Annotated in this window: 64 protein-coding genes and 1 tRNA gene (1 of these 65 cut by a window edge); 51 read left to right on the forward strand and 14 right to left on the reverse strand. The window is 58.3% G+C overall.

The genetic code is table 11. The features are described 5' to 3' along the window. From GAO09_RS00190 to GAO09_RS00305, 24 genes are all read left to right on the forward strand, one after another. Positions 1-931 (forward strand): terminase gpA endonuclease subunit (locus GAO09_RS00190; RefSeq protein WP_209018554.1); only part of this gene is annotated, 931 nt, incomplete at its 5' end. A 9-nt stretch (positions 932-940) separates the two neighbouring features. Further along, entirely contained in the window at positions 941-1,132 is a 192-nt protein-coding gene (locus GAO09_RS00195; RefSeq protein ID WP_153352067.1) for a phage head-tail joining protein, read from the forward strand. 4 nt (positions 1,133-1,136) lie between these two features. Next, on the forward strand, positions 1,137-2,654 hold the full coding sequence (locus tag GAO09_RS00200) for a phage portal protein (protein WP_153352068.1): 1,518 nt from the start codon (positions 1,137-1,139) through the stop codon (positions 2,652-2,654). Then, the gene (locus GAO09_RS00205) at positions 2,651-3,283 is read left to right on the forward strand and encodes an HK97 family phage prohead protease (protein ID WP_153352069.1); all 633 of its coding nucleotides are present in this window, start codon (positions 2,651-2,653) and stop codon (positions 3,281-3,283) included. Before GAO09_RS00200 ends, GAO09_RS00205 begins: the two co-directional genes overlap by 4 nt. 29 nt (positions 3,284-3,312) lie before the next feature. Next, positions 3,313-4,815: a phage major capsid protein gene (locus GAO09_RS00210; protein ID WP_153352070.1), complete on the forward strand. Its 1,503-nt coding sequence runs from the start codon at positions 3,313-3,315 to the stop codon at positions 4,813-4,815. 48 nt (positions 4,816-4,863) lie between these two features. Continuing rightward, positions 4,864-5,190, forward strand: a complete 327-nt coding sequence (locus tag GAO09_RS00215) for a DUF2190 family protein (protein WP_153352071.1) — start codon at positions 4,864-4,866, stop codon at positions 5,188-5,190. A gap of 29 nt (positions 5,191-5,219) precedes the next feature. Further along, positions 5,220-5,552, forward strand: a complete 333-nt coding sequence (locus tag GAO09_RS00220; RefSeq protein WP_338015032.1) for a hypothetical protein — start codon at positions 5,220-5,222, stop codon at positions 5,550-5,552. A gap of 10 nt (positions 5,553-5,562) precedes the next feature. Beyond that, positions 5,563-6,357: a hypothetical protein gene (locus GAO09_RS00225; RefSeq protein ID WP_153352073.1), complete on the forward strand. Its 795-nt coding sequence runs from the start codon at positions 5,563-5,565 to the stop codon at positions 6,355-6,357. Continuing rightward, the gene (locus tag GAO09_RS00230; protein ID WP_153352074.1) at positions 6,354-6,782 is read left to right on the forward strand and encodes a phage baseplate assembly protein V; all 429 of its coding nucleotides are present in this window, start codon (positions 6,354-6,356) and stop codon (positions 6,780-6,782) included. The genes GAO09_RS00225 and GAO09_RS00230 overlap by 4 nt, the downstream gene beginning before the upstream one ends. Continuing rightward, positions 6,782-7,039 carry a PAAR domain-containing protein gene (locus tag GAO09_RS00235; RefSeq protein WP_153352075.1) on the forward strand — a complete coding sequence of 86 codons (258 nt, stop codon included), beginning with the start codon at positions 6,782-6,784 and terminating at the stop codon, positions 7,037-7,039. The genes GAO09_RS00230 and GAO09_RS00235 overlap by 1 nt, the downstream gene beginning before the upstream one ends. Next, the gene (locus GAO09_RS00240) at positions 7,039-7,413 is read left to right on the forward strand and encodes a GPW/gp25 family protein (protein ID WP_153352076.1); all 375 of its coding nucleotides are present in this window, start codon (positions 7,039-7,041) and stop codon (positions 7,411-7,413) included. The genes GAO09_RS00235 and GAO09_RS00240 overlap by 1 nt, the downstream gene beginning before the upstream one ends. Before the next feature lie 2 nt (positions 7,414-7,415). Further along, positions 7,416-8,360 carry a baseplate J/gp47 family protein gene (locus tag GAO09_RS00245; protein ID WP_153352077.1) on the forward strand — a complete coding sequence of 315 codons (945 nt, stop codon included), beginning with the start codon at positions 7,416-7,418 and terminating at the stop codon, positions 8,358-8,360. Next, positions 8,357-9,025: a phage tail protein I gene (locus GAO09_RS00250; protein WP_153352078.1), complete on the forward strand. Its 669-nt coding sequence runs from the start codon at positions 8,357-8,359 to the stop codon at positions 9,023-9,025. Before GAO09_RS00245 ends, GAO09_RS00250 begins: the two co-directional genes overlap by 4 nt. 9 nt (positions 9,026-9,034) lie before the next feature. Further along, positions 9,035-11,299, forward strand: a complete 2,265-nt coding sequence (locus GAO09_RS00255; RefSeq protein ID WP_153352079.1) for a hypothetical protein — start codon at positions 9,035-9,037, stop codon at positions 11,297-11,299. 8 nt (positions 11,300-11,307) lie between these two features. Next, on the forward strand, positions 11,308-11,508 hold the full coding sequence (locus tag GAO09_RS00260) for a hypothetical protein (RefSeq protein WP_153352080.1): 201 nt from the start codon (positions 11,308-11,310) through the stop codon (positions 11,506-11,508). Next, positions 11,486-12,748 (forward strand): hypothetical protein, encoded by a 1,263-nt coding sequence (locus tag GAO09_RS00265; RefSeq protein WP_153352081.1) that lies wholly within the window; start codon positions 11,486-11,488, stop codon positions 12,746-12,748. Before GAO09_RS00260 ends, GAO09_RS00265 begins: the two co-directional genes overlap by 23 nt. A gap of 1 nt (position 12,749) precedes the next feature. After that, positions 12,750-13,340, forward strand: coding sequence for a DUF4376 domain-containing protein (locus GAO09_RS00270; RefSeq protein WP_153352082.1), 591 nt, complete (start codon positions 12,750-12,752; stop codon positions 13,338-13,340). Positions 13,341-13,382: 42 nt separating this feature from the next. Beyond that, entirely contained in the window at positions 13,383-14,843 is a 1,461-nt protein-coding gene (locus GAO09_RS00275; protein ID WP_153352083.1) for a phage tail sheath C-terminal domain-containing protein, read from the forward strand. A gap of 13 nt (positions 14,844-14,856) precedes the next feature. Next, positions 14,857-15,366 (forward strand): phage major tail tube protein, encoded by a 510-nt coding sequence (locus GAO09_RS00280; RefSeq protein WP_153352084.1) that lies wholly within the window; start codon positions 14,857-14,859, stop codon positions 15,364-15,366. Positions 15,367-15,447: 81 nt separating this feature from the next. Continuing rightward, positions 15,448-15,705, forward strand: coding sequence for a phage tail assembly protein (locus tag GAO09_RS00285; protein ID WP_153352085.1), 258 nt, complete (start codon positions 15,448-15,450; stop codon positions 15,703-15,705). 124 nt (positions 15,706-15,829) lie between these two features. Then, positions 15,830-17,989, forward strand: a complete 2,160-nt coding sequence (locus GAO09_RS00290) for a phage tail tape measure protein (protein ID WP_153352086.1) — start codon at positions 15,830-15,832, stop codon at positions 17,987-17,989. 11 nt (positions 17,990-18,000) lie between these two features. Continuing rightward, complete coding sequence (locus tag GAO09_RS00295; protein ID WP_153352087.1) at positions 18,001-18,471, forward strand: phage tail protein; 471 nt, start codon at positions 18,001-18,003, stop codon at positions 18,469-18,471. Positions 18,472-18,474: 3 nt separating this feature from the next. Then, a complete protein-coding gene (locus GAO09_RS00300) occupies positions 18,475-18,687 on the forward strand; it encodes a tail protein X (RefSeq protein WP_153352088.1) in 213 nt (70 codons plus the stop codon). 3 nt (positions 18,688-18,690) lie between these two features. Beyond that, the gene (locus GAO09_RS00305) at positions 18,691-19,848 is read left to right on the forward strand and encodes a phage late control D family protein (RefSeq protein ID WP_153352089.1); all 1,158 of its coding nucleotides are present in this window, start codon (positions 18,691-18,693) and stop codon (positions 19,846-19,848) included. Here the strand turns inward: GAO09_RS00305 and GAO09_RS00310 are convergent. Next, a complete protein-coding gene (locus tag GAO09_RS00310; protein WP_153352090.1) occupies positions 19,845-19,991 on the reverse strand; it encodes a hypothetical protein in 147 nt (48 codons plus the stop codon). The genes GAO09_RS00305 and GAO09_RS00310 overlap by 4 nt on opposite strands. A gap of 87 nt (positions 19,992-20,078) precedes the next feature. Between GAO09_RS00310 and GAO09_RS00315 the strand changes: the two genes are divergently transcribed. The 5 genes from GAO09_RS00315 (at position 20,079) to GAO09_RS00335 (ending at position 22,614) form a co-directional block, all read left to right on the forward strand. Then, entirely contained in the window at positions 20,079-21,002 is a 924-nt protein-coding gene (locus GAO09_RS00315; RefSeq protein WP_153352091.1) for a glycoside hydrolase family protein, read from the forward strand. Between the two features lie 159 nt (positions 21,003-21,161). After that, positions 21,162-21,350: a hypothetical protein gene (locus GAO09_RS00320; RefSeq protein ID WP_153352092.1), complete on the forward strand. Its 189-nt coding sequence runs from the start codon at positions 21,162-21,164 to the stop codon at positions 21,348-21,350. Beyond that, a complete protein-coding gene (locus GAO09_RS00325; RefSeq protein WP_338015033.1) occupies positions 21,347-21,688 on the forward strand; it encodes a hypothetical protein in 342 nt (113 codons plus the stop codon). The genes GAO09_RS00320 and GAO09_RS00325 overlap by 4 nt, the downstream gene beginning before the upstream one ends. A 157-nt stretch (positions 21,689-21,845) precedes the next feature. After that, complete coding sequence (locus GAO09_RS00330) at positions 21,846-22,280, forward strand: Panacea domain-containing protein (protein ID WP_209018555.1); 435 nt, start codon at positions 21,846-21,848, stop codon at positions 22,278-22,280. After that, positions 22,252-22,614, forward strand: coding sequence for a hypothetical protein (locus GAO09_RS00335; RefSeq protein ID WP_153352094.1), 363 nt, complete (start codon positions 22,252-22,254; stop codon positions 22,612-22,614). Before GAO09_RS00330 ends, GAO09_RS00335 begins: the two co-directional genes overlap by 29 nt. A 49-nt stretch (positions 22,615-22,663) precedes the next feature. Here GAO09_RS00335 and GAO09_RS00340 read toward each other — a convergent pair whose 3' ends face one another. Next, positions 22,664-23,074 carry a thermonuclease family protein gene (locus GAO09_RS00340; protein WP_209018556.1) on the reverse strand — a complete coding sequence of 137 codons (411 nt, stop codon included), beginning with the start codon at positions 23,072-23,074 and terminating at the stop codon, positions 22,664-22,666. Between the two features lie 32 nt (positions 23,075-23,106). Beyond that, positions 23,107-23,451 (reverse strand): hypothetical protein, encoded by a 345-nt coding sequence (locus tag GAO09_RS00345; protein WP_153352096.1) that lies wholly within the window; start codon positions 23,449-23,451, stop codon positions 23,107-23,109. Positions 23,452-24,269: 818 nt separating this feature from the next. Between GAO09_RS00345 and GAO09_RS00350 the strand changes: the two genes are divergently transcribed. Then, complete coding sequence (locus GAO09_RS00350; RefSeq protein WP_153352097.1) at positions 24,270-24,590, forward strand: hypothetical protein; 321 nt, start codon at positions 24,270-24,272, stop codon at positions 24,588-24,590. A gap of 406 nt (positions 24,591-24,996) precedes the next feature. Here GAO09_RS00350 and GAO09_RS00355 read toward each other — a convergent pair whose 3' ends face one another. The 4 genes from GAO09_RS00355 to GAO09_RS00370 form a co-directional block, all read right to left on the reverse strand. Further along, positions 24,997-25,239: a hypothetical protein gene (locus tag GAO09_RS00355; RefSeq protein ID WP_153352098.1), complete on the reverse strand. Its 243-nt coding sequence runs from the start codon at positions 25,237-25,239 to the stop codon at positions 24,997-24,999. Positions 25,240-25,680: 441 nt separating this feature from the next. Beyond that, positions 25,681-26,031, reverse strand: a complete 351-nt coding sequence (locus GAO09_RS00360) for a dsRNA-binding motif domain-containing protein (protein WP_153352099.1) — start codon at positions 26,029-26,031, stop codon at positions 25,681-25,683. A gap of 607 nt (positions 26,032-26,638) precedes the next feature. Beyond that, positions 26,639-26,839 (reverse strand): hypothetical protein, encoded by a 201-nt coding sequence (locus tag GAO09_RS00365; protein WP_153352100.1) that lies wholly within the window; start codon positions 26,837-26,839, stop codon positions 26,639-26,641. Positions 26,840-26,960: 121 nt separating this feature from the next. Next, a complete protein-coding gene (locus GAO09_RS00370) occupies positions 26,961-27,212 on the reverse strand; it encodes a hypothetical protein (RefSeq protein WP_235937874.1) in 252 nt (83 codons plus the stop codon). A gap of 153 nt (positions 27,213-27,365) precedes the next feature. On the opposite strand from GAO09_RS00370, the gene GAO09_RS00375 reads away from it, so the two are divergent. Next, on the forward strand, positions 27,366-27,662 hold the full coding sequence (locus GAO09_RS00375; RefSeq protein WP_209018557.1) for a BON domain-containing protein: 297 nt from the start codon (positions 27,366-27,368) through the stop codon (positions 27,660-27,662). Between the two features lie 302 nt (positions 27,663-27,964). Here the strand turns inward: GAO09_RS00375 and GAO09_RS00380 are convergent, their stop codons facing one another. Then, positions 27,965-28,156: a hypothetical protein gene (locus GAO09_RS00380; protein ID WP_153352102.1), complete on the reverse strand. Its 192-nt coding sequence runs from the start codon at positions 28,154-28,156 to the stop codon at positions 27,965-27,967. 485 nt (positions 28,157-28,641) lie between these two features. On the opposite strand from GAO09_RS00380, the gene GAO09_RS00385 reads away from it, so the two are divergent. The 5 genes from GAO09_RS00385 to GAO09_RS00405 all read left to right on the forward strand — a co-directional run bounded on the left by GAO09_RS00385 (position 28,642) and on the right by GAO09_RS00405 (position 31,031). After that, a complete protein-coding gene (locus GAO09_RS00385; RefSeq protein WP_153352103.1) occupies positions 28,642-28,872 on the forward strand; it encodes a helix-turn-helix domain-containing protein in 231 nt (76 codons plus the stop codon). 337 nt (positions 28,873-29,209) lie between these two features. After that, on the forward strand, positions 29,210-29,338 hold the full coding sequence (locus tag GAO09_RS00390) for an entericidin domain-containing protein (RefSeq protein ID WP_235937895.1): 129 nt from the start codon (positions 29,210-29,212) through the stop codon (positions 29,336-29,338). Positions 29,339-29,864: 526 nt separating this feature from the next. After that, positions 29,865-30,068 carry a CsbD family protein gene (locus tag GAO09_RS00395; RefSeq protein ID WP_153352105.1) on the forward strand — a complete coding sequence of 68 codons (204 nt, stop codon included), beginning with the start codon at positions 29,865-29,867 and terminating at the stop codon, positions 30,066-30,068. A 120-nt stretch (positions 30,069-30,188) separates the two neighbouring features. Continuing rightward, positions 30,189-30,665 (forward strand): PRC-barrel domain-containing protein, encoded by a 477-nt coding sequence (locus tag GAO09_RS00400; RefSeq protein ID WP_153352106.1) that lies wholly within the window; start codon positions 30,189-30,191, stop codon positions 30,663-30,665. Positions 30,666-30,794: 129 nt separating this feature from the next. Beyond that, a complete protein-coding gene (locus tag GAO09_RS00405) occupies positions 30,795-31,031 on the forward strand; it encodes a DUF6894 family protein (protein ID WP_153352107.1) in 237 nt (78 codons plus the stop codon). On the opposite strand, the gene GAO09_RS00410 is transcribed toward GAO09_RS00405, so the two are convergent. Both GAO09_RS00410 and GAO09_RS00415 read right to left on the reverse strand, forming a co-directional pair. After that, entirely contained in the window at positions 31,007-31,390 is a 384-nt protein-coding gene (locus tag GAO09_RS00410; RefSeq protein WP_209018558.1) for a response regulator, read from the reverse strand. The genes GAO09_RS00405 and GAO09_RS00410 overlap by 25 nt on opposite strands. A gap of 666 nt (positions 31,391-32,056) precedes the next feature. Beyond that, the gene (locus GAO09_RS00415; protein WP_153352109.1) at positions 32,057-33,235 is read right to left on the reverse strand and encodes a hypothetical protein; all 1,179 of its coding nucleotides are present in this window, start codon (positions 33,233-33,235) and stop codon (positions 32,057-32,059) included. A 173-nt stretch (positions 33,236-33,408) separates the two neighbouring features. Here GAO09_RS00415 and GAO09_RS00420 point away from each other — a divergent pair, with 173 nt between their 5' ends. The 3 genes from GAO09_RS00420 to GAO09_RS00430 all read left to right on the forward strand — a co-directional run bounded on the left by GAO09_RS00420 (position 33,409) and on the right by GAO09_RS00430 (position 35,636). After that, positions 33,409-34,650 carry a tyrosine-type recombinase/integrase gene (locus tag GAO09_RS00420; protein ID WP_153352110.1) on the forward strand — a complete coding sequence of 414 codons (1,242 nt, stop codon included), beginning with the start codon at positions 33,409-33,411 and terminating at the stop codon, positions 34,648-34,650. A gap of 282 nt (positions 34,651-34,932) precedes the next feature. Continuing rightward, positions 34,933-35,400 (forward strand): DUF3597 domain-containing protein, encoded by a 468-nt coding sequence (locus GAO09_RS00425; protein WP_153352111.1) that lies wholly within the window; start codon positions 34,933-34,935, stop codon positions 35,398-35,400. A gap of 160 nt (positions 35,401-35,560) precedes the next feature. Then, positions 35,561-35,636: transfer RNA gene (locus GAO09_RS00430), tRNA-Ala, on the forward strand. Between the two features lie 33 nt (positions 35,637-35,669). Here GAO09_RS00430 and GAO09_RS00435 read toward each other — a convergent pair. Continuing rightward, complete coding sequence (locus tag GAO09_RS00435) at positions 35,670-36,020, reverse strand: hypothetical protein (RefSeq protein WP_153352112.1); 351 nt, start codon at positions 36,018-36,020, stop codon at positions 35,670-35,672. A gap of 177 nt (positions 36,021-36,197) precedes the next feature. Here GAO09_RS00435 and GAO09_RS00440 point away from each other — a divergent pair, with 177 nt between their 5' ends. Further along, the gene (locus GAO09_RS00440) at positions 36,198-36,956 is read left to right on the forward strand and encodes a cytochrome c biogenesis CcdA family protein (protein ID WP_324184716.1); all 759 of its coding nucleotides are present in this window, start codon (positions 36,198-36,200) and stop codon (positions 36,954-36,956) included. 12 nt (positions 36,957-36,968) lie between these two features. Here the strand turns inward: GAO09_RS00440 and GAO09_RS00445 are convergent, their stop codons facing one another. Beyond that, entirely contained in the window at positions 36,969-38,180 is a 1,212-nt protein-coding gene (locus GAO09_RS00445; protein ID WP_153352113.1) for a UbiH/UbiF family hydroxylase, read from the reverse strand. Positions 38,181-38,337: 157 nt separating this feature from the next. Between GAO09_RS00445 and pcsA the strand changes: the two genes are divergently transcribed. The 9 genes from pcsA to GAO09_RS00490 all read left to right on the forward strand — a co-directional run bounded on the left by pcsA (position 38,338) and on the right by GAO09_RS00490 (position 48,703). After that, positions 38,338-39,072 carry a phosphatidylcholine synthase gene (gene pcsA, locus GAO09_RS00450; RefSeq protein ID WP_153352114.1) on the forward strand — a complete coding sequence of 245 codons (735 nt, stop codon included), beginning with the start codon at positions 38,338-38,340 and terminating at the stop codon, positions 39,070-39,072. A 151-nt stretch (positions 39,073-39,223) separates the two neighbouring features. Next, complete coding sequence (locus tag GAO09_RS00455; protein ID WP_324184717.1) at positions 39,224-40,822, forward strand: ABC transporter ATP-binding protein; 1,599 nt, start codon at positions 39,224-39,226, stop codon at positions 40,820-40,822. Continuing rightward, positions 40,812-41,909, forward strand: coding sequence for an ABC transporter permease (locus tag GAO09_RS00460; protein WP_153352115.1), 1,098 nt, complete (start codon positions 40,812-40,814; stop codon positions 41,907-41,909). Before GAO09_RS00455 ends, GAO09_RS00460 begins: the two co-directional genes overlap by 11 nt. Then, positions 41,902-42,816, forward strand: coding sequence for an ABC transporter permease (locus GAO09_RS00465; RefSeq protein ID WP_153352116.1), 915 nt, complete (start codon positions 41,902-41,904; stop codon positions 42,814-42,816). Before GAO09_RS00460 ends, GAO09_RS00465 begins: the two co-directional genes overlap by 8 nt. Before the next feature lie 50 nt (positions 42,817-42,866). Then, the gene (locus GAO09_RS00470) at positions 42,867-43,940 is read left to right on the forward strand and encodes a BMP family ABC transporter substrate-binding protein (RefSeq protein WP_153352117.1); all 1,074 of its coding nucleotides are present in this window, start codon (positions 42,867-42,869) and stop codon (positions 43,938-43,940) included. A 156-nt stretch (positions 43,941-44,096) separates the two neighbouring features. After that, positions 44,097-45,455 carry a bifunctional UDP-N-acetylglucosamine diphosphorylase/glucosamine-1-phosphate N-acetyltransferase GlmU gene (gene glmU, locus GAO09_RS00475; protein ID WP_153352118.1) on the forward strand — a complete coding sequence of 453 codons (1,359 nt, stop codon included), beginning with the start codon at positions 44,097-44,099 and terminating at the stop codon, positions 45,453-45,455. 210 nt (positions 45,456-45,665) lie between these two features. Continuing rightward, positions 45,666-47,492, forward strand: coding sequence for a glutamine--fructose-6-phosphate transaminase (isomerizing) (gene glmS, locus GAO09_RS00480; RefSeq protein WP_153352119.1), 1,827 nt, complete (start codon positions 45,666-45,668; stop codon positions 47,490-47,492). Further along, positions 47,489-47,992, forward strand: coding sequence for a GNAT family N-acetyltransferase (locus GAO09_RS00485; protein ID WP_324184718.1), 504 nt, complete (start codon positions 47,489-47,491; stop codon positions 47,990-47,992). Before glmS ends, GAO09_RS00485 begins: the two co-directional genes overlap by 4 nt. A gap of 12 nt (positions 47,993-48,004) precedes the next feature. After that, the gene (locus GAO09_RS00490; RefSeq protein WP_153352121.1) at positions 48,005-48,703 is read left to right on the forward strand and encodes a DUF502 domain-containing protein; all 699 of its coding nucleotides are present in this window, start codon (positions 48,005-48,007) and stop codon (positions 48,701-48,703) included. Here the strand turns inward: GAO09_RS00490 and recG are convergent. Together recG and GAO09_RS00500 are read right to left on the reverse strand one after the other, a co-directional pair. After that, positions 48,681-50,786, reverse strand: coding sequence for an ATP-dependent DNA helicase RecG (gene recG / locus GAO09_RS00495; protein WP_153352122.1), 2,106 nt, complete (start codon positions 50,784-50,786; stop codon positions 48,681-48,683). The two genes, GAO09_RS00490 and recG, sit on opposite strands and share 23 nt — an antisense overlap. A gap of 106 nt (positions 50,787-50,892) precedes the next feature. Next, complete coding sequence (locus GAO09_RS00500; RefSeq protein WP_209018559.1) at positions 50,893-51,897, reverse strand: alpha/beta hydrolase family protein; 1,005 nt, start codon at positions 51,895-51,897, stop codon at positions 50,893-50,895. Between the two features lie 220 nt (positions 51,898-52,117). Here GAO09_RS00500 and GAO09_RS00505 point away from each other — a divergent pair, with 220 nt between their 5' ends. Continuing rightward, positions 52,118-52,447 carry a succinate dehydrogenase assembly factor 2 gene (locus tag GAO09_RS00505; RefSeq protein WP_153352123.1) on the forward strand — a complete coding sequence of 110 codons (330 nt, stop codon included), beginning with the start codon at positions 52,118-52,120 and terminating at the stop codon, positions 52,445-52,447. Continuing rightward, positions 52,444-55,264: the 5' portion of a transcription-repair coupling factor gene (gene mfd, locus GAO09_RS00510; RefSeq protein ID WP_153352124.1), read on the forward strand. Its footprint extends 719 nt past the window's final position; 2,821 of the gene's 3,540 nt are visible here — the first part of the coding sequence; its start codon is at positions 52,444-52,446; the stop codon falls past the right edge of the window. The genes GAO09_RS00505 and mfd overlap by 4 nt, the downstream gene beginning before the upstream one ends.

Raw genomic sequence — 55,264 nt, forward strand, 5'->3', positions numbered from 1 at the left:
TCGTCGAGATCAGCACAGTCTTGGGACTATCCCGAGAGGTGCATGCTTCCTGACGGCAGGGATAGACATCCAGCGTGACCGCATCGAGATGCATGTCTGGGGTTGGGGGCGCGGTTTGGAATCGTGGCTCGTTGACGTTGTCGTCTTTGAAGGCGTGACCGCCGATATAGGTCATCAGGTCTGGAAGGATCTGGCGGCTGCGCTCAAACGTACATGGCCACATGCTGGTGGTGCTAACCTGCCTATAATGCGGGCGGCTATCGATACCGGTGACGGTCTGACGACTTCAGTCGTTTATGAATGGTGCCGGCTTCAAGGCCGTGGCCAGGTCGTTGCCATCAAGGGTGACCGCGAAAAGCTCAACGCTGTTTCGCCGGTCGACGGCCCGAAGTGGATGGACGTCAAAGTCAGCGGCAAGAAGATCAAGCGCGGCTTGGCGCTGTACATGGTCTCCGGCCCGTTCTTCAAGCAGGAGCTTTACCGCTACCTGCGGCTCGACAAACCCACAGATGAGGATCTGGCCGTCGGCGTCTGCTTCCCAGACGGTTATGTCCATATCCCACAGGGCGCGACGGGCGAGTGGGTTGAACAACTCGTTGCCGAGCAGTTGGTCACCGAGAAAAACAAGGTCACCGGCTTCGGCAAGCTCAAATGGGTGAAGACCAGAGAGCGCAACGAGGCACTGGACTGCCGCGTCTATGCACGATCGATGGTCTGGCTCCTTGGTGCGGACCGCTGGTCGAATACGCAGTGGTACAAACTCGAGGTGCAATGCGGCGGCTCTGCCGAACCACCCGAAAGGCCGGCAATCACTGCCGCACCGGTACCCCAGTCGAAGCGCGAAGATCCACCGCCACCACCACCAGCAAACGACAACCCTGCACCTCCTACGGCACGGAAGCCGAAGAAGGCCGCATCATCATGGCTTTAGGAGGCAATCATGGCTGACAATTCTGCACAGATTGCCGCTCTACGAGACGCCATCTCGCAAGGTGCCCGTCGTGTCGTTTTTCGAGACGGCGGCACCCACCGCGAGGTGGAATATCACTCGCTCAAAGACATGCGGGATACGCTGGAATGGCTTGAGGCGCAGCAGTCCCGGAAGTCGCGCGTAACGCTGGCGGCATTCTGAGACCATGGGATCAGCAAATCTACTTGACCGCGCCATTGCGGTAGTGGCGCCGCGCACTGCTGCGCGTCGTGTCGCTGCTCGTAGGGCGTTCGATGTCATGTCGCGAGGCTACGACGGTGCTAACCGTGACCGCCTTCGCAATAGCTGGCGCTCGCATAACACGAGTGCAGACACCGAGATCGCTGCCGCCGGCTCGCTCCTGCGGGACCGAATGCGTGATTTGGTGCGCAACAATCCTTACGCTGCGAATGCTCTCGCCGTCCTCGTTACCCACGCTGTTGGCGCCGGTATTGTACCGCGGTCGAAGGACAAGAAGGTCAACAAACTTTTTGCTGACTGGATGAAGCAGTGCGATGCCGATGGCCATCTCGACTTTCACGGTATCATTTCGCTCGCTACCCGCGAGATGCTTGAATCCGGAACCGGCATGGTTCGCCGTCGTCGTCGCCTTGCTGAGGATGGCTTGGCTGTTCCGCTGCAGCTTCAAGTCTTGGAAGTCGATCACCTCGACGCGACCAGGCACGGCGAGTTGGCCACCGGCCGGCGCGCCTCTTACGGTATCGAGTACAATGGGATCGGCAAGACTACGGCTTATTGGCTGTTCCCGAATCATCCCGGCAGCACAGCAATAACCTCGACGACTTCGCTGTCGTCTGTGTCCGTGCCCGCAGAGGACATCGTGTTCGGCTTCAAAAAGCTGAGGGCAGGGCAGTCACAAGGGGTTCCGTGGGGGCATGCAGCCGTCACGTCGGTCTATGACCTTGCCGGATACGAACAGTCCGAACTGGTTCGCAAGCGCCTCGAATCCTGCATGGTCGGCGTTGTTACCGGCGGCGATGATGAAGGTGGCGTGGGTCTGCCGATGGGCGACGACGACGTGCCAGGCGTCTATAACGCCGATGGCGAGATCGTCGAGAAGTTTGCGCCAGGCATGCTTTACCATGCTCGTGGTGGCAAGGACATCAAGTTCACGCAGCCGGCGAACACGGCGAACTACGATTCCTACAAGACGTCCATGCTTCACACGATTGCCGTCGGCTTTCATGTGCCGCACGCTTTCCTCTCGGGAAGGCTGGACAAGGTCAATTACTCGTCGAGCAAAATCGGCCTCGAGACTTACAAGAAGATCATCGATGACCTGCAATGGCAGGTGATCATCCCGATGATCTGTCAGCCTCTTTGGGACTGGTTCTGCGAGGCTGCATTCTGGGCTGGCAAGATCAAGACGCGCAAGGTTGCTGTCGAATGGTCTCCGCCTCGCTTCCCGAGCGCCGACGAGGCCAAGGATGTCGCGGCACGCGTTGCAGCGGTCCGATCCGGCCTTCTCAACCCGTTGGTGGCTATCGCTGAGACTGGCTTCACGCCGGAAGAGGTCATAGCTGGCTTCGTCGAGTGGAACGCCTTGCTGGACGATAACAAGCTGATCTTTGATTCCGACCCACGGCGAATGTCGCAGGCCGGCCAGACACAGCAGGACGCGGACGCCGACAAGGCTGACGCCTCCAATGAGGACACCTCATGACAGACAAACATGTGAACCTGCCGAAATTCGGCAGGAACGCCGAGGTGCGTTCTGCTTCGTTCGACGAAGCGGACAACACCATCGAGGTCATCTGGACGACTGGCGCCGCCGTGCGCCGGTGGTCTTGGCGATCGGAGCGCTACTATTCGGAAGTTCTGGAGGTCACGCCGCAGGCGATCCGACTGGAACGGCTGAATGCAGGCGCACCATTCCTTGATACCCACGACGACTGGTCTCTCCGGTCGGTCATCGGATCCGTCGTGCCTGGCTCGGCCAAGATCGAAGGCGGCAAGGGTTACGCCCGTGTCAAGCTTTCGCGCGCAGCCGAAGACGCTGCCATCGTCGACAAGATCAAGGATGGCATCATCCGTAACATCAGCGTCGGATACGCAATCCACAAGGTCGTCAAAACCGACTCTGATGGCGACGGTACCGACGAAGAATGGCGCGTCGTTGACTGGGAGCCGCTGGAAATAAGCGCGGTGCCAGTTCCAGCGGACGCCGGCTCTCAGATCCGCAAAGAAGAGCAGAAGCTCATCCCCTGCGAGTTTGTAGGCGAACAGGCCACCGGCCGAAACGAAGCTCGCCGAATCCGCATGGCGATGCGTCACCGTCAGTCCGTGGCTTAAAGCACGGCCCTCTTTACAAGGATTACAATATGACACTTCGCGAGAAGCTGGCCCTGCTGGAAAAGCGCGCCGCTGACAAGCTTGCCGAAATCAAGGATGACACCGCAGCCGACGCCGCCCGCGCGATCGAAAAGGATCACGAAGGCATTCTGGCGGAGATTGCCGAAGTCCGAAAGCAGATCGCAGCCGCTGATTCACAGACGAGCAACGACGGGACGGGAGTTATCGCCGAACGCCGACGCGTCACTGAGATCCGCATGGTAGCAAAAGAGGCCGGCGAACCGGAGATCGGTGACGACCATATTGAGCGGGGCTCGTCCGTTGTTCAATTCCGCTCCGCACTTCTGGAAAAGATGATGGCCCGAGAAGCTCCAGCCACTGACAACCACAGTCCGGCCAGCGTCGGCGAAGAGCATCACGAAAAACGCGCATCCGCGATGAGTGAGGCACTGCACCACCGCGCTGACCCGTCAAAGGCGCTCACCGCCGCTGGCCGTGAATACCGTGGTTTTTCGCTGATGGATATGGCCCGCGAGGCGCTGGAAACCAGAGGCGTTAAAACGCGCGGCATGTCCCGCGACGAGATCGCTGGTGCAGCCCTTGCTCAGCGCTCTGGCTACGGCTCTGCTTCTGACTTTCCGATTATCCTCGGCAATGTCGTCAACACCACGCTGCGCGCGGGATATGAAGCTGCCGGCCAGACTTTTCGTCCGCTGATCCGCGAGACGACCGTCGCCGACTTCAAGGCGATCAATCGGGCTCAGCTCGGTGAAGGCCCGGCCTTCGATAAGGTCAACGAGTCCGGTGAGTACAAGCGTGGGACCTTCGCAGAAGGCAAGGAATCCTACAAGATTGCTACCTTCGGCAAGGTTGTTGCCATTACGCGCCAGGTGATCATCAACGATGACATGAATGCTTTCGGACGCGTTCCGCAGCTTCTTGGTGGCGCGGCCGCTCAGCTGGAGAGCGACCTCGTTTGGGCTCAGATTCTCGGCAATCCGACTATGGGCGATGGCCAGACGCTCTTCTCGGTGCCGCACAAGAACGTGCTCGCCGCCGCCGCATTCGGCGTTGCCTCGCTGGGCAAGGGCCGCGCCCAGATGGCGAAGCAGACTGGCCTCGATGGCAAAACGGTTCTCAACATCCGTCCGCAGTTCCTCGTGGTGCCGGTCGAACTCGAAACGACTGCCGAGCAGGTTCTGAAGTCTGTCTTTTACGCTGACGACGCTTCCAAGGTTGCTACGGAATCGATGCGCAAGTTGCAGATTATTGCTGAGGCTCGCCTCGACAATGGCATCAGCAATCCAGCCGCTGTTTCCAACGCCATCGCTGGCTCGACGACTGCCTGGTATCTGGCTGCATCGCCGGCACAGGTCGACACGGTCGAGCTCGCCTACCTCGAAGGCAACCGCGGCGTTTACATCGAAACCCGTCAGGGCTTCGATGTCGATGGCCTCGAAGTCAAGGCTCGCCTCGATGTTGGTGCCAAGGCCATGGATCACCGCGGCCTCGCCAAGAATGCCGGCGCCTAATCTTCAAAGGGCGGCCTAGTGCCGCCCGACTTCCTCTCGGAGAAAATCATGAAGAATTACATTCAGCCGGGCAATAGTGTCACGGTAACCGCTCCCTACGACGTTGCGTCTGGTGGTGGCGTTCTTGTTGGCACGATCTTCGGTATTGCCACAGGCAACGCCAAAGCCGGCGAATCCCTCGAAATTAAGCTGAACGGCGTCTATGAACACGCCAAGGTTTCAGCGCAGGCGTGGACGTTCGGAGCTCTCGTTTACTGGGACGATACCAACAAGGTATTCACGACGGTCGCGTCGGGCAACACGCTCGTGGCAAAGACGCTCGCAGTTGCGGCCAACCCGTCTGCCACCGGCATCGTCCGCCTTTCGGCAAACTAATGGTCAACTGGCGCGCCTTGGAGGCGGGAGTGGATCGCAAGATGGCGGCCACCTTCGGCGAAGAGGTGCGTCTGGCCTTCAAAAATAGCGGAGTGGCCGACTCCGGCCGCCCCGACACCGACATTCGAGCATTGCTTTATACTGCTGGCAACATACCGACCATGCTCGGTCCCGGCTTCACCACGATGGTGTCTGCAGGCCAAGGCGTCTTGGTTATCGACCGGTCGACATATTCCGGATCCGATATCTTCCCTAAAGACAAGGTCCGCGCCACTGAACGCGCCGGTCAGCCGTGGTGGGAAGTTGCCGAGGTCACGAGCCGGCACTCGAACCTGATTGTGCTGTCGCTTACCCAAAAATGAGGAGGACGGCATGTCGCTAGTTCGAATTGCCGCTCGCATTGCAGCCGTTCAGGCCCTCAAGGGGAAGACGTCAGTCGGCGACAACGTTCTCGACAGCGAGATCGGTGCGCTCGACGTCGACGGTGACGGAAACCTTCGCAGTACCAAGCCAAAGCCGTTTATCTCGGTTTACACAGATGAAGCTCGCGCAGATGACAATCAGTTGCGAGCGTGGGTCAGCAATGGCCGAACTGAATTTCTCTTTGAAGCCGGCGTAACAGCTGCGCATGCGGAGACCGACACTGAAACTGGCGACAGCCTGCTCTATCCTGGCGTCCCAGATACCGACGCCGCTTTCGAATTTCACCTGGACCTGATTGCGCGCCAGATTGGCGACGCCTTGTCCGATCCAGAGAATGAATGGGCGGAAATCTTTCGCAAATTTACCAATACAATTGTGCGCATTGAGCGATCCCGCACAAGCAGCGGCGCCAAGGACGGCACTCGGCTAGCGGCCCATCAGGTCAAGGTCACGGTCGAGCTGGTGTCAGACCCCCCAAAGGGGGAGCCACTCAGCGCCCGAGGCCCTATGGCATTGTTCTTCGCGAAGGCTGCAGAGCTGACGGGACTATCCGGTCGCATCGCGCTTATGCGTGAACAACTGATCGGCACGCCCCTCGAGTGGGAAGCGTCAATGCGCCGATTCGGCATCGCTCACAGTGAAGCGGATTCGTTGCTGATCACGCCGGCAACCGTTGCCGAGGGCGGTTTACCTATCGTTGCTGTCAACGCCCAGCCAGCGCAGATTGCGGGAGGCCCGGTATGATCCCATCGACTTTGCCCGATCAAATATCCGATCTTTATTTTCGCATCGCCGAAGTTGAAAGACGGGCGCGCAACCGAAAGCGCAAAGGCACGGTCGTTGAGGTTGGCACCGGTGAAAATTCCGGCAAGTATCGAGCGCAACTATCCGACCAAAACGGCAAGCGGTTTCTGACTGGGTGGCTTAAAACGCGGCAGCTCGGCGCTGGTGGGGTCAAGATCGACATCATGCTGACCAAGGGTGAGCAGGTGGACATCATATCTGAAAGCGGCGATCTGACAGACGCTCAGATCGATTTTTCCACCTATAGCGACGACAACAAGCGTGAGAACAACGACACGCCGCTTCACATCAAGATCGGCGACACCGTCCTCGCTGTTTCAAACGAAGGCGTCACCATCACAGCCGGCGTCGGACACCTTGCCTGATGCCGCGCATTGCACGGCTGGGTGACAGCGGGACGCATGGCGGCTCGATCGTAAGTGCTGCGTCGAAATGGAAATGTGAAGGCGCGTTGATCGCTCGCAAAGGCGACCTCTACGCTTGCCCGATCCACGGAACAAACCCGATTGTCGGCGGCTCGTCGAAATGGAAATGTGAAGACGCTGACATAGCCAGGCACGGTGATGCAACGGCCTGCGGTGCTACGCTCATTTCTGGCGCCTCGAAGTGGAAGTGCGACTAATGTCCGATTCAGCCGGTGCAAGCGCCGAAACAGGACAGCTGCTCACGAACTGGGAGCACGTCCAACAGTCAATACGGAAAATCCTCACGACCCGGCTCAACACGCGCGTCATGCGTCGTGATTTCGGCTCGGAACTTCCTGACCTCATCGACGCCAAGATGATTGGTCGAAACGTCCTCGCCGTCTACTCGGCTGCGGCGACAGCGATCAAACGCTGGGAGCCTCGCTACCGAGTGAGGGTGGCCCGCGTCACCAACTTGACTGCTGGCGGCCAGGTCACTCTTGAGCTCTTCGGGCTCTATTACCCGCGCGGCCATCTGAACGACTATTCGATTGTCGAGGATGCCAGCACGCGCATAATTTTTGAGGTGTAGCCTTGGTTTACGCGCCAACAGCAATCGATTTGTCGAGACTACCAGCGCCAAACGCGATCGAGCCCCTCGACTATGAAGCCCTGTTTTCGTCATTCAAGGCCCGCTTCCTCAGCTATTGGAGTAACCTCCGGACGCAAAATCCTAATCTGCCAGAATACACGACGACTTCACTCGAGACAGAAGCGGTGGGCATAGTAGGCGAGGCGTGGTCCTATCTACGCTTGCTCGACAGGCAACGGGTTAACGATGGCATCCGCGCACTGCTGGCGCCGTTGGCTGCGGGTACGAACCTCGATTCAATCGTTGCGTCGCGAAACATTCAGCGGCTGGTCATGATACCTGCTAGTTCCGGTGTGGCAGCAGTGATGGAAGGCGATGAATCTCTGCTGCGCAGATACCTGTATTCGTTCGATGTCCCGGCTGCAGGGTCAGAGGGGCGGTATCTTCACGATGCTTTCGCAGCTTGGCCGCAGTCGCAAGACAAGTCCTTAGGGCTTTGGGATGCCCGGGTTAATGGTCGAGCAGTCCACGGTCGACGGGGTGACACTGACGTTGTCCTGATTGGACCATTCGGCCGCCTCCCCACAGTTTCGGAACTTGCTGTCGTCCGGAACGCAATTACTAATGTGAATAGGTCGCCCGAAGCCGTTGCAATTTCAGTGATGTCGGCGACGCGCGCTGAGTATTCTGTTTCGCTCGTCCTTGACGTGCCCGGGGTCGGCCCCTCCGCCGAAACCATAAGGACGGAAGCTGAGGCTCGCGTAAGGGCCGCGGCGAAAGAACGCGCCATCATTGGTGGCGAGATCCCCGACGGACTGCTTGCTGGCGCAGCTTACGGCGCCGGCGTGATTAAGGTCCTCGATCTGTCACCGGTGGCCATCAGTGCTGACCCATACAAAGTACCTGTCATGACTGCTCTAAACATCACCACGGCGGTGCGCGGATGAGTTACGCGGGTGACCTGCTTCCACGGGACAGTTCTGGCCCGTTTGAGCACGCAATCGCGGCCGGAGTTTCGGATGATTTACCGATCCCTTATGCGGCCGTTCTGAATGCCTACACGTCGCCGGTCCGCTTTCTCCCCTGGTTGGCCGCTCATCATTCGGTCGATCTGTGGTTCGACGATTGGTCAGATGATCGCAAGCGCGAGATGATTGCGCAGGCGGCGGGTGTGTCCACTGTCTATCCGGCTTCGCCGATCGGTGAGCTGAAGGGGATGCGAGCTGGCGCGCAGCGCTATCTTGATTTCGTCGATGCTGACATTGTGGATTTGGTCTCGCACCCGGCACGCTTCACATTTGGTCGCGCTGTACTCGGCCGGACACCTATCAATCATTTGCCTTTCACCGCGCACTATCTGGTGCGCGTCACGCTCGAAGCGCCGGTAGGCCGTTTTCAGGTGGGGCGCTCGAGCTTTGGTCGTGGCGCTCTTCGTCCTGTCGATCTGGAGCCTCTCCGTCGCGCCAAGCGCGCGCTGTCGGTCGCGAAAGTACCTGACACGCAATATTCGATCACGTTCGCCTGGCGACGTCCCATCACAATTCAAGACGGCATCCCAATCGACGGCAGTCACGCCGTCGCCGGCTGGATGGACCGCAAATGCCTTGACTAAGGAGAGATCATGAAGCGCGTGGCTTTTTCTGATGCCGAGATTGCCGACCATGGCGATTTCGAAAATATCGGCCTCTACGGTCAGGAAGCCACCGACAAGGTCTGGCTCGATGCCATCGGCTATCCGGCGCACTGGGCTGCCTTCACCGTCGCACAGAAGTCGGCGCAGGAAATCACGGTTTCTGCTGGCCGGTACGTTGCTGGCGAGATCGTCTATGAGCAGGCCGCTCCAATCGACCTGAACCTTCAGGTGAGGATCCCGGCTGCGGCGTCCGACCAGCGTTGGGTTGCCATTCTGCTTCGTGGCGAGGAGGTCGAGGAAAGCGAAAACCGGCCTTTCGAAACATCCGAAGATCCTGAAACCAGCGTCATCGTCCAGCGCACGGCGCCGAAGACAATCAACCGCAAGGTTTCGATGATCGTCCAAGCTGGTGAGGCCAACCCAGTTCCGACGAAGCCTGTTGTCGCGCCGACCGACGCATGCATCGCCTATGTGCTGCTGACCTCCTCCGGTATCGAGGCGATCGAGCCGGGCAACGACAGCCGCGTGAAAACGCTATATGAGGTCGAAGGCCGCGTGACTTCGCTGGAGGTCGATCTCAGCGGTCTTTTCCTGCGCACGGAAACGATCGAAACCCAGATCGTCAACATCTGGGGCAAGCTCGACGAAATTCCACGTCCGGTCATTATTCGTCAGATGCAGCGCGACATCGGCGCGGCTCGCCTGAAGATTGAGCTTCCTGATGAGGCTCGCGCCTATGTCTACGATCAGGGCCTCGTCATGACCCAGTGGGATAACGCCCATGTCGATTGGCTTGCCCGAATCGAGGAAGGCGTGCGTTTCGGCTTCGCCGCTACCAATCAGACCCGACTTGAGGTGCTGGCGGAAGATGATCCGAAGGTCGCCTTCCGTGGCCGTCGCATGGTGCCGGCCTTCGACGAGGTGACGCGCATCGCCAACACGTCGATGGATGCAACCCTCAATATCTCGCAGCTCGTCCATACTGAGACGACGTTGGTTCGCAAGGAAGTCTCTCGTATTCGTATGACCTATGGGCCGACCCAGTGGGCCTGTGAGAACCAGGCTGGCTGGGCAGGTCTCGGAGGTGACGCGCGTGCCGGCCAGATGCTGAATGTCGGCGGTGAGACCTTCGAGATCGTCTATCAGGACGCAAACATTGGTCCTGGTCATCAGACCTATGGCGTCCGTCAGATCCGGTACGAAATCTATGCCGACCCTTACTGGGAGTACGTCACCGAAGATATCGGCGTAAACGGCTCGATCTACGGTCAGTCATTCCTTGTCGCGCAGCCGATGCAGTTGACCAGCATCGATCTCGCATTCGCTCGTGTCGGCGCCGATGGTGATGTGCATGTTTTCGTGGTCGAGACCACGAACGCCGGCACGCCGAAGTTCGACGCTGTTCTGGCACAGGGCATTCTGCCGCACGGCAATCTGGTCGTCGGCTGGAACAAGTGCGTGATGCCGATTACGCTGCTGGAGAGCGGCAAGCGGTATGCGATCGTCACCATCACGACGGGTGCGCATGCGCTCTATGTCTCGGGTGCGAACAAATACACTGGCGGCACCCAGTTCATCACGACCGATGGTGCGTTCGCGCAGGGATCGACGGAAACTGACATCTGCTTCCGTCTGAATGCTGCTCGCTATCGCAGCCCGCGTACGGTTATCCCTATGCAGGCGCTCAATCTCGCCGATGGCATGACCCAGATCGACATGCTCTATGCCGGCTGGGTGCCTGGTGGCTGCCAACTTGCGTGGGAAATCAGACCGGCCGGGACCGATCATTGGGTTGAACTCGATGATGGGGATCCTTCAACCAATCCGCTTGTTGGTCTGCCGGCATCCGTCGAGCTGCGCATGGTAATGATGGGAACGGCTGATCTTCAGCCTATGATCCAGTTGGATGAAAAGGCGGTATCGCGTGCCTCGCGCAACCGCGCCACCATGGTCGGGGTGACCAAGAGCTTCCCCTTTGGTGTATCGACCACATCGATCGTGACGCAGATCACTGTCGATGCGTTTGACGCTGCCCGACACACCTTCACTCCATCCATTATGGTGGGTGCAACAACCGTCGCCCCTACCACGACGCAAGTCACCATCGATCCGTTGCGTCCGACGCGGAGGACTTATCTGTCCACCTATGTCCTTGGTGCAGCGACCACCGCTGCCCGCATCAAAGTGGCAGCCAATACCAACAATGTCGTGTCCGTGCCGTTCGTGCAGGACGTGTTCATCTCCGCGCTTTGAGGTCACCTATGACTACGGAACAGGACAAAGCCTTCTCTTTGGCTCTCATTGAAAACGAGAAGACCTACGACGTGCGTCTGGCTCGGAGCGTTAAGCGGGGGGCGTTCACCTACCGGCCTTTGAACGAAATCACGATGGCCGGGTCCATGATCAAGGACATCGTCGATCAGGAAGGGGAGGAAGCCATTGACTACGCCAACCCGCTCTGAGCGCTACCAGCTTCCGTCCTGGCCGAAAACGACCTTCGATCGGGACCTGTGGAATACCGTCTTTGGTGACATCGCTGATCGGCTCGATGCCCGCGAAGGGCTGGAAGCATCCTTCGAGTTGCTCCAGCAAGAGGGCATTCAGGCCTCGCTTGATTATATTCAGGCGAACGTCGCGCCGCAGATTGCCAACCTTCAGGTGTCGATCGATCTCGCGCAGGACCAGATCGACAAGATCATTATCGACGGTATCTCACCGAACTCGGCTAAGCTCGGCGGGCAACTGCCGGCTTATTACGCCACTGCGGCGGCTTTGGCCTCTGGGTTGGCTGCCCGGGTTCCGACCGCCCGCAAAGTGGCGGGCAAGGAGCTGACCTCTGATATCGTTCTGGAAAAGGCTGATGTTGAACTAGGCAATGTCGACAACACAAAAGATGCCGACAAGCCTATAAGCACCCCGCAGGCTAACGCGCTAGGAAAGCGTGTCCAAGTAGATGCTGTGCAGAATTTCAGCGCCGCCGAAAAGGGGCAAGCCATCGCCAACATCGGAGGCGGGGGTCTTGCAGGCCATCGAAACAAGGTACTCAACCCTACCGGAGTGATAAACCAGCTCGGTGTCTCGGGATCTGTTGTTTTGAGTGCAGGTCAGTACGGGCATGACGGAATGAAGGGCGGAGCGGCGGGATGCACGTACACCTTCAGCACTGTCAACGGTGTGACGACGTATAACATCACGTCAGGAACACTAACGCAGGTACTCGAAGCAAGCAGCTTTGCCGGTGCTCCTGGCTCATATGTGCTCGGTTGGGAAGGGACGTCTCAGGGCCGTATAGCATCAGGCCCTTATGGTTCGTCAGGTGATATATCGGCAATCTGCAATGGCAGCGCCAATGTAGTGGTGGAGTGGGGGGTAGGGACGTTGTCTCTATTGCAATTCGAGAAAGACTATCTCGCGACCTTTTCTCCTCGCCAGAAAGATCTGGAAACGGTTTTGTGTCAGGCGCATTACGAGCAGTCTGACGGAACAATATCGTGGACTCAGCCCGGCAGCGCCAGTGCTGTTCTTCAACGGTATTCTTACCCATTTAAAGTTCTGAAAAGGGTTACCCCAACGGTGCAGATCGACACGTCTTTGGGCTCTTCCAATTTGATTGCGACAGGAAGGAGCTTCTTCATTGTCGGATCATCCGGTACCGCAATGCAAGAAAACAACTTTAGATTCAAGGCGGATGCGAGGTTGTGACATGAATGTTATCGGCTACACCGAAAGTATCGCTCAACCTGATGGTTCAATCCTCCGTTCAATCCGCGTCACCCTCGACGGTGATCAAAACGAAAGCAGCGTTCCCGACGATATGGGTAACCGCCATCGTTTCCAAATTTGGGACGAATGGGAAATGGGGCTGCCAGACCCAGAAACGGGGGAGCGGGTGCGGATCAATACGATCCCGCCTTATGCACCGCCCGCGATCGACCTGTCCGTCTACACGGCAACGAAGCGTTGGGAGCGCGAGGTCGGCGGCATCGTCGTCGGCGGCCTAGATGTGGCGACTGACGACCGGTCCAAGATTATGATCTCAGGCGCTCGCATCAAAGCGGATAAGGATCCCGACTTCACCGCCCAGTGGAAATGCCCCGATGGCGGTTTCATGACGCTCGATGCGTCGACCATCATCCTCGCTAGCGACGCCGTGCTCGATCACGTCAACGACTGCTTCTCGATCGAGGCCGCTGTGCTTGCTGACATCGCGGACGGCGCGATTACGATGCCGCAGGAAGTTGACGCCGCGTTCGCGGTCCAGCTGTCACCGCAGCGCTTCCAGACCCGCGCTTAAGCGCCACCACCAAAACCGACACCACATTTAGAGGAGGCCGCATTGGCTGACCTATCGTACTTCCATGGCGTTCAGGTGCTCGAAAGCCCTGATAGCCCGTCGCTTCTGCGCGTCACCAACTACGGTATTTCGTTCGTCAACGGCACTGCGCCGGGCGCCGACGCTGCCACGTTTCCGCTGAACAAGCCGACGCTAATCACGAGCCTCTCGCAGGCAGCGCTGCTCGGCACGCAGGGCACGCTCTACAATGACGTGGTCACAATCTTCGGCGAGGGCGGCTCGATCGTAATCGTCAACCGCGTCGAACACAGCGAGACGCCTGCTACGCTCCAAGCCAACCTGATCGGCGATGCCGGACAACGCACGGGCCTTTACTCGGCTCTCCGCGGAAAGGCACTGCTCGGATACCAGCCGCGCGTGATTGTCACTGCCGGCAACACTGGCACATGGGTGGAGGGTGGACTTCTGTCTGTCGCCATCTCCGGCTCTGGCAGCCTTCTGACTGAGGCTCCGACTGTCGCTTTCACTGGCGGCGGATCCGATGCGGGCAAGGTACTCCCGACTGCGGTGGCGGTGCTCGGAACGGGTCTCAATGCTGGTAAGGTCGTGTCCGTCACCGTCACCAGCGCTGGCAAGGGCATGACACAGGCACCCGTTGTTGCGTTCACGGGTGGCGGCGCTGAGGTCGGCAAGGTTCTCCCGACGGCGACCGCCAACATCGGAGACGTCGGCAACCCGTTCGTCTCGGCACTGGCGACCATCACGGAGCAAGTGAAGGCCCGCGCCTACATTGCGGGTCCGAACACGACGAACGCCGATGCTGTGCGGTTCCGTTCCACCATCAACAGCGGTCGCATCCTGCCGATCGACCCGGCCGGTATCAAAAACGTTGACGGCGTGCCGGTCATCGTGCCGATCGCTCCGGTTTTCGCGGGTATTCGCTCGCGTGTTGTCGGATCTGCTGAGGGCGTTTCCGGTTCGGTATCTAACAAGGAAATCCGCACTCTGGATGGTGTCGCACGGACGATCGCCTATCCGACCGACAGCAACTACCTGAATGACAAGCAGGTCGCGACGGTCATCAATGAGAACGGCCTTCGCACTTGGGGTTCCCGCCTCGCGACGTCGGATGCCCTCTGGCAGTTCGACAGTGTCCGCGCCACCGCCGACATGATCAACGAGAGCCTCGAGCAGATCTACTTCAAGTGGGTCGACAAGAAATTCACGAAGGCCAACCTGAAGATGATGATCGAGGACGGCAATGCCGCACTTCGCGTCTTCAAAAAGAACGACGACATCCTTGGCGGCAAAGTCTGGCTGTCGGACATCAACCAGCCGACAGTCAACGCCAACGGCCAGGTTTACCTGAATGTCGAGTTCGAGCCCGTCGGCCTGATGGAGCAGATCAAAATCACCACGTATCGCAACATCCTCTATTACCAGATCCTTCTGGACGAGGTCCGTGGCGCGATCGACAACGGCCCGCTCACGCTGGCCGCCTAAGGAGCATCCCTAAATGGCGACAAGTCTTCCGCGCTTTCTGATGCGCGACTGCATGCTGTGGGCAGACAGCGTTTCCCAGCTTGGTCAGATCGGCGACATCACGCCGCCGGTCCCACAGATCAAGACCGAAGAAATGCGCAATGCCGGCATGATCAAGCCGCGCGAGGTGCATATGGGCTACGAGAAGCTGGAATTCAGCTTCAAGATGCCTGGCCTCGATCCGCAGGTTCTCAAACTCTTCGGCCTTAAGCCCGGCTCCGAATATCCGTTCATGATCACCGGCGCGCTCGTCGACGAGGATGGCACAGACCATTCGGCCGTCATGACGATCCGCGGATTCCTAAAGCAGGCCGACCACGGCTCGTGGAAAACCGGCGATCAGGCGGAGAACGACTACGCGGTCTCGGTCAACTACTACAAGCTCGAGATCGACGGCGAGCCCGTTTACGAAATGGACGACTTTGACGTCCTGATCGGCGGCGTCAGTCAGGTCAGCGGTCAGCGAAACTCTCTGCTGCTCTAAGCCTATCGAATTCAACAGCATAACGAGAAAGGTCGCCTCACCAGCGGCCTTTCTCTTTTCTTTACCACAGAGGAGGGTCGCATGACCACGATCAAGCTTTCCACGCCCGTTGAGCATTCCGGCGTCACCTATTCCGAAATCACCTTCGACGAACCGACGGTAGGCGATCTTGCCGCTGCGGATCTCGTGAAGGGCGAAACGCACCAGATGCTCGCTGTGCTGTCCAGTATGTCGGGCGTGCCGATCCCAGCGCTCAAGAAGATCAAGGCCAAGGAGTTCGCCAAGTTCTCGAAGGCGATTGATCTGGGAAACGAGCAGGAGCCCACGACTGGCGAATAGTCGCGGGTTTTGTTGCAAGCGTGCTCCACACATCGCTCGACGTGATCGAGCGATGGCCGCCTGAGAAGGCGCTGGCCTACTTCGACACGGCCACAGAAATTCATAAAGCGACGAGGGCTCTCTGATGGCCGTCCTTCAAAGTCAGCTGCGCCTGTCCCTGCTGGATCAGGTCTCTGCGCCTATCCGCAAGGTGTCCGGCGCGCTCAGCGGCCTGCAGCGCCAGACTATGGCGTTCACGAACCCGCTGCGTGGCGCTCTTGGACAGATCGCTGCATTTGGCGGCGCCTACATCGGTGTAACCGAAGGCATCAAGAGTACCGTCGGGGCGGCAATCTCCTTCGAATCTGCCTTTGCTGACGTCCGCAAGGTCGTCGAGGCATCCGATGAACAGTTCGACAATATGCGCCGAACTATCCGGCAGATGTCGACCGAAATCCCAATGACGGCCAACGACATCGCCGCGCTGTTCGCAGCTGCTGGCGAATCCGGCATTGCTACCAACGAACTCAAAGAGTTCTCGGAGATGGCTGCCCGCGTTGGCATCGCATTCAACATTGGCGCAGCCCAGTCCGGCGAGTATCTCGCAAAGCTGAAAACGCAGCTAGGCATGTCGGTGGCTGACGTCGGGTCTCTTGCCGACGCGATCAATCACCTGTCGAACAACATGGCCTCGAAGGCCAGCGACATTACAGACTTCATGCTTCGCGTCTCGGCGCTCGGCAAGATGGGTGGCTTCACCGCGGAGCAGATCGCCGGCATTGGTTCAGCAATGATCGCCGCAGGCGCACCGTCGGAAGTCGCTGGCACCGCGATGCAGAATGTCGTCAAGGCTCTGACGCGTGGCAATTTCGCCAAGAAAGATCAGCAGGAGGCCGCCAAGGCGCTCGGCCTAGATTTGCCGATGATCGCCAAACAGATGCAGAAGGACGCGCCCAAGGCGCTGAAAACTGTTCTGAAGGCCATCGCCAAAGCGCCGAAGGATCAGCACATCGCTATCCTTTCGCAGTTCTTCGGCGATGAAGCGAAGGCGTTCGCGCCGCTGATTGGCAACGTCGCACTGCTCGACCAGGCGCTGGATAGCGTCAGCGATCGGACAAAATACGCCGGCTCGGCATTCCGGGAGTTCGTCGAGCGCTCGAAAACGACGGGTAATGCGATCGAGCTCCTCCAGAACAAGATTTCAAATCGGTTCTGGGAAATGGGCGACCGCATGTTGCCCACCGTGAAGGAAGGCATCGCTGCCATAGGCGAGGTCATCGACAGTCTCGATTCCCGCGTATCGATATTCGACCGCATGGAAACGAGTATCATGGGCTTTGCTCAGGGGCTCGGCTACAACGGCGTCAAGGAAGTCATTGCGGACCTCGGCGACCTCCTATTCGGGAAGGTCGATGGCACCGCCGGTGACCAACTCGGCCGGTTGTTCATGCAAGCGAAGGAATGGGGCCAATCCGTCCGTGAACTGAGCGCCGCGATCAAGGAAAATCCGATCGCGAAGTTCTTTGCGGATCTCGCGCCGTACGGCTTCCAAATCATGGTTTGGGGGGCAGGAATTGCCTTCCTCGCTGGTACCGTTCGCAAGCTCGCTGCTGCGATGATGTTCCTCAGCGGAGCGTCGACGATCGTCGCGGCGCTGAAGGCAGCCGGCACCGTCGCTGACGTTCTCTCTGGCGGAACTATGCCGGGTGGGAAGAAGCCGCCAAAGGGTGGTAACAAAGGCGTAGATCTCGACCTACCTCCAGCGCCAATCCCGCCCACGTGGTGGCAGTGGGTCAAGGGATTCGCGGTTGCTGGTGCGCCCGGCCTGATGTCGGAAGCGATGTCGTTTTCGCCCGGCGATACGTTTGAGGATCAAGTCAGGCTGCAAAAGCAGCACCGTGAAGACCTCGAACGGATCACCGGCCTTAACCGTCAGTCAATCACTGAAGGCTGGCAGCGCAACTTCGGGCAGACCACATTGCCCGGCGTCGGCGCCCAACAAGCGATGGACGCGGCTCGAGGTTTCGGTCCCGGCGGCCAGACCACAGACCAGCTACCTGGCAAGACTGCCGACGATCTAGGCATCGTTCGGACTACTCGCATCGACTCGTCGTCGATCGCAGCGATGATCCAACCATCCGGCACTCAGGACGTTCGCGTCACCAATCCTCAACCACCGAACGTCACAGTCCATGCGCCCATCAGCATCACGGGCGTCGCGGACCCTCAGGCCGCCGCTAATTCGGCCGCTTCTCAACTTGGCAGCTCGGTGAAGTCAGCGGTCGAGAGTACCTATAGCGATTAAGGGAGGTCTAGATGTCCGGACCGGTTGCAATGGCCCTTGGGCCATTCGCCTTCGAGGCCATTGGCTTCGGTTACGACGGCGTCTCTCGCAAAGTGCAGACGCCATGGGCAGACGTTCAGGTCGCACAGTCACTCAATCAGCAGCAGTGGACCGGGCCGACATCGGAAGAGATTTCGATCAAAGGCGTTCTGTTCCCTGCTGAGTTCGGTGGGCAAAGCTCGCTCTCCGGGATCGTGTCTGCCGCGATGTCCGGCACGCCTCTTATGCTCGTTTCAGGGGATCAGAACGAGGGACTAATCCATGGGACTTTCACGATTCAGTCGGTAGACGAAGATCGCTCGTTCCACGACCGCCGGGGCACCGCTCGGCGCAACTCCTACACGATCTCCCTAAAACGATATGCGGACGGCGACCCAGCAGGTTTCTCGCTATCCGACGCAATTGGATCGATCGTTTCTCCCGTTGTGAACCTTTTCGGATAGATGATGAGCACGATCGTAACCGCAAAGCAGGGGCAGACCGTCGATTTGATCTGCCTCATGCACTACGGCCGCACAGCCGAAGTCACAGAGCTGGTCCTCGCAGCCAACCCCGACCTCGCCGCGGTGGGGATCATTCTGCCGTTGGGCACTAAGGTATTTATGCCGGTGGCTCCGTCCCGTCAGCAGGCGGCAAAGCTCACCAGTCTTTGGGAGTAGATTATGCACCCGCGCATTGAGGTTACAATCGACGGCACGCCGGTTGCTGGCGCTTTTTATGAGCGGCTGGTTTCCATAACGGTGACGGACAAGGAAGGGGCTCAGGCTGATACGGTCGATATTGAGTTGAATGATGGTCCGCCGAACTTCCTCGCCCTGCCTCGTACCGGCGCCATCGTCGATGTTAGGCTCGGCTACGGGCAGATGAGAAGTCTTGGCAAGTTCACGGTCGACAAAGTTACTCCTAAATGCCTGCCTTACAGCATGTCCATCTCGGGCAAATCTGCCGACCTTCGTAACAAGAAGCTGAAGGAGAGGCAGGAGCGTCATTGGGATAAGAAAAAGGTCAAGGACATCGTCGACGAGGTCGCCAAAGAAAGCGGTCTTGAAGCCTCGGTGGATGCCGAGATCGGTGAGCACGAATATGAATGGTTCTCACAGCAGGATGAATCCAATATCCACTTCCTGCGCAGGCTGGCAGAACGGCATAACGCCCTCTTCTCGGTGAAACAAGGCAGGGTGATTTTCTCTAAGCAAGGCTCAGGCAATTCGGCGTCAGGTCAGTTCATCGGATCGGTCGTCGTCTCTCCACCGAAAATCATCCAAGGCACCTGCAGTTTCGAGGCCAATGATCGCACCAAATACTCGAAGGTCGTCGCCTACTATCAGGACAGCGATAAGGCCCAGCGAGTTGAGATCGAAGCCGACGGCGATGCAGACGGAGACAGCGTCTTCCGCATCCCTGAGCCATTTGCGAGCGTCAAGGAGGCCGACAAGGCTGCCCAGTCAAAGGCAAAGGCGCTCAAACGCGGCGAGGGCGCTGCATCCGTCACTGTTGTGGGCGACACTGCCATCATCGCAGGCGCACCGCTGCTTTTTGAAAGGGTCAGGCCGGGCCTAGATGGCGTACCTTATGTCATCGACACCGCGACCCATACGTACAGGAAGTCAGAAGGTTATCGCACGGCTATCAGCGCGAAGCTCTATGACGGCAAGTCTGGCAGCGCCAAAAAGTCTGCCGCCAACCTTAATGATCAGGGTTCTTCTTCATCCGAGCCGCCGAGCGAGGATAAAGTCGCGCCGAATGCACCAGCGGGCACACCTGCGACCCCGTCTCAGTGGACTGGTCAACGCAGGTATGGTCGGACGGACGAGAACTAACTCGCGAGTTCACGCTGGGTATCGTCATTTGCCGGGTCGTCGAATATCGGCGTCTCCGCCAACTGACGGAGTGTGGCGGCCAATGCCGCAAGCTGTTGCGCTATCTCGCTAATGGATAGCGATTCCGATTCGTCCTGATTCATGATGCCTCCGTTTGTTTGGCGGAACGCACAACAATCATCGCCTGGCGCTAAATTAGCGCAAATCCCATAAAATCATAGGGGCAATAAATGCCGATCACGACCACGTCCCCCCGTGGCCGCGCGTTTCTGCGTGGCCACGAAGGTAATCCGCTGACCTGCTATCTCGATCCGGTGAAGGTGCCGACGATCGGCACGGGCTTCACCATGCGGAGCAGGGCGGTTAAGGCCAGCCTTGCAAGACTGGGCATCACCAAACTGGTGCCAGGCAAAACAAAGATCACCGCGGCGCAGTCTGACGCCATCCTTCTCGATGTGCTCGCTGAGGAATTCGAGCCAGCAGCCGTCAAGGGTAGCCCGGCAGATCGGAAACAAAACCAGATGGACGCAGCAACGAGCGTTGTGTTCAACCTCGGCACTGGCGCCATGGGCTGGCAGTGGGCGAAGCTATGGCGCTCCGGCAGCCTCCGAGCCGCCGCTGAATATCTCGGCAGCCACTACAACACCGCCGCCGGCAAGAAGCTGCCCGGCCTCGTCCGGCGCCGTAAGGAAGAAGCAGACATGTTTCTCAACGGCGTCTACGCCGGCACGAAAGCCGTCAAGGAGGCGACGCCGGTAGCTCCGGACACACCTGACGACGACGTCAAGGAAGCGCAGCAGATCCTGTCCGCCAAGGGCTTCGACCCGGGCGCTATCGACGGCTGGATGGGCGACAAGACCGCCGCTGCTGTCAAGGAATACCAGAAGGCGCATCCACATCTCACCGCCGACGGCGTTCTCGGGCCGGCAACACTCAGCCAGCTGCGACGCGACGCGTCTGCCGTCAAGGAAGTCGTCGCCAAGGGCGCATCGAGTTCGGTGGGCGCTGGCGCATTGGCATTCGCCGCTGGCCTGCCTTGGGGCTGGATAGCCGCAGGAGTCGCAATCGCGGTTGTCGGTTACGTAGTTTACCGAAATCGTGACGTGATCCAGCGCTGGTGGAACACCAGGCGCGGTAATGAGGTCGTCGTATGATCCTGGCAAAGCTGAAAGGCTGGCTTGCCGGACTGGGAATGGTGCTCGCGCTTGTCGCGGGCGCCTTTCTCTATGGGCGGTCCGATGGAAAATCAGATGCCGAAGCCGCACAGGCTAAAGCCAACGCAAAAGCCGTCAAGAAGGCGAGGGGCGTCGAAGATGAAGTTCAGAACATGGGCAGCGCTGACGTTGATCGTCGTCTCGCTGAGTGGATGCGTGACCGGTAATTATTGCGATATCGCGCGGCCGGTACGTCCTTCCGTCGAGGATCAGATGAGCGAAGGCACCAAGCGGCAGATCCTCGTTGAGAACGAGAAAATCGCCAAGCTCTGCGGGGTGAAGCCGTGACCGGGACTGAAATCATGGCCGCCGTCGGCTTTTTCGTGATGGTGTCCGGCGCGCTCTGGGGCATCTGGTGGAAGGTTGAGGGCAGGGTGAAGGAAGCAAAGGACGCCGCTGTCGGCACGGCGACGGCAGCGCAGGCACTGGCGGCGATGGCCCGCGACGAGCTGGCGGCGCATCGACTCCACGTGGCTGAGACCTACATCACCAAGGCGGGGATGCGCGAGACCACGGAGCAGCTCATGGAAGCAATCAGTGGCGTCAAAAGCGCGGTCGACGGCATGACGCTTCGCATCGATCGAGTGGTGGAAGGTCAGCCGCGACGGGCGACGCTGACGAGTTAGCTTACGGAAGACGCGACGCATTTTCCGAAAACAATCCGAAACGAATAAAATGTATAGGCCTGTGGAAAGCGTCGCAGAATCGCATTATCTGTGATCTAACGGCTTGACAATGGAACTTAGCCGTAATCGTTACGGCTTAAAAAAGGAGGTCTTTGCAATGATACCAGCATCATTTGCGGCAAAGCATCTCTGCGAAATCAGCGGGTGGAGGCTTTCGAACCTTCAGTTGCAAAAGTTGCTTTACCTCGCGGATATGAATTTTGTCGGTGCGACCGGCGAAAGACTAGTGGACGAAGATTTCGAAGCCTGGGATTATGGTCCTGTGTTGCCATCGCTTTATCACAGATGCAAATCTTTTGGGTCGAAGTCCGTTCCGGACGTCTTCTGGGGAGTGGGCTCAATTGCGGGACGGCCAGAAGCCGAAATGCTCGATACCGCTTGGGAAAACCTAAAATCGCAGTCTCCAGGACAACTGGTCGAAAATACGCACTGGGATCAAGGCGCATGGGCGAAGCGTTACGTGCCTGGAGCCAAGGGCGTTAAGATCGCTACGGGGGATATGATTGAAGAATACCGAAGACGCGTCCAGTGACCCGCCAACGGTTCCTCGACAGTCGGGCGGCTTTGCCGTACCCTCTTCACGAGGTCCTTTGGCTGATAATGCGGCCAAACTTGAGGCAGACCTAGCTTCTGAGAGAGAAGAACGATGTGAGGAACGATTCATATGGATCGCAGTCGTTTTCATTCTTTCGGCCGGACACGTTTATGCTTCGATGGATAGCATTTGGGCTTTCCTCGTTCTTTTTCTTCTTTCGCTCATTATCTTAATTGGCATCGCTCAGCGTCTCGGTGTTGATTGGGCGGTGCAAAGTGTCGGATGGCTGATGCATTGGATAGCCAATCGCGTAAAGCTCGGCGACGAATGACTTCTTCTGACTATCGACGCTCTCTGCCTCCCGGTGGGAGGGCGTTTTTTTATTCACACCACATATTGCCCTTGTTCGGCCAAGGCTGAGCAAGGCCTTCACGAATAAGAACCTTACCAGCATCTCTCCCGTCCGGCAGGATAACGCGAACCAGAACGCGCTTGTCGGAAGTCCGATCTTTCTCACCGTTGCCGGCGAGGCGGTAGCCTTTTGACATAAGGGCAATAAGGCGGTTCTTGGCTTTGTGGCCGATGGCTTTCTCTCGATCGCACTGGGCGCCGAATGTTTCCGGGGCATCGATATCCAGCATCCGCCACTTCTTGCCGTTTTGCCAGCCTGTGTCGCCATCAACAATACAGGTGAGCTTGCGGGCTTCTCGGTGTCCACCCGAGCACTCCTCGATCGCCATGGCTGGCGCCGTCCAAGTCATCAGGGCGGCAGCCGCCAGCAGTATGCGCATTCTCATTCCATCTCCCCAACTGCCGCGCGGCCCTAACGCGCCTCGGGATCAAGCCATCTACCGATGTCTGCCATGACCACGCGGCGCCCCTTTTCGGCGAGTAGTATTGTCATTGCGCTGCTTTCGACGATGTCCTTGTCCGCGTCGGAGGGCCAAATTCCGAGTGCTTGTTCAATGACTACGGCTGCGCGAGTGGTGAGGCCCGAGGGAACAGCCCTGCCTGCCCTTGTCTCTACCATCCATGCATTTTCTCGTGCGATGTTGCCAGCGTGCTGAACTGAGACGCCAAAGCGGGACGCTATAAGTGAAATCGGCTCACCAGCCAGCTTCAGCACGGCCATGACGTAGTCTCGTTCTGATTTTTCAAATTTTTGCATGCCGCGACTTATCCGCGGTGATGGCTCTCATCAAGTCGCAAAAACGCGAGGTTGATTTGATCAAATCGGATGGCTCGTGCGCTCCCAGACGAGCGATGCCCCATCCTAGGGCGCGTTATTTGGCCCAAGTGCATACGTCGTCGTAGCACGTCTCCGAGACGTGGGGTCGTTAGAATTTTCACAAATCCCAAGGTGGGTTAGTAGCAATCAGCTGGCTATCTAGTGATACATATATTTGCCAAGCTTGACCCGTCGCCACCTTGGCTGCGGGTCATTTTTTTATGTGGCTCAACCGATCCTGCACTTTGAAACGAAGGTCACCGATCTGCGACTAAGAATAGATCCTCGGCTGCCTCAGATTTTTTGTAGACCTTCATGAACACGTCCAGATTGGTTCGGGAAGGCCCTGAGATGTTAAATAAGCGGTTAGCTTCTCGGCTACTCAGATCGTAAGCCTTGCGGAACTCATCGACCGTATAAACTGCTTCTCTCGACATGCATTCCTCCGTTTTTCGCGCGGAGAATGCGCAATGCGTGGTTAGGTTCCTCCACGACCTTCGGTAAAGATTGGACCGCATCGAGCGTCAGCGTCTGACGCGCCTGAAAACCGCCTTGCCGGCACCGTGACAGATCCGGCCGCGTCGAGAGGCGAAGGCTAGCGCAGTATTAAATTTCGCGCTAGACTTTAGATATCACGCATATCCAGTCTGTGCCCGCTGCCTTGACCCGGCAGCGGGCTTTTTTGTTTCCGGTGAAAGGAACCATTGGAAACCCGGCATGTTCTAACTTGGTCAAAAGAAACCAAAGAGGAACACCCAATGATTAAGCTTCTCACAGTTGCTGCACTTTCGCTCGGTTTGGCTACGTCCGCTATGGCACAGGGTGCCAGCGGTGGCTCTGGTGGCGACGGCTCCAATGGCAGCAGCGCGAACAGCGGAAGCGGTAGCTCTGATCCGTCCAACGGCGGCTCGGGCAACAGCTCGTCGGGCGCCGACAGCTCCCAGGGCAATACCGCTGGCAGCTCGCAGTCCAACTGTGGCGCTCCGGGCGGCACGCAGGGTGCAGAGCAGGCGGGTAAAGCTGACTCGACTGGTGACAAGACCAACCCAGGTGCAGGCACCGTCGGCACATCTTGCTAATAGCTGTTTTGTAGAACGAATAGCGCCTATGGCCCGCCGGCCATGGGCGCTTTTTTCGTCCTAATTGACGTATAAAAAGACCCGTCAGCTGCGAACGCCGACGGGTCCAAGGAACAGCAGCCAATGATTAAAGCCGCACGTGACCAACCCTCATGTCGGGCAGATGTTCCCGCGGTTCTGAGCGACATTGAATCACTTGATGGTCGGGGTGTGGGCCTGCCTAGCGACCGGGCCCCGGTCGTCATTCGCAACATCCTCTGACGAGAACAAAGGGGTTTCTGCCAGCTCGCGTAGTTCTTGCGCCAATTTTGCAAGTTCGCCAGCGATCGGTCCCAACTTGGTCGGGTCGTTATCCTGATCAGTCATCTTGGGACCGTGGAAGATTCGGACTCCAGCGTCAATGACGTCATTCCAAATCGGGCACCTCGCCAGCCTGAAAGATCACTACGGGCGGACCGTATTCGCCGATTGCCGGGTCTGCCTCCCGGCTCCACGCGACGACGCCTGAATATTGGTCCGCCACCAGGCGCGCGTCGCGTTTCGCGCGCTCTTCTGTGTCAACCTGACGCGGCTCGAAGGCTGGCACAAGCTCTCCTTCATCGTTTTTGTTGAAGGCCGCCAATACGATCAATTTTCCCTTGGTCGTCATCTCAAACTTCCCAACTCATCGGCAAGCGTCGCGGCTTCATCTTGCGCGGTCTCGCGCTTGTACGGATAGTGTCCGTAGCACCACCACTGTGGCTCGGCCGCACCCAGGCGGAATCCCCAGCCACCCCACTTGCCGCATCCTTCCACACTGCAGAAGTGCATATATGGGCCAGTGCCATTTAGCTGGGCTGTGCGTCCCTCATCGCTCATCGCGCGCCCTCGATCAGAATGTTCGCGGCTAAGAGGCATGGGAACCTCGCTTCACACTCATCAGTTCCGCGCCGATCGCATCCAATTGCCATTATGCGGCGGAGCTCCACGAATTCGGTGTGCGATCCAAACTTTTTCACCAGTGCCTTGCGATCATAGACGCCGTGCCGATCGCAACGACTGCAAGTCATGTCGATCTGCTCGCCTCGGAAATCTTTCAGTGCTGGCAAGCTCATTGGTTTACCGGCCTCTGCGAACAAGGCTGCAGCGTCCAACCGGAGCGTGGTGGCGATATGCCTTCAGCCTCGAATTTCTTGGCAATGGTGATTTCTGCCTTGTGTTTGGCAGATCTGTAGTTCGGCGCTTGGACGGTGACGCGGCGCTTGCCGACCGAGAACATGAAGACCTTGTTCTCTGGCTTGGTGCCTGTCGAGAACCCTGCGCAGAACACCTTCCGGCTTGCGGCCTGGTCCAGCGCCTCGCGCTCATCAAAGGGCAAAGACGCCCACCATTTTTCGAAAGCGGCTTGATTTCGTGGCATATGAAGAACTCGCGAGCGTGTTTTGTTCTTATTATGTTCCATTTCTGACCTTAGTCAACTGCCTGCGCTGAAATGCCGATCAAGATGCTGATAAGTAACGAACAAATGTTCATGCGCAACTGTGGATGAACAGTGGAAAACGGACAGAATATTCATGTTTCGTTCTCACAACGATTAATGAACAACGCGGCATTTTACCTAGCTTCTAGAAGCGTGCGATAGATATAAAGAGCCCAAACGCACAAAGCCCCACGCATGTCTTACGTGGGGCAATGGCGCTGCCAAACCGACGCATCGTCAAGATCGATCGGCGCACTATACCAACTGTCCAAGTAAGCAGAGGTTCCAACGAAAAACCCGCCGGCTTGCACACCAGCGGGTTCGGACAGTCTGCGATTCCCGAGGAAGCACTATGTCGCAGGTTAAACTCAGTAGATGATCGGAAGTTCCTATCACTTCATCTTCCTCACTGCATTGAGGATGGCCGCAAGCTCCTCATCGTCTCCGAGTCCGGTCGCCAGATTTTCAGCCACCTCCATGACCGCCGCTAGCGTTTCGGCCTTGCTCCATCCGCCGGAGATTGCTCGGCAACAAGTTGCTGAAGATGGTCTTCGATCGCCTCCTGACAGTCGTCACCTTTTATCCAAGTTCACTTCTTTAGCCGCGGATGAATGAACGGTAGGAAGTTGTCGTCGTATTCCTCGTGTGCAAAATAGTCGAGCGCGCGCTGGCCTTCAGGGAGGAAGAAGTCGTCCCAATCACTGTCTGGTCCAGCCAGGAGTGTTCCGATCACCTGATAGGCTTGCTGAATCTTTGCTTCGAGTTCTTCGATTTTCTCTTTGTTAGTCATTTCTCACCTCACAAGAATAGGTTTGCGATCGGCAGCATGCCGAAGTCTCATTCTAGGTCTCCTCTGTGTGGTGACGCGGTTGGTGGCCGCAAATCTAACCTATGGCCGCACTATCTTTCGGTCAATGCACCACCCGCGGTGGGTAGACGCGGCCGGTCGACACTAGATAGTCGACAATCTCTTGCAGCAAATGGTCACGGCTGCCCAGATCTTGCATGATCGCCTCGAGCTTGGGTGCTGCTATTTCATAGTCCCCATCGGAAAGATCTGAGTCACCGACAATGTAGCCGCCCGCTACGGCCGTGATGTCACAGCCGGTCGCGGCGACGCGCTCGACGAATTCGGGGATCTGTTCTTCTCGCATGATTTTCATAACGCTCTCCTGGATTTGACGGCACCTTAGCCACGCCAAAAGGACCGCTCAATTGCAGAATTCTGCTAGGTAGATTCCTGAGGGAGAGCGAGGAACCTAAACCCTACTTGAATGTTATATTCATCTGACGTTCATGTTCAGATGGAGTTTCCAATGTTCCTCAACACATTCAATGCTGGCGCTGCTTTCGGGTTTTCACGCGAAACAGGTACGTCCTGCGGTAAGCCGGCAATCGAAGCTGAACTTCGATATTTGGACGGCGTGGATTGCAGCGACGTGCAGGTTGAGGAAAACGGTCCGTATATCGTTCTCGACGGAACAGTGCCATCGAGCCGGGAACTATCAAAGATTGTCCGTCTCGCCGCCGAGATCTCTGGGCGGGACAACGTCATCTGCCAATTGATTGTTGTTTCCAAGGACGAAAGCAAAGCGGCTTTTATGCATGGCTGAAAGTTTTCGATGGACATGACTTTGGGGCCCGTTAACAGCGGGCCTTATTCGTGTGGATGATTTCAGCCTTGGTCGCTCGACACATCAATGCAGCGTACTGATCAAATCGCCGAACCGATTGACGTAATCCGCCAAAGCTCTGGCGGCGCCCTCACTCAAGCACAGCATAGGTATGTTCCGCACCGGGCGAGGAGCTGTTCCGCGCGGCAGACGACTGCGCGCGGCAGACGACTGCGCGCAAAAAAAAGCCGCCAAGGCTCGAAGCGCTTGGCGGCTAAGGGCCGGCGGAGGTGTTGCCGGCATTAAACTTCGCCAACGACAACCAAACTGGGCGTCGTGGGCTTAAATGGCTGTAGGTCCTCTATCCGGTGATCCTCCACCCTGCCGTCATCTGTCAGGCATGAGGCGCGGCCGTTTATCTGCAGGCCAAGATAGATCAGGGGCGGATCGGCTGGCGTAAGCTGCACTATCTCGCCGACCTTGTATTCGTACATTGCGGATCCTCGCACTGGAGAAGGCCTCCCCAGAACCAGCGCCGAGGCGGTTTTGCCCGTCGCTGGTATTATCGTGGCGCCAGAACTCTCTCCAGAACCGTCCTTGTCGGGCGTCGGTCGTCATCACGATAGACGATATAAATTCTTCTGCCTGCCTCGGTGAGTTGGCGTCCGAGGACTGCCCAAATTTCGCCGTCCCACTGAACCTGCTGTCCGACACGAAAACGAAACTGCGCGAGCTCTGGATCGACTGGTGATGTCATGTCGATTTGAATGCCAGCCACCCTACCGTTGATATCGAAGCAGGGTCTGCCAACCTGGCTGCGTGGGAGAAGTCTTCTGTCGGATGAGGAATTGTCGGAAAGTGCTGCTGACGTGTTCATTTATGGCCCTCGTTGACTCATCACCTCGTGACAGGTACTTGATACAGGGTGCTAACTGAGGAGTCAACACCCTGTAGCAACTATTTGACACAGGGTGACAATATGGATCCAGTTCAGCTGCGAATGGCTCGTGCTGCGCTCAAACTAGGGGTACGTGAACTGGCAGAAATTGCTGGGGTCGCGACCGCGACGATCATGCGGTTCGAGAAAGAACATGGCGGTCTAAACAGTGCGACCGTCAAAAAACTAAAAGGCGCGCTAGAGGAGGCCGGACTTGAGTTCATACCTACTAACGGCGGTGGTCCGGGCGTTCGTCTGCGCGAGCCGGCGTGACGTCTAAAGGGATAATTCGCGACGACATCGAGTCGGACCTTCTGTTCGCAGCCCGTCTCGTCGACGAGCACGGCGACGTGATGAAGCCTATACTTGATCGTTGTGAACGCGAATACGCAGGGATCCGGAAGCCGCCTGAGGTTGAACGGATCCGTAAACTCATCGCCGATGCAAGGCGCGATGATGGCTTGCCGCCTTCTCTTTAACAATAGGCGGGAGACGGCGGTGTTCGCGGCATGAAAGGGATGGCCGTCGCGGAAACGAGCACTATGTGGTGGAGGTGAACATCCGGAGAGAGGACATTTCCATGAAGAAAACTGTAACCACTTTTCTCGCAATGACTTTCGTTGCCGCAGCATTGGCGTCGTGCGGCAACACAATTCGCGGCATGGGGCAGGACACTGCAAATACCGTTGACGCTACTCAGAGTGCTGGCAGACGCGTCGACCGCGCAGCGAGCTACTAAACCAGAAGCGAAACCATTTCTGTACGAGGCCGGGCGAGCGATCGTGCCGGCCTTTCTTATGGTGTTGAGAACTGCTCCGTACGTCGCGAAACATTCCGGGAACATTCAAGCTCAGGGAAGGTTGTTATGCAGGAGGAGATAATCATGCATAGAACATCGCGCAACACTCACGACTTGGCATTTTACATCGGTCTCAACGCGGCGCTTTTCTCGCTGATCTTCATCAGTCTGATGGTAGCCGGTGTGCTTTAGGAACTTCTGACTTGCTGTCGCATTGTTTCGTTAACGAAGGAGGATCCAATGCACATGGGACGCCCAATTCCCAAGTACACGCTCGAGGAACTCCAGCAGTCCTATGAGCTCAACATAGCTCAAGCGGTGAACATTCTCGACAAGTTTGGCAGCGAGAAAAGCCGGATAGATCGGTTTATGCGCCGCTGCAATCGGAGACGCCGCATAGGGGCAGGCGGAACAAATCACCGGCCCTGATCATTGTCTTTTCACTGATAACAATGGAGGAAATGCCATGGATTGGAACCGCGTCGAAGGAAATTGGAAGCAGGCGAAGGGCAAGGTTAAAGAGCAGTGGGGCAAACTCACTGACGACGACCTCGATGTCATCGCCGGCAAGCGTGACCAACTCGAGGGCAAGATCCAAGAGCGTTACGGATATGAAAAAGACCGGACCAAGAAAGACGTTGACGACTGGTATGGTCGACAGACTTGGTAAAGATGGACCCCGCTTCGGCGGGGTTTTTCTTTGCCATTTAGTGGGGAACCAATATCGCTCGACCTCGTTATCTGGCCGACACGAAACGTCGTGATAACAGATGCATACGAGGAAAAACTAATGAAGAAGATGATTGCCGCCGCCATGACCGTAGCGATGATGGGCACTGCTGCCTATGCGCAGCAGCCTGCTGCACCGGCAGCCCCCGCTGCTGAGCAGCCAGCCGCATCTGGTGCCGACGCAACTATGGTTGGTCCCGGCCTCACTATGGGTAAGGCAGCAACCATGCCGCTCAAGTATGTTGAGATCAAGGACACGGATCTCGTGACCTCCAAGCTGGTCGGCATGAACATTTACAACAAGGAAAATGAGGAAGTCGGTGAAATTTCCGACGTTGTTATCGGCGATGGCAAGTCGGTCATCGGCGTGATCGCAAGTGTTGGCGGTTTCCTCGGTCTCGGCAGCAGCTACGTCGTTATCGATCCGGCGTCCATGGCTATCGCTGACGACAACGGCACCTGGAAAGCCTATGTCGACACGAACAAGGAAACGCTGACCGCAGCGCCGAAGTTCGACTACGACAAGATGAAGAAGTAATTTTCGAATCCTCGTTTTCGTCCGCTACCACGGATGTACTGGAGCGGATGAAAACGAGTGCTAGGGCCGGGCGAAGTTTCGTCACGGCCCTTTTCTTCATGTCGATGAAGCGCATGGGTGGTACGGAAAATGACGAAATACTTCTTCCGAGTGAAGTTACCCGATGGCTCAGTCCAGGAGTCTTTCGAAGCTGAGTTTGCTACGTCCGCCGAAGCGAGATCGGAAGCCGTGCGGGCTGCCAGAGAAATGGTTTCAGATGGACTCTGGCATGGCCAGCCTCTCGCCAACGAGACCTTTGAAATTGTTTCTGAGGAGGGCGAGACCATTGAGGAAGTGCCGTTTCAATCGGTAGTCAATTTCGACTGACTAACGGCGGCAGCCAGCGCTTCAGCAAGCTCATTGCGGGACGACGGCTTCTCTAGCCACGGGAAGGCGGATAAAAATTCGCCGTGATATTCACGTTCGAACGGCGTGCCCGAATGGATAATCGTTGGTACTCCCAAGTGGTGCAAAATGCCCGCTATCGCCTCGCAGTTTCTCCCGCGGATATGGTAATCGATTACCGCTACGTCAGGCGTGTGTTCGCGTAAGAAAGCTAAGGCTTCGGGTACGCTCGGAAGCAATGTCACCTGACTGTATCCGAGGTCGAAAAGCATCGCCTCAACGTCTAGCGCGATGAGCATCTCATCGTCGAGGACGAGCGCAGTCTTGTTTTGTTCTACCATTGCCCTCCGTACCACGCACATCCCGCGCCGCTATATAAAATGTTAAAGTCCTGATTTGTGACACGAGCAATGAGCCGATGCCGCTGGTTTAGGTGGTGCGCGCACGAGTAATGCTTCCCAAGAGTTGGCGTCGGGGAACAATCGTCAAGCGGTCCGGTTCTTTCCGCAACCTAATGGAGCGCGCTGTCATGGATAGAAAAGACGATCCGGCTGTTGTTGAGAATGCGACCGCCGCTAGGCAAGGGCGTACCGGCGTGCCGGTACTTTTTGTCTTGGCTGCAGGGTTGATTTTGGCGCTGGTAGCATGGGGCTGGGCCGAATGGTGGCGTGAGGCAACAGATCCTCCTACTGAGCAAAACACAGCCGCTCCGCAGCCAGGTGCGCCGCAGGCTCCGCCACAAGCCCCTACTGCAGGGTCTGGCAACACTGCTCCCACGGATAGCACGCCTCACTCGCAGAGCGGTACAGGAGGTCCCGTACCTACAACTAACTCGTCGGGGTCTACGACTGCGCGCCCGTGACCTCTGGGTCTAACCAGTTTTACGACGTTGTGAGTGCAACCGCTCGCACAAGACGCACAACCCCTGATACTGCCCAGTAGCACGATTTCATAACCGTGCATTATCCGTGCACAAGTGGGCGGGAACACCTGCACAGCGCTGGGGCTCAGGGCAGCAGGGCCTGGACGTAGTCAAAGGTCGCATTGATCCATTCAGCACCGGGGATCTGCGCCATAGACGGCGCGAAAGTTGCACATGCTGAAACGACGAGCGCAATGATACCGGCCGCAACACGTTTGCGACCTTCCTTGACGAGCTCGTCTCTGACAGCAACCACTCCACGGACGACAAGTGACCATAAGTTTTCTAAAGTTCGGGCGAGTGCCAAGATTACCTTGCCATCGAGTTCAGCGCTGTCGGCTGCCCATACGCTTACAGTCTCGAGCGCTTCCGGGACTGCGGCGTCAGCTAGATTCGGCCTCTCTCTCAAATAGGATGCAAGAGCTCGGGACGTCGATCGGAGGCTGGTAAGGTCTTCATCAGACAATGCTACGCCTGCAGCGTTCTCGGCAAAGCGCTGCCATGCAGGAAACTGCGCCAGATAGTGGGATATATTTAGCAGATGTGCTGCGAGGATCGCGAACTGCGACGCGGCAAACTCATCGGAACTTGCTCGAAGAGCGGCATCAGCAGTCCGGACGCGCATGCCGATCTGGACCACGTCATTGCCGGCTTCAATCTTGCCTTGGAGCAGGGAGAATGCGGATATCAAACGTGGCCCGCAGTTCGAGGTCTGAAGCTCGCCCAATAGGCGGAAACCCTCCTCGATTAGAAGCTCACGCGCGCTGGCAGCGACCGCTTCGTCGCCTGGCAAGGTAGCATCAGTTTGAGGTTGGAGGACCAATCTGCCATCGCCAAAAGCGAACTGAAATGCCGCAATTTTCTGCCCCGGTATATGCTTGGCGATATCCTCGGGCGCCACTCTGTTAAGTCCAATTTCAAGCCCGAGCGTGTTGTTGTTCAGCGAGACGCATCTGCTCTCGAGTATTTGCGCTGCGCTAAGGGGCGTCGCCATACCCTCCGCTGGACGCACATCATTTCTTAGCGCCATCGAGGTAGAAAACGCGCTTATCTCTCCGATCATGATCCGAAGACGCTCTACTCGGTCCATGGCCATGCTGTCTGGCGTGCGAAGATTATCACTGATTTCCGTTCGCAGCACATAAACGGCGCGCTTAAGGCCTGGCAGGTCCTGCGCCACGGGTAGCGCGTCAACGAACCTGTCAAGTTCGATGGCTTTTCTATTGAGGGATGAAAGTAGCTTGATTGTGCGCTGGCTATCCACACTCTGCTCTCTGATTAAAGGCACACGAACCCTAATCGTTTCTACCACCGACGCACATATCTATAGTGTGCAACTATGTTTTTCCACAGGGGAAGCGACCTATCAAAACTGGTCTCCGATCTTGCATCTCATGTGCCAACCTGATTTTGTGCCAAAAATATCAGGAGGTCTATATGGCGAAGGTTAAGAGGCGGAAGTGGTCGAACGCCAGCGGAAACCATGAGGCTTGGCAGATTGATTTTGTCGACCGGTTTGGAAAGCGGCACCGTGAGCAATTCAAGCTCAAGCGAGATGCCGAGGACCGTCTCGCTGAGCTTCAGGGCTCGACTAGGTCGGGGACGTATCGGCCACTTGCCGACAAGGCTGATGTTGCGCAGGCATGTGCCGCGTTTTGCAAATATATGACCGAGAGGAGCAACCGTGGCGAGAAGGTAACTGAAAGTTACCTTCGCACCACGCGACAGCACTGTGAGAATTACATCGATCCCGCCGGCGATTACGTTGTTCGCAGGCCCGGTCTCGTGCGTAAGGACTCGATTGGTTTTAAAGGCGGGCTCGGGGCTATCAAGTTGGCGGACCTGACCGCGGCAAGGACCATCAAGTTCCGAGATGAAATGCGCAGGCATGGTGCAGGGGTTGTAACGACGCGCCGTGTCCTAGGGACGCTTTCTCGCATTATGAAACATGCGGTCGAGACAGATCTCGTTACAATGAATGTCGCCAAAGGGATCCGGGTCATCGGCACGAGGGACGAAGATTCCGAGCGAGTGACGCCGCCGTCAAAGGATGACCTGGCCACTCTCTTGGCCGCGGAGGTCGATGTCGCCCTTCAGGACGATGCTGCGGTGAAGCGGGCACGTAAGGTGCGCGACCAGATGATTGCTGCTGCCTTTAAGCTGCAGATTCGTTTTGCTGCCTCGACTGGTCTCAGGGCGTCGGAGCAGTGGGCTCTGCGTTGGCGAAACATAGACCTGCAGTTGGGAAAAGTGACCGTCGATAGCCGCATTGACGCATATGGTAACATCGACACAACGAAAAGCGCTGCTGGCAAGAGGACGGTCCCCATGGGCAAAGCACTCTTGACACGACTGATCGAGTGGCGAGCCGCAACGAAGTTCTCCAAGGACGACGATTTCGTTTTTCCAGATAGCCGAGGAAATTTCACCAGACATACGAATATGATGAAACGGTTCTGGGATCCTACGATCGTCGCGGCTGGCGTAGAGCCAATCGGTTGGCATGCACTTCGTCACTTCGCTGTGTCGACGTGGATTGAAGCCGGCCTTCAACCAAAAGCCGTCCAGACTCTGGCCGGTCACGCCTCATATGCGATCACCATGAACCGCTACGGTCATCTATTTCCAAGCGACGATCATCAGATCGCATTTGACAAGATCGCGGAGGCTCTGGCATGAATGGCACATAGGAGTCACATGGTTGCTTACATGTCCTGCAAAATAGGGGTTTACCGTCTGACTTTTAATCAGTAGGTCCAGGGTTCGAACCCCTGCGCTCTCACCACCTTACCGGTTTCCGATCGCCATGGAATGCAGTCGGAATTTTATCCAGACTGATATTGTCTGTGTCGAATCTGGCGTCGTGCTTTTGGCCCGAGACCAATGCGGAACACAAACCCGGTAAAACTCGTTGATGATCGCGGACTTTTGGTCCGAAAATCATCACGAGGAGAGAAAGCCATGGGCATCTTCAGCAAGATCAAGAACGCAATTTGGGGGCATCCTGCAGCGGCTGCGACGCCTTCGGCATCTGCGCCCGGCGCCACTTCTGCCGAGCCATCGGTCACCAGCACTGACCCCGTTGGTGGCACGGCATCAGCCGCACCCGCAACCTCCGGCGCATCGACAGCATCCACGCCGGCGGCTTCGGCCACACCAGCGTCAGGACAGGTTGTCGATATCGCGTCTATTCTCGATTCAGCCGTCAAGAACAGCGGTCAGAAACTCGATTGGAAACATTCAATCGTTGATCTGATGAAGGCGCTCGGCATGGATGCGAGCCTTGCGGAGCGCAAGGAACTGGCAGACGAACTAGGCTATACGGGCGAGAAGAACGGTTCCGCCGAAATGAACACCTGGCTGCACAAGGCGCTGCTCAAGAAGCTGTCGGAAAATGGCGGCAAGGTGCCGGCAGATCTGCTGGATTGAGTTGCGATCTCATTTAGGCGTCTTGAAGCAAGCTCGCCATGTGCGGGCTTGTTGCTTTTTGGGAGAGCCGGGCTTTCCAAGTCAGAACTTGCAGTCGTCAACCCGCGCCATCCTGCCGCATTCACGCTCCATCTCCGGTCGCCTATCCCTTCGCTTGTCAGGGGCCGTAGCTCAGCTGGGAGAGCGCCGCAATCGCACTGCGGAGGTCGGCGGTTCGATCCCGCTCGGCTCCACCAATCCCTTATCATCAACCATCCGGTCCTTTTCGCTCAGGCGAATTCGGTAACGATAAAATCGTAGCGGGGCACAACCGTCGGGCCGCCGCGCGGATAGTCGTAGATGCTGTGGTAACAGCGCACGAATTCGATACGCAGAACCGAAATGCCAAGCGGAACATAACGAACGGTGCCGGGCTCGGAAAATTTAACATGTTCGGCAAAATCCGTTTCGGCCTTCGATGGTACGCCATAGATGCGCCAGTCATTCGCCCGCGCCTCCTCGCTATCACGAAAAATCTCCAATTCAGGCTGCTCGATATCGGGAAAACCATATTCCAGCTTGATGACGAAACCAAAAGCCTCTGCCCATTCCGTATTCAAGGAGATGTGCGTGAGGTTCATCGTAACGGGTCTTCCGGCGGCTTCCGTTGTGCTCATGCCCCCAAAACTAATGCGGTTGATGCAGCAGGCAAGCCGGCCCGGACTGAATGCAATCGCCGCCTGCGCCGCAAAAGGTGATTGGCAAGCGGATGTCGTCGGGGCTAGGAGAACGCTGTCTTCCGTTCTGGAGCCGTTTGCGTGTCGATTGCCGAAATTTCCCTGCTGAGCGCCCTGTTCGCTGGCGCCCTGTCTTTCCTGTCTCCCTGCGTTCTGCCGCTGGTGCCGCCCTATCTCTGTTATATGGCCGGTGTTTCCGTGGAGCAGTTCCGTGGCGGCAAGGCGGATGGACCGGTTGTCGTCAGCTCCGAGACCAAGCGGGCGATTCTGTTTTCAGCATTCTGCTTCACGCTGGGGTTTGCCACCGTATTCGTGGCGCTGGGGGCCGGCGCATCGTCGATCGGCGTGATGCTGCGCCAGCATCTGGATATCCTGTCCAAGATCGGCGGCGTGATCATCATCATCATGGGCCTGAATTTCTTAGGCCTGTTCCGGATCGGCATGCTGGCACGCGAGGCGCGATTCCAAGGCGGCGGCAAACCTGCCACGCTCTCCGGCGCCTATGTGATGGGGCTTGCGTTCGCATTCGGCTGGACGCCCTGTATCGGGCCGATCCTCGGCACCATTCTCGGCGTTGCCGCCTCGCGCGATACGGTGGGCGAGGGCGTTGCACTTCTGTCCGTCTATTCGCTCGGGCTTGCCGTGCCGTTCTGGATCGCTGCCGGCTTTTCCGGTGCCTTCATGCGGTTCCTCAGCCGTTTCCGCCGCCATCTCGGCATGGTGGAAAAGGTCATGGGCGGCCTGCTGGTGGTGACCGGTCTCGCCTTCCTGTTCGGTTTCATTTCCGACATGGCGATCTGGTTCCAGCAGACCTTTCCAATTCTCAGCCAGATCGGCTGACACGGCCGCCCCTCAGGCGCTTTTGCGCATCCATGAGGGCTTGAACGTGTTCAGCAGGTCGCGAACGCCGCGGCCCGGTTCCACGCCTTCGCGCATCAGCAGGTTTCTGAGAGGGCTGATGCCGGAAAGCAGATGCAGGCCACCGGCGCGCGCCAACTGCATCGGCAAAAAGTCCGAAAGAAGCGAACGGTTGAGCAGATCGACGCCAAAGGTGCGTGTCATGATATCGGGACGGCGGCGGCGCTCGAAACGGTCGCCGGTGTCTGCGGCAATGTCACGGCCGTCGGCATTGCCGACAAGGTCGACCAGCGCCATTACATCCCGCAGCGACAGATTGAGGCCCTGCGCGCCGATCGGAGGGAAGGCGTGCGCGGCTTCACCGACCAGCGCGATGCGGCCCTTGCCGAAACGTTTTGCCATCAGGCTGGAAAGCGGCCAGCTTTGCGCACCGGCTTCCACCGTAATCTTACCGAGGATCGACTGCATGCGGCGCTCCACCTCAAGCGACAGCTGATCGAGCGGCAGGGCCAGCAAACGTTCGGCGGTTTCGGGCGTTACCACCCACACAAGGCTGGAACGGCGCCCCGGCAGCGGCACCTGCGTGAACGGGCCGGTCTCGGTGTGAAATTCGGTGGAGACATTGCCGTGCGGCAGCTCGTGCGAAAAATTCAGGACGACAGCCGATTGCGGATAGGCCCATTTTTTGACGTCGATGCCGGCGCCATTGCGCAGGATCGAGTTGCGGCCATCGGCACCGACGGCGAGCGCCGCTATCAGTGTTTCGCCATTGCCGAGCGTCAGCGTCACGTGTTCTGCGGACGGTTCGGCCTTTTCGACCGTGCTGTCGATGCGCTGGATATTGGTTTCGGCGGCGACTGCTTTTTCCAGAACCTCGGACAGGGCCTTGTTGGGGATGTTGTAGCCGAAGGCGGCAAGGCCGAGCTCGGCGGCGCGGAACTGCGCCGGCGGCGCGCGCAACAGACGGTCGGTGCCATCGATGATCTGCATGACCTGAAGGCCGGCGGAGGACGGCTCGATCAGCTGCCAAAGGCCGAGGCGGTCCATAAAGCGGATCGACTGGTCCATCAGTGCGGTGGTGCGCTCGTCATTGCCGGCTTTCACCGGGCCGATCAGCGCCACCTTGCGACCGCTGCGGGCGAGCGCCAGTGCTGCCACGCTTCCGGCCAGTCCGTGTCCGACAACGGCTATCTCGACATCATGCATGGCAGAACTCCTTGATTGATGGCGCTCATTTATGCCTTTCGGCCATACTTATCCATAAGCGATTTGCTGGTTTTAACCGTGCGCTCAAGCAGAAGGTTGCATTGCCGGGCGATTGGCCGCATACCGCCATGCTTGAATTAGACATGGGGAATACCTTTTGATCCGGCGCGTCTTCAACTATCGCAAGGTTCCCTACGCGGAAATCCGCGCTTTCTCCGTGCACATCCTCACGGCTTCCGGATCGTTCTTCGCATTTCTCGGCGTTGTAGCTGCTTCTGAATCACGCTTTGTCGATATGTGGTGGTGGCTCGGCCTTGCACTCTTCATCGATGGCATCGACGGACCGATCGCGCGAAAAGTTCGGGTGCGTGAAGTCCTGCCGAACTGGTCGGGCGATATGCTCGACAATATTATCGACTATGTGACCTATGTGCTTCTGCCGGCTTTTGCGCTCTACAAGAGCGGCATGATCGGCGAGCCATGGTCCTTCGTGGCGGCCGGCATGATCGTCGTGTCGAGTGCCATCTATTATGCCGACATGGGCATGAAGACCGACGAATATTTCTTCTCGGGCTTTCCGGTCGTCTGGAACATGCTGATTTTCACGCTGTTCGTGATCCAGCCGAGCGCTGTAACGGCCATGATCATCGTCGCGATCTCGGTGTTCCTGACCTTTCTGCCGATTAATTTCCTGCATCCGGTACGCGTCAAGCGTCTGCGGCCGCTCAATCTCGGCATCTTTTTCGTATGGTGCGCCTTGAGTGGTTATGCGCTGCTGCTGCATTTCGACAGCCCGCCGTGGCTGGTCTGGGGCGTGGTGATCACCGGACTTTATCTCTACGTCATCGGCGGCGTGCTGCAGATGTTCCCCAAACTCGGTGCGCCCAAATAAGATCTGTGGCCGTATCTTGTTTGCAGTTGTGCATGGCTTAAAAAAGAGCTTGAATGTTTTTTAGGCGTTGATACGGAGAAGTCTTTGCAGATGTCATCATCCGGGCATCAGGTTTCAGAGAAAGCCGCCCGCGATGGACGAGGGGAATTGAGTGGTTTCATCGCAGGATCAGGGAGAGCCTTCGCTTCTTTCGGTTCGAGGGCTGACGAAGCTTTTCGGCACTTTTTCCGCATGTGACGGGATCGACCTCGATATCGCTCCCGGTGAAATCCACGCGCTGCTGGGCGAAAATGGTGCCGGAAAATCCACGCTCGTCAAGATGCTGTTTGGGGTTCTCCAGCCAAGCGCCGGGCAGATTTTCTGGCAGGGAAAGCCTGTCTCCATCTCTTCACCTGGTCAGGCAAGAAATCTTGGCATAGGAATGGTTTTTCAGCATTTTTCGCTGTTTGAAGCCCTGACCGTTGGCGAGAATATCGCGCTCTCGCTCGATCCGAAGATTTCCCTTTCGAAGATCTCGCAAGAGGCGGCGGCGCTGTCGCATGCCTATGGGCTGCCGCTCGATCCCAACATGCATGTGGCCGATCTTTCTGTCGGCGAGCGCCAGCGCATCGAAATCGTCCGTGCTCTTCTTCAGAACCCCAAACTCATCATTCTCGATGAGCCGACCTCGGTCTTGACGCCGCAGGAAGCGGAACGCCTTTTCGAGACGCTGTTCAAGCTCAAAGCCGAGGGCCGATCGGTCCTCTATATCAGTCACCGACTGGATGAAGTCCGGCAAATCTGCGACCGCGCCACCGTGCTGCGGCATGGCAAGGTGACGGGCGCCTGCGATCCGAAGCAGGAAACCCCGGCCTCGCTGGCCCGCATGATGGTGGGCAGCGATGTTGCCGCCGTGCATCGCGAGGAGCTTGGCGCGCCGGGAGAGGCGCTGCTCGAGGTTTCCGGCATGTCGGTTGCCGCACGTACGCCGTTTTCCGTATCGCTGAAGGATGTTGCCTTGGCCGTGCGGGCCGGCGAAGTGCTGGCGATCGCCGGCGTTGCCGGTAACGGTCAGGGCGAACTCTTTGACGCGCTTTCGGGTGAATATCCGGTGAGCGACAAGGATGCCATCAAGATCCGTGGCAGGTCGGTCGGGCGTATGCGTATCAACGACCGCCGTCTGCTGGGTGCCGGTTTCGTGCCGGAAGAGCGGCATGGCCATGCGGCCGTGGCGCAGATGTCCTTGTCGGACAATCTGCTGCTTGCGCGTGCGCATTCCGATCGCAAGGCGTTTTTGTCCGGCGGGTTTGCCAGCGTCATCCGTCATGGTGCAGTGCGCAGTGCGGCTGCCCGCATCTGTCAGGCCATGGATGTGCGCAAGAGCGGTGAGGACCCGGCCGCCGGTTCGCTCTCGGGCGGAAACCTGCAAAAGTTCATCGTCGGGCGCGAACTGGACCGCCAGCCTTCCGTGCTGGTCGTCAATCAGCCGACCTGGGGCGTGGATGCGGGAGCCGCAAGTCGTATCCGGCAGGCGCTGATCGATCTTGCCAAAGCCGGTTCGGCCGTGGTGGTGATCAGCCAGGATCTCGACGAAATTTTTGAAGTGGCGACGTCGATTGCGGTGATTTCCGAAGGCAAGCTGTCGCAAGCCTATCCGGCCGGGGAACTTTCGCTGGAACGTATCGGTCTTTTGATGGGCGGCATCCACGATTCGACCCAACATGCTTCTCATGATGCAGCCATGGCCGGGGAGGCTGCCGATGCGCATTGAACTCGAACGGCGCCCACGTGCCTCCACTGCCTTTGCCGCCATCTCGCCGCTGCTCGCGCTGGTGCTCACACTGTTTTTCGGCGGGCTGATGTTCTGGCTGATGGGCAAGGACCCGGTCGCTACGCTCTACACTTTTTTCGTCGAACCGCTGTTCGATGTCTGGTCGCTGCATGAACTGGTCATCAAGGCGGCACCGCTGATCCTGATCGCTGTCGGCCTGTCGATCTGTTATCGCTCCAACAACTGGAATATCGGCGCCGAGGGGCAGTTCACCATCGGTGCGATTACCGGTTCGATCCTGCCGGTTCTGATGCCGCAATGGCATTCGGTGCTGCTTCTACCCGCCATGCTGATCATGGGCATGCTGGGCGGCGCGCTTTATGCCGGCATCCCGGCGCTGTTGAAAACGCGTTTCAACACCAATGAAATCCTGACCAGTCTGATGCTGGTCTATATCGCCCAGCTGTTTCTCGATTGGCTGGTGCGCGGTCCCTGGCGCGATCCGCAGGGCTACAATTTTCCGAAAACCATAAGCTTTGCGCCTGAAGCGATCCTGCCGGAACTATTGGACTCCGGCCGTGCCCACTGGGCGGCCGTATTCGCCATCGTTGCGGCCGTCGCGCTGTGGTTCATGATGCGCTTCATGCTCAAGGGGTTTGAGGTTTCTGTTCTGGGTCAGGCCGAACGGGCAGGGCGGTTTGCCGGTTTCTCCTCAAAAAAGATGGTGTGGTTCGCGCTGATGCTGTCCGGCGCGCTTGCCGGGCTTGCCGGCATTTCCGAAGTGTCGGGTTCGATCGGCCATCTGCAGCCGTCGATCTCGCCGGGTTACGGTTTTACCGCCATCATCGTCGCCTTCCTCGGTCGCCTCAATCCGCTCGGCATTATCGCGTCCGGTCTGGTTCTGGCGCTCACCTATCTCGGCGGTGAAGCGGCGCAGCTGTCCATCGGCATTTCCGACAAGATTTCGCGCGTCTTCCAAGGCCTGCTGCTGTTTTTCGTGCTCTCCTGCGACACGTTGATCCTCTACCGCATCCGACTGGTGTTTTCCGGCAACAAGACTGAGGCGGGAGCTCAAAAAAATGTTTGAAGCAATCCTGCTGACCGTCATGACCGCCGCAACGCCGCTGGTGATCGCCGCCATGGGCGAACTGGTGGCGGAACGTTCTGGCGTGCTGAACCTCGGTGTCGAGGGAATGATGATCATGGGCGCCGTCTGCGCCTTTGCGACGGCCCATATGACCGGCTCACCCTATCTCGGCGTTCTGGCCGGCATCGGCGGCGGTGCATTGTTTTCGCTGCTGTTCGGTTTCCTGACGCTGACGCTCGTTACCAATCAGGTGGCGACCGGTCTGGCGCTGACCATTCTCGGCCTCGGGGTCTCGGGCCAGCTGGGCGAAAGTTTTGTCGGCCTGGCCGGCACGAAACTGCAGCCGATCGTGTTTCCGGTTCTCTCGGACATTCCGTTCATCGGCCGTGTTCTGTTCGCGCAGGACCTGATCTTCTACCTGTCGATCGCGCTGATCATCGGCGTCAACTGGTTTCTGTTCAAAAGCCGCACGGGCTTGAAGATGCGGGCCATTGGCGACAATCACGGCTCGGCGCATGCACTCGGCATCAACGTGGTGCGCACCCGTTATCTGGCCGTTCTGTTCGGCGGCGCCTGTGCCGGTCTCGCCGGAGCGCAGCTGTCGCTGGTCTATACGCCGCAATGGGTGGAAAACATGTCGGCCGGCCGTGGCTGGATCGCGCTGGCGCTTGTCGTGTTCGCCTCGTGGCGGCCTTGGCGTATTCTCGCCGGCGGTTATCTTTTCGGCGCCGTAACGATCGGTCAGCTACATGCTCAGGCCTTTGGTGTGGGCATTCCGTCGCAATTCCTTTCGGCACTTCCTTATGCCGCCACTATTGTCGTTCTTGTGATCATTTCGCATAATCGCCGCACGACACTCATCAACACGCCGGCCTCGCTCGGAAAACCTTTCGTTCCGGACCGATGACAGCGCGCAATAACAAACGAACAAACACTTCAAGCCAACAGGGGTTGAAAATGAAGAAGCTGATCATCGCACTTGCTGCGTCTGCTGCCGTTCTCGGTGGTATGTCCGGTGCTGCCCAGGCACAGGAAAAGTCCAAGGTATGTTTCATCTACGTCGGTCCGAAGACCGATGGCGGCTGGACGCAGGCTCACGACATCGGTCGCATGGCGCTGGAAAAGGCAATGGGCGACAAGATCGAGACCGCCTTCCTCGAAAACGTGCCGGAAGGCCCGGATGCCGAGCGCGCCATCGAGCGCATGGCGCGTTCCAACTGCGCGATGATCTACACGACCTCGTTCGGCTTCATGGATGCGACCGTCAAGGTCGCGGCAAAGTTCCCGAAGGTGAAGTTCGAGCACGCAACAGGCTTCAAGGCAGCTGAAAACGTCGCCACCTACAATTCGCGTTTCTACGAAGGTCGCTACATCCAGGGCCAGATCGCTGCCAAGATGTCGAAGAAGGGCCTTGCCGGCTACATCGCATCCTTCCCGATCCCGGAAGTGGTCATGGGCATCAATGCCTTCGAACTCGGCGCAAAGTCGGTCAACCCGGATTTCAAGATCAAGGTCGTATGGGCAAACACCTGGGCCGACCCGGGCAAGGAAGCTGACGCCGCCAAGGCGCTGGTCGACCAAGGCGTCGACATCCTGACCCAGCACACCGACACGACCGCGCCGATCCAGGTTGCGGCTGAGCGCGGCATCATGGCCTTCGGCCAGGCTTCCGACATGATCGCGGCCGGTCCGAAGACACAGCTGACGGCAATCGTCGACACCTGGGGTCCGTATTACATCAAGCGCACCAAGGCGATGCTGGACGGCACCTGGAAGTCGGAGCAGATCTGGGACGGCCTGAAGGACGGCATTCTCACCATGGCGCCCTACACCAACATGCCGGACGACGTGAAGGCGATGGCCGAAGAGACCGAAGCCAAGATCAAGTCGGGTGAACTGCATCCGTTCACCGGCCCGATCAACAAGCAGGACGGTTCGGAATGGTTGAAGGCCGGTGAAAAGGCCGAGGACGGCACGCTGCTCGGCATGAATTTCTACGTCGAAGGCGTGGACGACCAACTGCCGAAGTGATGTTGGCTCATCGGCCTTAAGCCGTTGAGGTAACGAAGTTTGAAAAGGGCGCTCTGAAAGGAGTGCCCTTTTTGTATCGCTGCGTTACAAGCCGTTGATAGTGTTTCCATCAGCCTTTCGCTAAATGACGGGCAGGATGACCCAAGGAGTTTCAAGATGAGCCGCACATGTCTGGCCGTGATCCTCGCCGCAGGCGACAGCACCCGCATGAAATCGTCGATGTCGAAAGTGCTGCATCCGGTCGCCGGCCGTCCGATGATCGCGCATGTGATGCAGGCAGTCGTCGGCGCCGGCATGGGCGATGCGGCGCTGGTGCTTGGCCGTGATGCGGACAAGGTGGAAAAGGCGGCGCAGATCGGCGGCATCAACACGTCGAGCTTTTTGCAGACGGAGCGGCTCGGCACCGGTCACGCTGTTCTGGCGGCCCGCGAAGCGATCGCCAAGGGTTATGACGATGTGGTCGTCGCTTATGGCGACGTGCCGTTGATCACGCCGGCCCCCTTTGAGGCTGCACGTGTAAAGTTGGCCGAAGGCGCCGATATCGTTGTCATCGGTTTCCATACCGACAAGCCGACCGGTTATGGTCGCCTCCTCGTCGAGAATGGCGAGTTGATCGCCATCCGCGAGGAAAAGGACGCGACGGACGAAGAGCGCAAGGTCACCTGGTGCAATAGCGGCCTGATGGCGATCAATGGTGCCAAGGCTCAGGCACTGCTCGACAAGATCGACAACAAGAATGCCAAGGGTGAATATTATCTCACCGATCTGGTGGAAATCGCCCGTGCTGCCGGTGGCAAGGTCGTGGCCGTCGATGCGCCGGAAAGCGAGCTGACCGGCTGCAACAACCGCGCCGAACTGGCCTATATCGAAAAGCTCTGGCAGGAGCGCCGTCGCCACGAGATCATGGTGTCCGGCGTGACGATGATTGCACCGGAAACCGTCTTTTTGTCCTTTGATACGCAGATTGGCCAGGATGCGCTGATCGAGCCGAATGTCGTCTTCGGACCCGGCGTCACCGTCGAGAGTGGTGCCGTCATCCATGCATTCTCGCATCTTGAAGGCGCTCATGTTTCTGCCGGTGCGACCGTCGGGCCTTATGCGCGCCTGCGTCCGGGTGCCAATCTCGGAGCCGGTTCTAAGGTCGGCAATTTCTGCGAGGTGAAGAAGGCAGAGATCGGCGAGGGCGCCAAGGTCAATCACCTGACCTATATCGGCGACGCATTTATCGGTGCCCATACCAATATCGGGGCCGGCACAATCACCTGCAATTATGACGGCGTGAACAAGCACGAAACCCGCATTGGCGCAGACGCCTTTATCGGTTCGAACTCGTCGCTGGTGGCGCCGGTGACGATCGGCGATGGTGCCTATGTGGCGTCCGGCAGCGTCATCACCGACGATGTACCTGCCGAAGCGCTGGCGTTTGGCCGGGCCCGTCAGGAAGTGAAGCCTAATCGTGCAAAGCTGATCCGCGAGCGGGCACTGGCGCTCAAGAAGGCGTGCAGCGGTACATAACAGAACAGTTACGATGCGAAGTTAAAAGGGAGCCCGGCATGCCGGGCTCCCTGTGTTTTCAGGGTGTTTAAACTCGCTCTTTACGTATTTCTAAATGTTAACGGTGGAGCGTTACGCTTCGACATTGAAAGTGACCATCTGCCCGATTGCGTAAGTCACTGGATCGGCTAGGTATTCGCTCGGATCTAACCAACTTGGGAAAAAGCGTACATGTGTGGAATTGTCGGGATCGTCGGAAAAGGCCCGGTGGCAGAGCGTCTTGTCGATGCGCTGCGCAGGCTCGAATACCGCGGCTACGATTCGGCCGGTGTCGCCACCATCCATGACGGCGTAATGGATCGCCGCCGTGCCGAAGGCAAACTGTTCAACCTCGAAAAGAAGCTCGACGGCGAACCGCTGCCGGGTAATATCGGCATCGCGCATACCCGCTGGGCCACCCACGGCGTGCCGAACGTGCTGAATGCGCATCCGCATTTCGTCGACGGCGTTGCCGTGGTCCATAACGGCATCATCGAGAATTTTTCCGAACTGAAGGACGAACTGGTCGCTGAAGGCGCCGTGTTCGAAAGCCAGACGGATACCGAAGTCGTTGCGCATCTGCTGGCGAAATACACACGCGAAGGTCTCGACCATCGCGCTGCCATGCTGAAAATGCTGAACCGCGTGCACGGTGCCTATGCGCTGGTGGTGATGTTCAAGGATGCGCCGGACACCATTCTGTCGGCCCGTTTTGGACCGCCGCTGGCGATCGGTCACGGTCGCGGCGAGATGTTCCTCGGTTCCGACGCTATTGCGCTGTCGCCATTCACCAACGAGATCACCTATCTGGTCGATGGCGATTTTGCCGTCATCACCCATGACAAGCTCGAAGTCACCGATTATTCCGGCAAGCCGGTAAAGCGCCAGAGCCAGATTTCCCAGGCGGCGGCCTATGTGGTGGACAAGGGCAACCACCGCCACTTCATGGAAAAGGAAATCTACGAGCAGCCGGAGATCATTTCACATGCGCTCGGCAACTACGTGGATTTCGCCGCCAAAACGCTGAAGCCGCAGGCCGATGCCATCGACTTTTCAAAACTGTCGGGCCTTGCCATTTCCGCCTGCGGCACGGCCTATCTTGCAGGCCTTGTCGGCAAATACTGGTTCGAGCGTTATGCACGCCTGCCGGTCGAGATCGATGTAGCCTCGGAATTCCGTTACCGCGAACTGCCACTGTCGCCAACGCAGGCGGCGCTGTTCATCTCGCAGTCCGGCGAGACTGCCGATACGCTCGCTTCTCTGCGATATGCCAAGGAGCAGGGGCTGAAGATCGGCGCCATCGTCAACGTGCAGGAATCGACCATCGCGCGTGAATCCGATGCGGTCTTCCCGATCTTGGCCGGCCCGGAAATCGGCGTTGCGTCCACCAAGGCGTTCACCTGCCAGCTGGCGGTTCTGGCGTCACTCGCAATCGGTGCTGCCCGCGCGCGTGGCACGATCGATGCGGCTGCTGAAAAGGAAATGATCGGTCACCTGATCGAGATGCCGCGCATCATGAGCCGCGTCCTTAATGCCGTGCAGCCGCAGGTCGAGGCATTGTCGCGTGACCTGTCCCGTTTCAAGGACGTGCTGTATCTCGGCCGCGGCACCAGTTATCCACTGGCGCTGGAAGGTGCGCTGAAACTCAAGGAAATCTCCTATATCCACGCCGAAGGTTATGCCGCTGGCGAGCTGAAGCATGGCCCGATCGCGCTGATCGACGAGAATATGCCGGTGATCGTGATTGCCCCTTACGACCGCTTCTTCGACAAGACCGTGTCGAACATGCAGGAAGTGGCGGCGCGCGGCGGCAAGATCATCTTCATTACCGACGAAAAGGGCGCGGCTGCCACCAAGCTGCCGACCATGGCAACCATCGTGCTGCCGGAAGTCGATGAAGTGATCTCTCCGATGATCTACGCCCTGCCGATCCAGTTGCTGGCCTACCACACGGCCGTCTTCATGGGCACCGACGTCGACCAGCCGCGCAACCTGGCAAAATCGGTCACCGTCGAGTGATTTTTCGGCAAGAGCAGCTGGGGGACGCGGCGGTAATTGCTGCCGTCACCGCGGCGGCTTTTGACGGAATGCCATATAGTGATGGCAACGAGGCTGCCATCATCGACCGCTTGCGAGACGCCGGTGCGCTGGCAGTTTCATTGGTCGCGGAGATCGATGGTGTTGTCGTCGGCCATGTCGCCTTTTCGCCGGTGACGTTTTCCAGTGGTGAGGATGGCTGGTTTGCGCTCGGCCCCGTTTCGGTTCTGCCGGAGCATCAGGGGCAGGGCACTGGAGCCCAGCTGATTCGCGATGGACTTGAAGCGATCAGAAATCGTGGTGCGGCCGGCTGCGTTCTGCTGGGTGAGCCGGCTTATTACAGGCGTTTTGGTTTCTTTACGGACACAGGCCTCACCAGTCCGGGCCTGCCTCCGGAATATTTGATGGCGCTCCCCTTGCGGGGGCAGATACCATCCGGCATTCTTTCCTTCCACAACGCTTTTGGCGTTGCTTCAGAATAAAATCAGGCTTTTATGACCGATCCCCTCGAAAAACTGTCGCTGGCCGGTCGGTTGAGAAACAATTTTCTTACCGGCCTGATCATCTGCGCGCCTCTGGCCATCACCATCTGGCTGACCTTCACCTTCATCGACTGGGCCGACAGCTGGGTGACGCCCTACATCCCGCAGCGCTACAATCCGCAATACTATTTCGACGTCACCATTCCGGGCACAGGCCTGCTGATTGCCATGATCCTGATCACCATGATCGGCTTTCTCGGCAAGAACCTGATCGGCCGCTCGATCGTCAATTTTGGCGAGTCGGTGCTGCATCGCATGCCGTTGGTGCGCACGCTCTATAAAAGCCTCAAGCAGATCTTTGAGACGGTATTGAAGGAACAGTCGACCTCGTTCAAGAAATGTGGACTGATCGAGTTTCCGAGCCCCGGAACCTGGGCGCTGGTGTTTATCTCCGGCGATGTGCAGGGCGAGATTGCTGCTCGTCTGAACAGCGATGGCGAAGAAATGGTCGGTGTGTTCCTGCCACCGACGCCGGTGCCGACTGCCGGTTTCCTGATGTTCGTGCCGAAGAGCAAGATCGTCATGCTCGACATGACGCCTGAAGAGGGTGCGCGTCTGCTGATTTCCGGCGGCCTGATTGCTCCCGACTGGACGCCGAAGACGCCCGAAGTGCCGGTTCTTTCCGCGCCTATCCCGCCCGCAAAAACCTGATCGCCTCGTCGCGGCGATGCAGGTATAGCAGCACCCGGATGGCCTCGCCGCGCTCGCTGGTGAGGTCCGGGTCCTTTTCCAGTAGATAGCTCGCGTCCTTGCGGGCGATTTCCAGAAGGTCGGCGTGGGCTTCGAGACTGGCAAGCTTGAAGCCGGGGGTGCCAGACTGGCGTGTCCCTAACAATTCGCCTTCGCCGCGCAGTTTCAAATCTTCCTCGGCGATCAGAAAGCCATCCTCGCTGTCGCGCAGGATGGAAAGCCGGGCATGGCCGGTTTCACTGAGCGGACCTTTGTAAAGAAGGATGCAGGTGGAGGCATCGGCGCCTCGTCCGACACGGCCGCGCAACTGGTGCAGCTGGGCAAGACCGAAACGCTCGGCGTGCTCAATGACCATGATCGTGGCATCCGGGACGTCGACGCCAACTTCCACAACGGTCGTCGCCACAAGAAGCCGAATCTCGCCGGATTTGAAGGCGGCCATGACGGCGTCCTTTTCGGCGCCAGACATGCGGCCATGTACGAGGCCGACATTTTTTTCGCCGAGTTCGCGGGCGAGAACGGCAAACCGTTCTTCCGCTGACATCAGTTCCACCACGTCGGATTCTTCCACTAGCGGGCAGATCCAGTAGGCCTTTTTGCCCTCGGCGACGGCGCTTCGCAAGCGCCCGACGATATCACCGATGCGTTCGGTCGGAACCGTCACGGTCTGGATCGGTTTGCGGCCCGCCGGTTTTTCTGTGAGTTTTGATACGTCCATGTCACCAAAGGCAGCCAGAACCAGCGTGCGCGGGATCGGCGTTGCCGTCATCACCAGCATATGCGGCGAGATGCCCTTGGAGGTGAGCCGCAGGCGTTGATGCACGCCAAAACGATGCTGCTCATCGACCACGGCCAGCGCCAGATTGTGGTAGCTGATCGTATCCTGGAAGAGCGCATGCGTGCCGATAATGATCTGCGCCTCACCGGACGCAATGCGTTCGCTGATTGCCTCCCGTTCCTTGCCCTTGGTGCGGCCGGTCAGGATATCGACGGTGATGCCGGCGGCATCGGCCAGTTTCGCTATCGTTGCAAAATGCTGGCGGGCGAGAATTTCGGTCGGCGCCATCAACACCGCCTGTCCGCCACTTTCGACGGCTGCCGCCATGGAGAGCAATGCCACCAGCGTCTTGCCGGCACCGACATCGCCTTGGAGCAGCCGAAGCATGCGATCCTCGCCGGCCATGTCCTTCAAAATGTCCTCGACGGCACTTTTCTGGCTGGCGGTAAGAGAAAAGGGCAGGGCAGCGACGATCTTTGCCGCAACGTCACCCTTCACCCGGATCGGAACGCCCGGAACTTTGCGGATTTTCTGGCGGACCAGAGCCAGCGACACCTGGCCGGCCAAGAATTCGTCATAAGCGAGACGGCGGCGGGCCGGTGCCTGCGGTTCAAGGTCCGCCGCATCGCGCGGGTCATGCAGATCTCGAAACGCATCCGAAACGGATGGAAAGGACTGACGTTGCGCAAGGCTGAGATCGATCCATTCTGCAAATTCCGGCAGGCGGGCAACGCCGCCTTCGATCGCCTTGCGCAGCGTTTTTGGCGAAAGGCCGGCGGTGAGCGGATAGACCGGCTCCACCAGCGGCAGGTTTTCGGCGTCGGACACTTTTACGATGAAATCCGGATGGATCATCGAGGCGCGGCCGTTGAACCAGTCCACCTTGCCGCTGACCATCACCTGCTCATCGATCGGCAGCGTCTTTTCCAGCCAGTTGCCCTTGGCGCGGAAAAAGGTCAGGGCAAGCTCGCCCGTCTCGTCGTGCAGATAAACGCGATAAGGCTGGTTGGTGCGCGCCGGTGGCGGCACATGGCGGTCGACACGGCCTTCGATGGTGACGATCGACCCTTGCGGCGCCAGCGCGATGCCCGGCCGGTTGCGACGGTCGATCAGCGAAAACGGCGCGTGGAAAAGCAGATCGACGACACGGCAGTCGTCAGCATCCTCGCGACCGGTGACCTTGGCGATCATGTCGGCGAGTTTTGGCCCGACGCCGGTGAGCGTGGAAACAGGTGAAAACAGCGGATCAAGTATGGCGGGACGCATGAGCACTTACATGCGATGTCGAATGAAAATTGGCAATGGCGCCGGCGTTGTTTGACCGGCATAAACGTAACGGATCATGTCGGCTGCGCTTTCCGGCCCATTCGCTTCAAAGATTTTGATGCAGAAATGCAGCAATATCGCTTTCGATGTCGCGATGGATTTTCACCCGGTCAACGCCGTCCTCATCCCTGCAGACGGCGGCGGCTTCCTGCATCAGCTCCGCGGGGCAGGGATCGATGAAAACGAAATGACTGCCGGGCACGACGATCTGCTCGGGCACAGAAGGAAAATTGCGGGCCAAGCCAAGAGCATTACCGGTGGCCCGCAGATATGCATCGTTCCGCGGCCGAAACAACAGTGCCGGCATGGTCACCGACGCCAAACCAGACCGGTCAAACAGCATGCTGAGCGGATCCATCAGGACCAAGGCCTTGATCTGCGGCACGGTAGGCGGCGGCCATATATCGGGCAGCGTGGTGGCTGGAGGAGGCCCGCTTCTGACCGGACCGCATGCCCCGACATCTTCTCGCCCATCACCGGAGCAGTATGTCGATGCCAGTTGCAAATCAGGGCGGGCGCCGGAGATCGCCAGGGCGGTATAGCCACCCGCTGAATAGCCGATTACCGCCACGCGATCGCCGTCCAAGTGCACGGCAAAACGACGATCGGTGAGGATGGCGTTCAGCGCGGCGGCAGCCTGCCGCGGCCGTGCCTTCAGTATCTTCAATTGCGGTTTGAACCTCGGATGCCCCGAGGCGTCGCCGACATGCACGGGAGATACGACGACAAAGCCCCGACGTGCCAAGCTCGCAGAAAGCTCACGATGTCCCATGGGCGAACCGCCGCTGCCATGGGAGAGAAGAACGATAGGAAACCGCTGACCGCTCGCAATGTCGGCATCGCGTGTCGCGGCCAGCGTGAAGGGACCAGCACTCCACGGCGTCTCCGGTCCAGCAGTCGGATACCAGATCATGGTGTCGAAGGCACCGTCCTCGTCTGCGACAGACATGCGCGAAATGCCGGCGGTGTAAGAGGAAGGCGGAACGTCCTTGCACAAGGCTAATTCGGGCGTAAGCATTAGAAATGAAATCAGACAGAATATGCGGATCACAGCCGTTATCCCCTAATAACAATATGCCAGATATTTTATGACTATATATCTCTTTTTGGCTTCCGCATTTTCTTTTTGCGGGGATGTTGCAGGTCGGTTTGGAACGATTCACTGGCGGTGAACGTCTTCCCGCACATTACATCCTCTTTTCCCGGAAAAACCGGTTTCCACCTTGCGAAGCCATGCTTTATAGAGAGCGCGCAACACGAAGGTTTCCCATATGACTGGACTGACGCGCACCAGCGCTGATCTCGACCCACGCCGCCGGCGTATCCTCTATCGCTGCTGGCACCGCGGCATTCGCGAGATGGATCTCGTCTTCGGGCAGTTCGCCGAAGAGCAGATTTCCACGCTTTCCAATGCCGAACTCGATGAATTCGAGATCATCATGGCGGAAGAAGATGCTGACCTGAACAGCTGGATTACCGGGGCCGTTGCGGTTCCGGAACGATTTTGCACGCCACTGTTCGAACGTCTGGCATCCTACCGCCCGGATTTCGATCTGGTGACGCGGGAAAGCCTCAATGCGAAGGGTGACGGGTTTCGATGATTTCCGGTTTTGACGTCAAGAAGATCGCTGCCAGCACCACACCATTGATCATCGGCAATGTGCCGGCCGGCATCGAGCCGCTGGTTCTGGCGCAGATGGCGCGCGCCGGCCAATCGGTTGCCTATGTGATCTCGGATGGCCAGCGCATGGCCGATCTGGAACAGATGCTGGGGTTTGTCGCGCCGGAAATTCCGGTGCTGACACTGCCGGCCTGGGACTGTCTGCCTTATGACCGCGTTTCGCCGAGCGCCGACACGTCCGCGCGCCGTCTGGCGGCTTTGTCCGGCCTGATCGCGCATGCGAAAAAGCCGCATCCGGCCATCGTGCTCGTCACCGTCAATGCGATGATGCAGAAGATCGCGCCGGCGGATGTGATTGAAAGCCTCGCCTTTTCCGCCAAACCCGGCAACCAGATCCGTATGGACGAAATTGCCGCGCGGCTTGAGCGCAACGGTTTCGACCGCGTGTCGACCGTGCGTGAAGTCGGCGAGTTTGCGGTGCGTGGCGGCATTCTCGATGTGTTCGTTCCGGGTACGGAAGGACCGGTGCGCCTCGACTTTTTCGGCGATACGCTGGAGACGATCCGCTCATTCGATCCGGCCAGCCAGCGCACCACGGGGCAGGCGCGTTCGCTCGATCTCAATCCGATGAGCGAAGTGACGCTGACGCCCGATACAATCAGCCGTTTCCGCAAGAATTATTTGTCTCTGTTCGGCGCCGCCAATCGTGACGACGCGCTGTATCAGGCCGTCTCCGAAGGTCGCCGTTATGCCGGCATGGAGCATTGGCTGCCGCTGTTTTACGAGAGGCTGGAAACCGCTTTCGATTATCTGCAGGGTTTTCGCATCGTCACCGACCATACGGCGCGCGAGGCGGCTGTCGAACGCTCCAAGCTGGTGATCGATTATTTTGAGGCTCGCCGTGACAGCGGTGTTCAGGGGAAGGGCAAAGGGAGCGCCGTTCAATCTACGCCCTACAAGCCTGTGTCTCCGGGCCAGCTTTATCTCGACGGCAAGAGTTTTGCCGCCGGTCTCGATGAGGCCGGTGCCATTCGCCTGACGCCGTTCAACGAGATGGACGCCGAAGGCCGCAAGGTCATCGCTCTCGATGCGCATGCCGGGCCGCGCTGGGCCAAAAGCCAGGCCGAGACGCAATCGGAAAAGCAGGAACGCGGCGACGACAGCGAGAGCAGCCGCGTCAATGTTTTCGATCTGGTCATCAAGCACATCGCCGACAAGCGCGCCGAGGGCGACAAGGTGCTGGTCACCGGCTGGTCTGCCGGTTCGCTGGATCGCCTGTTGCAGGTGCTGGACGAGCGCGGGCTGAAACGCATCCGCCTGATCGAAAAGCTCGATGACCTGAAGAATCTGGAGAAGGGTGAGGCGGCCGCAGCCGTGATGAGCCTTGAAGCCGGTTTCGAAACGGGCGATCTGATCGTCATCGGCGAGCAGGACATTCTGGGCGATCGCATGGTGCGCCGGGGTAAGCGCCGCAAGCGTGGAGCCGATTTCCTCACCGAAGTGGCGGGCCTCGACGAAGGTTCGCTGGTCGTGCATGCCGAACATGGTATCGGCAAGTTCGTCGGCCTCGTCACCATCGAAGCGGCCGGTGCGCCGCGCGCCTGCCTGGAACTGCATTATGCCGATGCGGCAAAGCTGTTCCTGCCGGTCGAAAACATCGACATCCTGTCGCGCTACGGTTCGGATGCGGCGGAAGCCAATCTCGACAAGCTGGGCGGTGGCGCATGGCAGGCCCGCAAGGCCAAGCTGAAAAAACGCCTGCTCGACATGGCCGATGCGCTCATCCGCATTGCCGCCACCCGTATCACCCGCCGTGCGCCGGTTCTGGCGACGCCGGAAGGGCTTTACGACGAGTTCGCCGCCCGTTTCCCCTATGACGAGACCGAGGATCAGGAAACCGCGATCGAATCCGTGCGCGAGGATCTTGCCGCCGGACGGCCGATGGATCGCCTTGTCTGCGGTGACGTCGGTTTCGGCAAGACGGAAGTGGCGCTTCGCGCCGCCTTCTTCGCGGCCATGAACGGTGCGCAGGTGGCGGTCGTCGTGCCGACCACGCTGCTCGCCCGCCAGCATTACAAGACGTTTACCGAGCGTTTTCGCGGCCTGCCGATCAAGCTGGCGCAGGCTTCGCGTCTCGTTACGGCCAAGGAACTGGCGCAGACGAAAAAGGATGTCGCGGACGGCAAGGTCGATATTGTCGTCGGCACGCATGCGCTGCTCGGCAATGGCATCCAGTTTGCCAATCTGGCGCTGCTCATCATCGACGAGGAGCAGCATTTTGGCGTGAAGCACAAGGAGCGCCTGAAGGAGCTGAAAAGCGACGTGCATGTGCTGACGCTCTCGGCAACACCGATCCCGCGCACGCTGCAGCTGGCCATGACTGGCGTTCGCGAACTGTCGCTGATCACAACGCCGCCGGTGGACCGTATGGCGGTGCGCACATTCATCTCGCCTTTCGATGCGCTGGTCATCCGCGAAACCTTGATGCGCGAGCATTACCGTGGCGGCCAGAGTTTTTATGTCTGCCCGCGTCTGGCCGACCTGCCGGAAGTCGAAGCCTTTTTGCGCTCCGACGTGCCGGAACTGAAGGTGGCCGTCGCGCATGGCCAGATGGCGGCAGGTGACCTCGAAGACATCATGAACGCCTTCTATGACGGCAAATATGATGTGCTTCTCTCCACCACGATCGTCGAGTCCGGCCTTGATGTGCCTACCGCCAACACGCTGATCGTGCATCGTGCCGACATGTTTGGTCTCGCCCAGCTTTACCAGCTGCGAGGTCGTGTCGGCCGCTCAA

Source organism: Endobacterium cereale, from assembly GCF_009617585.1.
Lineage (GTDB): Bacteria > Pseudomonadota > Alphaproteobacteria > Rhizobiales > Rhizobiaceae > Neorhizobium > Neorhizobium cereale.

Bases quoted from the DNA above. Each gene is read 5' to 3' on its own strand.
- GAO09_RS00460 (WP_153352115.1), top strand. From the start codon at position 40,812: ATGCGCATTGAACTCGAACGGCGCCCACGTGCCTCCACTGCCTTTGCC.
- GAO09_RS00505 (WP_153352123.1), top strand. From the start codon at position 52,118: ATGACTGGACTGACGCGCACCAGCGCTGATCTCGACCCACGCCGCCGG.
- GAO09_RS00375 (WP_209018557.1), top strand. From the start codon at position 27,366: ATGTTCCTCAACACATTCAATGCTGGCGCTGCTTTCGGGTTTTCACGC.
- GAO09_RS00365 (WP_153352100.1), bottom strand. From the start codon at position 26,839: ATGACTAACAAAGAGAAAATCGAAGAACTCGAAGCAAAGATTCAGCAA.
- glmU (WP_153352118.1), top strand. From the start codon at position 44,097: ATGAGCCGCACATGTCTGGCCGTGATCCTCGCCGCAGGCGACAGCACC.
- GAO09_RS00255 (WP_153352079.1), top strand. From the start codon at position 9,035: ATGAAGCGCGTGGCTTTTTCTGATGCCGAGATTGCCGACCATGGCGAT.
- GAO09_RS00230 (WP_153352074.1), top strand. From the start codon at position 6,354: ATGATCCCATCGACTTTGCCCGATCAAATATCCGATCTTTATTTTCGC.
- recG (WP_153352122.1), bottom strand. From the start codon at position 50,786: ATGCGTCCCGCCATACTTGATCCGCTGTTTTCACCTGTTTCCACGCTC.
- GAO09_RS00250 (WP_153352078.1), top strand. From the start codon at position 8,357: ATGAGTTACGCGGGTGACCTGCTTCCACGGGACAGTTCTGGCCCGTTT.
- GAO09_RS00395 (WP_153352105.1), top strand. From the start codon at position 29,865: ATGGATTGGAACCGCGTCGAAGGAAATTGGAAGCAGGCGAAGGGCAAG.
- GAO09_RS00270 (WP_153352082.1), top strand. From the start codon at position 12,750: ATGAATGTTATCGGCTACACCGAAAGTATCGCTCAACCTGATGGTTCA.
- GAO09_RS00320 (WP_153352092.1), top strand. From the start codon at position 21,162: ATGAAGTTCAGAACATGGGCAGCGCTGACGTTGATCGTCGTCTCGCTG.
- GAO09_RS00210 (WP_153352070.1), top strand. From the start codon at position 3,313: ATGACACTTCGCGAGAAGCTGGCCCTGCTGGAAAAGCGCGCCGCTGAC.
- GAO09_RS00310 (WP_153352090.1), bottom strand. From the start codon at position 19,991: ATGAATCAGGACGAATCGGAATCGCTATCCATTAGCGAGATAGCGCAA.
- GAO09_RS00205 (WP_153352069.1), top strand. From the start codon at position 2,651: ATGACAGACAAACATGTGAACCTGCCGAAATTCGGCAGGAACGCCGAG.
- GAO09_RS00315 (WP_153352091.1), top strand. From the start codon at position 20,079: ATGCCGATCACGACCACGTCCCCCCGTGGCCGCGCGTTTCTGCGTGGC.
- glmS (WP_153352119.1), top strand. From the start codon at position 45,666: ATGTGTGGAATTGTCGGGATCGTCGGAAAAGGCCCGGTGGCAGAGCGT.
- GAO09_RS00390 (WP_235937895.1), top strand. From the start codon at position 29,210: ATGACTTTCGTTGCCGCAGCATTGGCGTCGTGCGGCAACACAATTCGC.
- GAO09_RS00380 (WP_153352102.1), bottom strand. From the start codon at position 28,156: ATGTACGAATACAAGGTCGGCGAGATAGTGCAGCTTACGCCAGCCGAT.
- GAO09_RS00285 (WP_153352085.1), top strand. From the start codon at position 15,448: ATGACCACGATCAAGCTTTCCACGCCCGTTGAGCATTCCGGCGTCACC.
- GAO09_RS00405 (WP_153352107.1), top strand. From the start codon at position 30,795: ATGACGAAATACTTCTTCCGAGTGAAGTTACCCGATGGCTCAGTCCAG.
- GAO09_RS00385 (WP_153352103.1), top strand. From the start codon at position 28,642: ATGGATCCAGTTCAGCTGCGAATGGCTCGTGCTGCGCTCAAACTAGGG.
- GAO09_RS00195 (WP_153352067.1), top strand. From the start codon at position 941: ATGGCTGACAATTCTGCACAGATTGCCGCTCTACGAGACGCCATCTCG.
- GAO09_RS00355 (WP_153352098.1), bottom strand. From the start codon at position 25,239: ATGACGACCAAGGGAAAATTGATCGTATTGGCGGCCTTCAACAAAAAC.
- GAO09_RS00350 (WP_153352097.1), top strand. From the start codon at position 24,270: ATGATTAAGCTTCTCACAGTTGCTGCACTTTCGCTCGGTTTGGCTACG.
- GAO09_RS00235 (WP_153352075.1), top strand. From the start codon at position 6,782: ATGCCGCGCATTGCACGGCTGGGTGACAGCGGGACGCATGGCGGCTCG.
- GAO09_RS00305 (WP_153352089.1), top strand. From the start codon at position 18,691: ATGCACCCGCGCATTGAGGTTACAATCGACGGCACGCCGGTTGCTGGC.
- GAO09_RS00340 (WP_209018556.1), bottom strand. From the start codon at position 23,074: ATGCGCATACTGCTGGCGGCTGCCGCCCTGATGACTTGGACGGCGCCA.
- GAO09_RS00370 (WP_235937874.1), bottom strand. From the start codon at position 27,212: ATGAAAATCATGCGAGAAGAACAGATCCCCGAATTCGTCGAGCGCGTC.
- GAO09_RS00400 (WP_153352106.1), top strand. From the start codon at position 30,189: ATGAAGAAGATGATTGCCGCCGCCATGACCGTAGCGATGATGGGCACT.
- GAO09_RS00420 (WP_153352110.1), top strand. From the start codon at position 33,409: ATGGCGAAGGTTAAGAGGCGGAAGTGGTCGAACGCCAGCGGAAACCAT.
- GAO09_RS00200 (WP_153352068.1), top strand. From the start codon at position 1,137: ATGGGATCAGCAAATCTACTTGACCGCGCCATTGCGGTAGTGGCGCCG.
- GAO09_RS00470 (WP_153352117.1), top strand. From the start codon at position 42,867: ATGAAGAAGCTGATCATCGCACTTGCTGCGTCTGCTGCCGTTCTCGGT.
- GAO09_RS00290 (WP_153352086.1), top strand. From the start codon at position 15,830: ATGGCCGTCCTTCAAAGTCAGCTGCGCCTGTCCCTGCTGGATCAGGTC.
- GAO09_RS00465 (WP_153352116.1), top strand. From the start codon at position 41,902: ATGTTTGAAGCAATCCTGCTGACCGTCATGACCGCCGCAACGCCGCTG.
- GAO09_RS00445 (WP_153352113.1), bottom strand. From the start codon at position 38,180: ATGCATGATGTCGAGATAGCCGTTGTCGGACACGGACTGGCCGGAAGC.
- GAO09_RS00280 (WP_153352084.1), top strand. From the start codon at position 14,857: ATGGCGACAAGTCTTCCGCGCTTTCTGATGCGCGACTGCATGCTGTGG.
- GAO09_RS00300 (WP_153352088.1), top strand. From the start codon at position 18,475: ATGAGCACGATCGTAACCGCAAAGCAGGGGCAGACCGTCGATTTGATC.
- GAO09_RS00215 (WP_153352071.1), top strand. From the start codon at position 4,864: ATGAAGAATTACATTCAGCCGGGCAATAGTGTCACGGTAACCGCTCCC.
- GAO09_RS00225 (WP_153352073.1), top strand. From the start codon at position 5,563: ATGTCGCTAGTTCGAATTGCCGCTCGCATTGCAGCCGTTCAGGCCCTC.
- GAO09_RS00295 (WP_153352087.1), top strand. From the start codon at position 18,001: ATGTCCGGACCGGTTGCAATGGCCCTTGGGCCATTCGCCTTCGAGGCC.
- GAO09_RS00360 (WP_153352099.1), bottom strand. From the start codon at position 26,031: ATGGAACATAATAAGAACAAAACACGCTCGCGAGTTCTTCATATGCCA.
- GAO09_RS00410 (WP_209018558.1), bottom strand. From the start codon at position 31,390: ATGGTAGAACAAAACAAGACTGCGCTCGTCCTCGACGATGAGATGCTC.
- GAO09_RS00330 (WP_209018555.1), top strand. From the start codon at position 21,846: ATGATACCAGCATCATTTGCGGCAAAGCATCTCTGCGAAATCAGCGGG.
- GAO09_RS00425 (WP_153352111.1), top strand. From the start codon at position 34,933: ATGGGCATCTTCAGCAAGATCAAGAACGCAATTTGGGGGCATCCTGCA.
- GAO09_RS00240 (WP_153352076.1), top strand. From the start codon at position 7,039: ATGTCCGATTCAGCCGGTGCAAGCGCCGAAACAGGACAGCTGCTCACG.
- GAO09_RS00490 (WP_153352121.1), top strand. From the start codon at position 48,005: ATGACCGATCCCCTCGAAAAACTGTCGCTGGCCGGTCGGTTGAGAAAC.
- GAO09_RS00345 (WP_153352096.1), bottom strand. From the start codon at position 23,451: ATGCAAAAATTTGAAAAATCAGAACGAGACTACGTCATGGCCGTGCTG.
- GAO09_RS00435 (WP_153352112.1), bottom strand. From the start codon at position 36,020: ATGAACCTCACGCACATCTCCTTGAATACGGAATGGGCAGAGGCTTTT.
- GAO09_RS00260 (WP_153352080.1), top strand. From the start codon at position 11,308: ATGACTACGGAACAGGACAAAGCCTTCTCTTTGGCTCTCATTGAAAAC.